At 36.6% G+C, this 57,671-nt stretch carries 49 protein-coding genes, 6 tRNA genes, 4 pseudogenes and 1 riboswitch (1 of these 60 running past the window's edge); of the genes and pseudogenes, 50 read left to right on the top strand and 9 right to left on the bottom strand.

Going from position 1 to position 57,671, the window contains the following annotated elements; all coding sequences use genetic code 11:
• The 4 genes from KQI21_RS16975 to KQI21_RS14190 form a co-directional block, all read left to right on the top strand.
• A protein-coding gene (locus tag KQI21_RS16975) for a group II intron maturase-specific domain-containing protein (protein ID WP_253291518.1) crosses the window boundary here: on the top strand, positions 1-581 show its 3' portion. It extends 85 nt beyond the left edge of the window; 581 of the gene's 666 nt are visible here — the last part of the coding sequence; its start codon lies beyond the left edge, outside the window; its stop codon occupies positions 579-581.
• Between the two features lie 380 nt (positions 582-961).
• On the top strand, positions 962-1,177 hold the full coding sequence (locus tag KQI21_RS14200; RefSeq protein ID WP_216484876.1) for a heavy-metal-associated domain-containing protein: 216 nt from the start codon (positions 962-964) through the stop codon (positions 1,175-1,177).
• 497 nt (positions 1,178-1,674) lie between these two features.
• Positions 1,675-3,582 (top strand): heavy metal translocating P-type ATPase, encoded by a 1,908-nt coding sequence (locus tag KQI21_RS14195; protein ID WP_216484875.1) that lies wholly within the window; start codon positions 1,675-1,677, stop codon positions 3,580-3,582.
• Between the two features lie 288 nt (positions 3,583-3,870).
• Positions 3,871-4,578, top strand: coding sequence for a Crp/Fnr family transcriptional regulator (locus tag KQI21_RS14190; protein ID WP_216484874.1), 708 nt, complete (start codon positions 3,871-3,873; stop codon positions 4,576-4,578).
• Positions 4,579-5,000: 422 nt separating this feature from the next.
• On the opposite strand, the gene KQI21_RS16970 is transcribed toward KQI21_RS14190, so the two are convergent.
• The gene (locus KQI21_RS16970) at positions 5,001-5,198 is read right to left on the bottom strand and encodes an IS3 family transposase (RefSeq protein ID WP_373687683.1); all 198 of its coding nucleotides are present in this window, start codon (positions 5,196-5,198) and stop codon (positions 5,001-5,003) included.
• A 171-nt stretch (positions 5,199-5,369) separates the two neighbouring features.
• On the opposite strand from KQI21_RS16970, the gene KQI21_RS16450 reads away from it, so the two are divergent.
• The 6 genes from KQI21_RS16450 (at position 5,370) to metE (ending at position 13,158) form a co-directional block, all read left to right on the top strand.
• Complete coding sequence (locus KQI21_RS16450; RefSeq protein WP_301281758.1) at positions 5,370-5,504, top strand: hypothetical protein; 135 nt, start codon at positions 5,370-5,372, stop codon at positions 5,502-5,504.
• Positions 5,482-6,570: an erythromycin esterase family protein gene (locus KQI21_RS14180; RefSeq protein WP_216484871.1), complete on the top strand. Its 1,089-nt coding sequence runs from the start codon at positions 5,482-5,484 to the stop codon at positions 6,568-6,570. Before KQI21_RS16450 ends, KQI21_RS14180 begins: the two co-directional genes overlap by 23 nt.
• Before the next feature lie 472 nt (positions 6,571-7,042).
• Positions 7,043-7,147, top strand: a riboswitch (SAM riboswitch).
• Between the two features lie 182 nt (positions 7,148-7,329).
• Positions 7,330-7,503 carry a YezD family protein gene (locus tag KQI21_RS14175; protein WP_216484869.1) on the top strand — a complete coding sequence of 58 codons (174 nt, stop codon included), beginning with the start codon at positions 7,330-7,332 and terminating at the stop codon, positions 7,501-7,503.
• Between the two features lie 225 nt (positions 7,504-7,728).
• Positions 7,729-8,856, top strand: coding sequence for a PLP-dependent transferase (locus KQI21_RS14170; RefSeq protein ID WP_216484868.1), 1,128 nt, complete (start codon positions 7,729-7,731; stop codon positions 8,854-8,856).
• Positions 8,853-10,700 carry a bifunctional homocysteine S-methyltransferase/methylenetetrahydrofolate reductase gene (locus tag KQI21_RS14165; RefSeq protein ID WP_216484867.1) on the top strand — a complete coding sequence of 616 codons (1,848 nt, stop codon included), beginning with the start codon at positions 8,853-8,855 and terminating at the stop codon, positions 10,698-10,700. The genes KQI21_RS14170 and KQI21_RS14165 overlap by 4 nt, the downstream gene beginning before the upstream one ends.
• 169 nt (positions 10,701-10,869) lie before the next feature.
• Positions 10,870-13,158 (top strand): 5-methyltetrahydropteroyltriglutamate--homocysteine S-methyltransferase, encoded by a 2,289-nt coding sequence (metE, locus tag KQI21_RS14160; protein WP_216484866.1) that lies wholly within the window; start codon positions 10,870-10,872, stop codon positions 13,156-13,158.
• Positions 13,159-13,397: 239 nt separating this feature from the next.
• On the opposite strand, the gene KQI21_RS14155 is transcribed toward metE, so the two are convergent.
• Together KQI21_RS14155 and KQI21_RS14150 are read right to left on the bottom strand one after the other, a co-directional pair.
• The gene (locus KQI21_RS14155) at positions 13,398-13,859 is read right to left on the bottom strand and encodes an ImmA/IrrE family metallo-endopeptidase (RefSeq protein WP_216484864.1); all 462 of its coding nucleotides are present in this window, start codon (positions 13,857-13,859) and stop codon (positions 13,398-13,400) included.
• Positions 13,860-14,069: 210 nt separating this feature from the next.
• Positions 14,070-14,417, bottom strand: coding sequence for a helix-turn-helix domain-containing protein (locus KQI21_RS14150; protein ID WP_216484862.1), 348 nt, complete (start codon positions 14,415-14,417; stop codon positions 14,070-14,072).
• Between the two features lie 167 nt (positions 14,418-14,584).
• Between KQI21_RS14150 and KQI21_RS14145 the strand changes: the two genes are divergently transcribed.
• The 14 genes from KQI21_RS14145 to KQI21_RS16445 all read left to right on the top strand — a co-directional run bounded on the left by KQI21_RS14145 (position 14,585) and on the right by KQI21_RS16445 (position 26,758).
• Positions 14,585-14,788 (top strand): hypothetical protein, encoded by a 204-nt coding sequence (locus KQI21_RS14145; protein ID WP_216484861.1) that lies wholly within the window; start codon positions 14,585-14,587, stop codon positions 14,786-14,788.
• Positions 14,736-15,152, top strand: coding sequence for a helix-turn-helix domain-containing protein (locus tag KQI21_RS14140; RefSeq protein WP_216484858.1), 417 nt, complete (start codon positions 14,736-14,738; stop codon positions 15,150-15,152). Before KQI21_RS14145 ends, KQI21_RS14140 begins: the two co-directional genes overlap by 53 nt.
• Before the next feature lie 878 nt (positions 15,153-16,030).
• The gene (locus tag KQI21_RS14135; protein ID WP_216484857.1) at positions 16,031-16,561 is read left to right on the top strand and encodes a phage major tail protein, TP901-1 family; all 531 of its coding nucleotides are present in this window, start codon (positions 16,031-16,033) and stop codon (positions 16,559-16,561) included.
• A 335-nt stretch (positions 16,562-16,896) separates the two neighbouring features.
• A complete protein-coding gene (locus KQI21_RS14130) occupies positions 16,897-17,259 on the top strand; it encodes a tail assembly chaperone (protein WP_216484856.1) in 363 nt (120 codons plus the stop codon).
• Between the two features lie 23 nt (positions 17,260-17,282).
• Complete coding sequence (locus tag KQI21_RS14125) at positions 17,283-17,624, top strand: hypothetical protein (protein ID WP_216484855.1); 342 nt, start codon at positions 17,283-17,285, stop codon at positions 17,622-17,624.
• Positions 17,614-19,203, top strand: a complete 1,590-nt coding sequence (locus KQI21_RS14120) for a phage tail protein (protein WP_216484853.1) — start codon at positions 17,614-17,616, stop codon at positions 19,201-19,203. The genes KQI21_RS14125 and KQI21_RS14120 overlap by 11 nt, the downstream gene beginning before the upstream one ends.
• Before the next feature lie 10 nt (positions 19,204-19,213).
• Complete coding sequence (locus KQI21_RS14115; RefSeq protein WP_216484851.1) at positions 19,214-19,753, top strand: distal tail protein Dit; 540 nt, start codon at positions 19,214-19,216, stop codon at positions 19,751-19,753.
• Positions 19,743-20,063: a hypothetical protein gene (locus KQI21_RS14110; protein WP_216484849.1), complete on the top strand. Its 321-nt coding sequence runs from the start codon at positions 19,743-19,745 to the stop codon at positions 20,061-20,063. The genes KQI21_RS14115 and KQI21_RS14110 overlap by 11 nt, the downstream gene beginning before the upstream one ends.
• Positions 20,063-20,395, top strand: coding sequence for a phage distal tail protein (locus tag KQI21_RS14105; RefSeq protein ID WP_216484848.1), 333 nt, complete (start codon positions 20,063-20,065; stop codon positions 20,393-20,395). The genes KQI21_RS14110 and KQI21_RS14105 overlap by 1 nt, the downstream gene beginning before the upstream one ends.
• A gap of 2 nt (positions 20,396-20,397) precedes the next feature.
• Positions 20,398-24,762: a phage tail spike protein gene (locus tag KQI21_RS14100; protein ID WP_216484847.1), complete on the top strand. Its 4,365-nt coding sequence runs from the start codon at positions 20,398-20,400 to the stop codon at positions 24,760-24,762.
• Complete coding sequence (locus KQI21_RS14095) at positions 24,763-24,918, top strand: hypothetical protein (protein WP_216484846.1); 156 nt, start codon at positions 24,763-24,765, stop codon at positions 24,916-24,918.
• 329 nt (positions 24,919-25,247) lie between these two features.
• Positions 25,248-25,529, top strand: coding sequence for a hypothetical protein (locus tag KQI21_RS14090; protein WP_216484843.1), 282 nt, complete (start codon positions 25,248-25,250; stop codon positions 25,527-25,529).
• 9 nt (positions 25,530-25,538) lie between these two features.
• Positions 25,539-25,772, top strand: a complete 234-nt coding sequence (locus KQI21_RS14085; RefSeq protein WP_309245560.1) for a phage holin — start codon at positions 25,539-25,541, stop codon at positions 25,770-25,772.
• Between the two features lie 62 nt (positions 25,773-25,834).
• The gene (locus KQI21_RS16445) at positions 25,835-26,758 is read left to right on the top strand and encodes an N-acetylmuramoyl-L-alanine amidase (RefSeq protein ID WP_301281756.1); all 924 of its coding nucleotides are present in this window, start codon (positions 25,835-25,837) and stop codon (positions 26,756-26,758) included.
• Positions 26,759-26,974: 216 nt separating this feature from the next.
• On the opposite strand, the gene fabI is transcribed toward KQI21_RS16445, so the two are convergent.
• Positions 26,975-27,751 carry an enoyl-ACP reductase FabI gene (gene fabI / locus KQI21_RS14075; protein ID WP_216484842.1) on the bottom strand — a complete coding sequence of 259 codons (777 nt, stop codon included), beginning with the start codon at positions 27,749-27,751 and terminating at the stop codon, positions 26,975-26,977.
• 498 nt (positions 27,752-28,249) lie between these two features.
• On the opposite strand from fabI, the gene KQI21_RS14070 reads away from it, so the two are divergent.
• The 13 genes from KQI21_RS14070 to rocF all read left to right on the top strand — a co-directional run bounded on the left by KQI21_RS14070 (position 28,250) and on the right by rocF (position 36,232).
• Positions 28,250-28,324, top strand: a tRNA-Glu gene (locus KQI21_RS14070).
• A gap of 3 nt (positions 28,325-28,327) precedes the next feature.
• Positions 28,328-28,400 (top strand) — tRNA-Val (locus tag KQI21_RS14065).
• Between the two features lie 6 nt (positions 28,401-28,406).
• Positions 28,407-28,482: transfer RNA gene (locus tag KQI21_RS14060), tRNA-Thr, on the top strand.
• Between the two features lie 44 nt (positions 28,483-28,526).
• Positions 28,527-28,611 (top strand) — tRNA-Tyr (locus KQI21_RS14055).
• 13 nt (positions 28,612-28,624) lie between these two features.
• Positions 28,625-28,699, top strand: a tRNA-Gln gene (locus tag KQI21_RS14050).
• A 471-nt stretch (positions 28,700-29,170) separates the two neighbouring features.
• Positions 29,171-29,246, top strand: a tRNA-Lys gene (locus tag KQI21_RS14045).
• Positions 29,247-29,879: 633 nt separating this feature from the next.
• Positions 29,880-31,169, top strand: a complete 1,290-nt coding sequence (locus KQI21_RS14040) for a hydroxymethylglutaryl-CoA reductase, degradative (protein WP_216484840.1) — start codon at positions 29,880-29,882, stop codon at positions 31,167-31,169.
• Positions 31,166-32,134, top strand: a complete 969-nt coding sequence (gene mvk / locus KQI21_RS14035) for a mevalonate kinase (RefSeq protein ID WP_216484837.1) — start codon at positions 31,166-31,168, stop codon at positions 32,132-32,134. Before KQI21_RS14040 ends, mvk begins: the two co-directional genes overlap by 4 nt.
• A gap of 31 nt (positions 32,135-32,165) precedes the next feature.
• The gene (mvaD, locus tag KQI21_RS14030; RefSeq protein ID WP_216484836.1) at positions 32,166-33,140 is read left to right on the top strand and encodes a diphosphomevalonate decarboxylase; all 975 of its coding nucleotides are present in this window, start codon (positions 32,166-32,168) and stop codon (positions 33,138-33,140) included.
• Between the two features lie 10 nt (positions 33,141-33,150).
• Positions 33,151-34,254 (top strand): phosphomevalonate kinase, encoded by a 1,104-nt coding sequence (locus tag KQI21_RS14025; protein WP_253291516.1) that lies wholly within the window; start codon positions 33,151-33,153, stop codon positions 34,252-34,254.
• A 334-nt stretch (positions 34,255-34,588) separates the two neighbouring features.
• Positions 34,589-34,726: a hypothetical protein gene (locus KQI21_RS14020; protein ID WP_216484835.1), complete on the top strand. Its 138-nt coding sequence runs from the start codon at positions 34,589-34,591 to the stop codon at positions 34,724-34,726.
• A gap of 257 nt (positions 34,727-34,983) precedes the next feature.
• Complete coding sequence (locus KQI21_RS14015; RefSeq protein ID WP_216484833.1) at positions 34,984-35,187, top strand: hypothetical protein; 204 nt, start codon at positions 34,984-34,986, stop codon at positions 35,185-35,187.
• Positions 35,188-35,329: 142 nt separating this feature from the next.
• Positions 35,330-36,232, top strand: coding sequence for an arginase (gene rocF / locus KQI21_RS14010; protein ID WP_216484831.1), 903 nt, complete (start codon positions 35,330-35,332; stop codon positions 36,230-36,232).
• 153 nt (positions 36,233-36,385) lie between these two features.
• On the opposite strand, the gene KQI21_RS14005 is transcribed toward rocF, so the two are convergent.
• The gene (locus KQI21_RS14005; protein WP_216484829.1) at positions 36,386-36,565 is read right to left on the bottom strand and encodes an aspartyl-phosphate phosphatase Spo0E family protein; all 180 of its coding nucleotides are present in this window, start codon (positions 36,563-36,565) and stop codon (positions 36,386-36,388) included.
• A gap of 150 nt (positions 36,566-36,715) precedes the next feature.
• Between KQI21_RS14005 and sigW the strand changes: the two genes are divergently transcribed.
• The 10 genes and pseudogenes from sigW (at position 36,716) to KQI21_RS13955 (ending at position 50,381) form a co-directional block, all read left to right on the top strand.
• Positions 36,716-37,279, top strand: a complete 564-nt coding sequence (gene sigW / locus KQI21_RS14000; RefSeq protein WP_077319142.1) for an RNA polymerase sigma factor SigW — start codon at positions 36,716-36,718, stop codon at positions 37,277-37,279.
• 15 nt (positions 37,280-37,294) lie between these two features.
• Positions 37,295-37,927 carry an anti-sigma factor family protein gene (locus KQI21_RS13995; protein ID WP_216484827.1) on the top strand — a complete coding sequence of 211 codons (633 nt, stop codon included), beginning with the start codon at positions 37,295-37,297 and terminating at the stop codon, positions 37,925-37,927.
• 1,257 nt (positions 37,928-39,184) lie between these two features.
• Positions 39,185-40,006 (top strand): diadenylate cyclase CdaA, encoded by an 822-nt coding sequence (gene cdaA / locus KQI21_RS13990; RefSeq protein WP_216484826.1) that lies wholly within the window; start codon positions 39,185-39,187, stop codon positions 40,004-40,006.
• Positions 39,999-41,306, top strand: a complete 1,308-nt coding sequence (locus KQI21_RS13985) for a CdaR family protein (protein WP_216484825.1) — start codon at positions 39,999-40,001, stop codon at positions 41,304-41,306. Before cdaA ends, KQI21_RS13985 begins: the two co-directional genes overlap by 8 nt.
• 59 nt (positions 41,307-41,365) lie before the next feature.
• Entirely contained in the window at positions 41,366-42,709 is a 1,344-nt protein-coding gene (gene glmM, locus KQI21_RS13980) for a phosphoglucosamine mutase (protein WP_216484824.1), read from the top strand.
• 957 nt (positions 42,710-43,666) lie between these two features.
• A pseudogene (locus KQI21_RS13975) lies at positions 43,667-43,821 on the top strand (transposase); the annotation flags it as partial.
• Between the two features lie 111 nt (positions 43,822-43,932).
• Positions 43,933-45,402: an aldehyde dehydrogenase family protein gene (locus tag KQI21_RS13970; protein WP_216484823.1), complete on the top strand. Its 1,470-nt coding sequence runs from the start codon at positions 43,933-43,935 to the stop codon at positions 45,400-45,402.
• A gap of 560 nt (positions 45,403-45,962) precedes the next feature.
• On the top strand, positions 45,963-46,508 hold the full coding sequence (locus tag KQI21_RS13965) for a DUF2812 domain-containing protein (RefSeq protein ID WP_216484822.1): 546 nt from the start codon (positions 45,963-45,965) through the stop codon (positions 46,506-46,508).
• A gap of 735 nt (positions 46,509-47,243) precedes the next feature.
• The gene (glmS, locus tag KQI21_RS13960) at positions 47,244-49,046 is read left to right on the top strand and encodes a glutamine--fructose-6-phosphate transaminase (isomerizing) (protein ID WP_216484882.1); all 1,803 of its coding nucleotides are present in this window, start codon (positions 47,244-47,246) and stop codon (positions 49,044-49,046) included.
• A gap of 225 nt (positions 49,047-49,271) precedes the next feature.
• Positions 49,272-50,381 carry a Tn7-like element transposition protein TnsE gene (locus KQI21_RS13955; RefSeq protein WP_253291514.1) on the top strand — a complete coding sequence of 370 codons (1,110 nt, stop codon included), beginning with the start codon at positions 49,272-49,274 and terminating at the stop codon, positions 50,379-50,381.
• Positions 50,382-50,588: 207 nt separating this feature from the next.
• On the opposite strand, the gene KQI21_RS13950 is transcribed toward KQI21_RS13955, so the two are convergent.
• The 3 genes and pseudogenes from KQI21_RS13950 to KQI21_RS13940 all read right to left on the bottom strand — a co-directional run bounded on the left by KQI21_RS13950 (position 50,589) and on the right by KQI21_RS13940 (position 52,834).
• Positions 50,589-51,572, bottom strand: coding sequence for an NAD-dependent epimerase/dehydratase family protein (locus KQI21_RS13950; RefSeq protein ID WP_216484821.1), 984 nt, complete (start codon positions 51,570-51,572; stop codon positions 50,589-50,591).
• A pseudogene (locus KQI21_RS13945) lies at positions 51,572-52,163 on the bottom strand (ATP-dependent Clp protease proteolytic subunit). The gene KQI21_RS13950 and the pseudogene KQI21_RS13945 overlap by 1 nt, the downstream one beginning before the upstream one ends.
• A 59-nt stretch (positions 52,164-52,222) precedes the next feature.
• Complete coding sequence (locus KQI21_RS13940) at positions 52,223-52,834, bottom strand: RNA polymerase sigma factor (protein WP_216484819.1); 612 nt, start codon at positions 52,832-52,834, stop codon at positions 52,223-52,225.
• A gap of 213 nt (positions 52,835-53,047) precedes the next feature.
• On the opposite strand from KQI21_RS13940, the pseudogene KQI21_RS16265 reads away from it, so the two are divergent.
• Positions 53,048-53,340: pseudogene (locus tag KQI21_RS16265) on the top strand (transposase); the annotation flags it as partial.
• A 458-nt stretch (positions 53,341-53,798) separates the two neighbouring features.
• Here the strand turns inward: KQI21_RS16265 and KQI21_RS13930 are convergent.
• On the bottom strand, positions 53,799-54,659 hold the full coding sequence (locus KQI21_RS13930; protein WP_216484818.1) for a LysR family transcriptional regulator: 861 nt from the start codon (positions 54,657-54,659) through the stop codon (positions 53,799-53,801).
• 167 nt (positions 54,660-54,826) lie between these two features.
• Here KQI21_RS13930 and KQI21_RS13925 point away from each other — a divergent pair, with 167 nt between their 5' ends.
• Positions 54,827-55,264 carry a hypothetical protein gene (locus KQI21_RS13925; RefSeq protein ID WP_216484817.1) on the top strand — a complete coding sequence of 146 codons (438 nt, stop codon included), beginning with the start codon at positions 54,827-54,829 and terminating at the stop codon, positions 55,262-55,264.
• Positions 55,265-55,623: 359 nt separating this feature from the next.
• Positions 55,624-56,499 (top strand): annotated as a pseudogene (locus KQI21_RS13920) (aminoglycoside 6-adenylyltransferase).
• Positions 56,500-57,671 lie beyond the last annotated feature (1,172 nt).

Below are 57,671 nucleotides of genomic sequence, written 5' to 3'. Positions count from 1 at the left end.
AGAAGGCGGCAAATAGAGTACTTACTTCCATTACAAAATTTTTTGAGAAGAAATTGGGATTAAAGGTGAATGTGGAAAAGAACAGAATCTCACGTCCTAGTAAAATAAAATTTCTAGGATTCGGTTTCTATTATGATTCTAATAAGAAGAAGTTTCAACTAAGACCGCATAAAAAGTCGATTCAAAAATTCCAAAGGAAACTACGTCAACTAACGAAACGAAATTGGAGCATTTTACTAGATGACAGAATCGTCAAGTTAAAACAGGTCATTTTTGGTTGGGTCAACTACTTCAAGATAGCCAACATAAAGAAAATCCTTGGGACAATAGAAGCAAAACTTCGCTCTGGAATTCGGGTAATTATTTGGAAGCAGTGGAAGAACAATAAAAAGAGAATAAAATCTCTCGCCCAACTTGGCATACCAAAAGAAGAAGCCAAAGGTTTAACTTACTGTAGGAAAGGTTACCGCTTCATTGGATTATCGAAGGTTGTTCAGAGAGCTTTGTCTAATAAACGATTAAGACAAAGGGGTATCCCCTTTGCCTTAGACCACTATCTAAAAGTACAAACTGCAATGTAAATTGAACCGCCGTATACGGAACCGTTTGTACGGTGGTTAGAGGGGAGAAAAGTTCTTAACTTTTCCCTCTACTCAATACAAGGGATAACCATTTCTATGAAAAGGAGTGATCATCATGCAATATTTAAACGTAGAATTAATTGTTCCTTAGAATAAAAAAGCTAAAATATTAATGCTAAATGTACTATTGAGTAGAACAGCTTTTAAACTTATCATAAGTGTATGTTATTAATTTCCTATGCTACAAAGATAATAATGGCGTTGAAGAATTTATATATATTTACTTTACTTAGATAATTTATAAACTTGATATAGGTCAATTCATTTCCTTATTATTTCAAATAAAATGAAGGTACATCATAAATAAGGAGGTTCTAAAGATGACAAGGGTAATTCTACAATTAGAGCCATTGACCTGTCCATCATGTATTAAAAAAATCGAAACAGCACTGGGAAAAGTTACAGGAGTAAAAGCTGCAAAGGTTCTTTTCCATGCAAGCAAGGCAAAAGTGGAGTATGATGATGCAAAAACAAATATAGAACAATTAGAAAAAACGATTACAAAATTAGGGTATTCTGTTTTATCCCGTATGTAAGGTCCAAGGCCCCTACTTCAATAGTTGAGAGCGATACAAAGAAGTCTAAGTAAGAGATAACGATACCTAAATTCCCGATTCGTTCGAGTCAATAGGATGTTGATCGCAAGGACGTTGCAACATGACGTTACGAACTTAGCCTTTGATCTACTATTTCAGTGGGTGATGTAAGAAAACCCTCACTGATTGAAGTTTCACTTTATATAAAAAGGTTTCGTATGGTTAATAACATGAAAGCTTAGAAATCCTTGTAAAAGGAATTCTAAGCTTTTTATACATTAGGAAATTTTAGTGCTGGAGTTATGACGCTGTATGAAATTTTGCTATTCAAGGTATAGTTGTAACGAGGCAGTCTCTTGTGTCCCAACCAGTTTTTAGAGTTAACCACAAAAGCTCTCAGTTGCTAAAAACAATCGCGAACTTAATGGAGCTCAATTACTTAAAAGAAAAAAGCAATTAGGATAAAAGTATAGAGTTACTCATATTTCATAAAGGAGATGAGAAACGTGTTTACTTTTATTCAAAGATATAAAAAGCATCAGACTGCTCTATCTTTTTTATTCATCGTGTTCGGGATACTTTTAGGTATATTGGGTAAGCCGGAGATAAAAAATGGTTTCCTAATCGTTGCCACGGTTATTGCAGGGATACCAATTCTGATAAAAGCCTATCAGGCCTTACGAATGAAGGTATTTAGTATCGAACTATTAGTCATTATTGCTATAGTTGGAGCGTTATTTATTGAAGAATATATTGAATCCTCAGTCGTTGCTTTCTTGTTTTTATTTGGGGATTATTTGGAAGCACGTACACTGGAACGGACAAGAGCATCATTAAAGAAATTAATGGACATGGCACCCCAAGAAGCTAATGTTATTCGTAATGGGACGATACAAAAAATTCCTGCTGAAGAAGTAAAGCTTGGCGAGCGTGTCATCATTCATTCAGGTGGGAAAATTCCAGTGGACGGGAAGATAGTGACAGGACATGCCTCCATTAATGAAGCGGCAGTTACTGGCGAATCTATTCCAGCAGCAAAGCGAGCAAATGATGATGTATTTTCTGGAACGATTGTTGATCAAGGATATATCGAAATTACTGCTAAAAAAGTTGGTGATGATACAACTTTTGCAAAAATTATTGAACTAGTGGAAGAAGCTCAAGAATCCAAATCAAGAACAGAAAAGTTTTTAAATAAATTTTCGCAAATTTATACCCCATCAGTAGTTGTTTTATCGATACTTGTTTACTTTTTGATAAAAGATCTTCATATGGCTATTACGTTTTTAGTCATTGCCTGTCCAGGCGCTCTTGTTATCGGGGCTCCAGTATCAAATGTAACAGGTATTGGAAATGGGGCGAAACAAGGTGTACTTGTTAAAGGCGGCGAAGTAATGGATCGATTTGCAAACGTGGATACGATTGTTTTTGATAAGACTGGAACATTAACAAAAGGGAAACCGGAAGTCACTGCAATTAAATTATGGGATCATGGTTTGCAAGAAAATGAATTTCTTCGCATTATTGCACAAGCAGAAACGGTATCTGAACATCATATTGGACAAACGATTGTCAAAGAAGCAAATGCGCGAAATTTAGAGATACATGAAGGTTCGGCAAATGGAGATATTATAAAAGGAAAGGGGATTCGCGCAAAGCTTGAAGAGATGGAAGTAATTATAGGTAATGAAAGTTTAATGAAACAAGAATTCATTATGTTGGATGAAGAAATGCTTCATTATAAGGAAAAACAAGAGAAAAATGGAAATACCGTTGTTTTTGCTGCGGTAAATGGAACCATCGCTGGCCTTGTGTCCATAGCAGATCAAATTAGAGAGGATGCTTCTTTAGCATTAGCAAAAATGAGAAGTGATGGGATTAAGCAGATAATTATGCTAACTGGAGATAATAAGCATACAGCTGCACTCGTAGCGAGAAAATTAAAGCTAGATAGCTTCCATGCTGAGCTATTACCTGAAGATAAGGTAAACTTTATAAAACAATTAAAGAAAGCCGATCATACTGTTGCGATGGTGGGAGATGGAATTAATGATGCACCCGCAATTGCTATAGCAGACATTGGGATAGCTATGGGAGATGACGGAACGGATATATCTATGGAAACAGCAGATGTTGTACTCATGGCAGATAGACTAACACAGTTATCGCACGCACATGCGTTAGCAAGAGCAACAAATCGTAATGTAAAACAGAATACATGGTTGGCTGTAGGTACCGTTTTCCTATTGCTATTAGGGGTTCTGAATGGTTCTGTTCATCTAGCTTCAGGTATGTTTATTCATCAGGCAAGTGTATTATTAGTTATACTAAATGGAATGCGGCTAATTCGGTTTGAACCTAAAACAGTCAAAGAAAGTATGAACAAAACAACTCAACTACAATAACAATATAAAAACTAAGAGAACTTGGATTACCTAATTGTGTTTCACATGAAATAGCTTTGAATATTAGTGTAGAAGTTTGTTGTAAAAGAAACTTAAAATTTTATATAAAAAAACATAAATTCATCGCATGTTATAATGGATAAAACTTTAGCGCTAAAGTTTAGATGATGAAGTGGAGATTTAATGGTAATTAACTAGGAAGACTACTACGCTAAAGGTTTTGGAATCAGCCAATTTTCTGTAAAGCATCTAATCACTAATTGGATATTGATTGGAAGGAGGGATGTCATGGCGTCAAATAACCAGGAAAATCTTTTTCAAAACACTTGTGAAAATGGATCGGAACATCATTGTGTATCGATCGTACCTATTTTTAATCATTTAGAGAAATCACAGATGGATGAAATTATGAAAGCTGTTCATTCACTTACTTATAAACGAGGAGAAATTATTTATCATGCGGGAGACAAGGCAGAATGGCTGTATATTGTCAATACAGGAAAAATAAGGATTTATCGTCTTTCAGAGAGTGGTAAGGAGCAGCTTGTTCGTATTTTACAACCTGGTGATTTTACAGGAGAATTAGCTATTTTTAAAGATACGGTGCATGAAGCATATGCTGAAGCAATGTCACCAGCAAAAGTTTGCATGATTAGTCGTACTGCTATGCAAAATTTATTATTAAAATATCCCTCCATCTCTTTGAAAATACTAGAGGAATTTGCTAACAGGTTGGAACAATCGGAAACACAGACCACTCGTTTTGCCACAGAGCCAGTCGATACGAGGTTGATTCTGTTTCTTGTTGAAAATATGGATGTTCATAATCAACGAGTAGAGTTACCAATGAGCTATAAAGATTTGGCTTCTTATCTGGGAACCACGCCGGAAACGGTTAGCAGAGTATTAAAGGAATTAGAAATGAAAGGTTATATCAGGAAAAAAAATCATAAGCGAATTGATATATTAAATGTAGATGCTCTATTACTTCTTTAAAACCCATTCAGAATAAGTCCTTTCAGAGTGATGGTATCAACAATTAGCGACAAAGAAATTTAAACGATAAGAGATAGAAAGCAAAACATTAAAATGTTAAACTAATTAGAACCAAGCTATACATCTTTCTCTTTATAAAATGTTGACTATCTTGTACCATCTTGATCATAAAATGTGATCCTTACCTGATTTCCATAAATCTAAAAAGGGGAATAAAAGAAGGAGTTTAAAAAAGTTAAATATATTTTTCTGGTTTTGTATTTAATTCTACTTGTTTTGAATATTAAAATCGGTCTGAAACATACTTTTTTGATACTAATGGGATTAGTTATCATTCAAACTATGGCATATACTATTGCTGAAAAAGCAGATAAATGTATAGAAGCGGACTTACAAAAAGAATAAACAATATAAGTGTATTTTTAAAAGGGAGTATGTCGATACTTTTTAGATAGTTTTTTGAGGTGTTGTAATTTAAATTGGATAGGGCTGAAATAATCGAAATGTTCATGTACACGGTGATGATTAAACCAATGTATATCATTTGCTAACTCTATTTGTAATTGTCTTGGGCCATCAAATTCTCTTTTACCCACAAATTCAGTTTTAAACGCTTTAATGTAGCATCTGCTACCGTATTAAGACAGCCTTTTGTACTGAGGGAATGTTCCATACCAAATATTTTCCCACGATCCGTGTTTATAAAAAGTGGGTTAATTAAAATTTAATCCCGTATGTAACCGCCAGTAAGACTTGCCCTTCCATGCACGAGGTAAAACCTAGGAGGATAAATGGAGGAACCAACTGCAAGTCAAATGCCCGATTCTGTTCATTCTAACAATCAGTGGGGGATAAAAGGAGACCCCTCGCTGATTGAAGATTCGTTTATTAAGGAGTTAGTTTATGGATCTAGAACAGTTAAATGAGGAACTAAATAATTGTAAGGATGTTTTTGAAAAAAAGAAAGTCATTTTTCTTGGTGAAAATGGACATGGTGTTTCTGAAATACAAAAACTAAAAATAAAAATGATTGAATACCTTCATGAACATTTTGGTTTTAATAAGATTGTCTTTGAGAGCGGTATTGGAGAAATTGCAATAGCAAATCATTATAAATATCATTTGTCTACCAAAGAGTTTTTAATGAATTCATTGTACGATGTGTGGCATACAAAGGAGTTATTCGAGTTATTTAAAATCATACAAAATAGGGAGTTAACAATTTTCGGTATGGATATTCAATACCAAAATCATTATTTTCATGATAGCATCTTTTCAATTATAGAGAATTATGATCATGGTTTAGCAAATGATTTTTCCTATGCTGAGAAAACGTTGGATACAATAAGCGCAAGAATCTTTATGAGAAAGAAAATGCTATTACAGAAGAACAGATTGGATTTAATCTATTGCCGTGTATATATCTTGTTAAAAGATATGAAAAAAGAAATTATGCTAAGTCAAGATATTTGTGAGACTACCTACACTTTAATTCTAAAAGCCATAGAGAATAGAATGAAAATCTTGGAACTATGTTTAATGAATTTTAAAATGTATTCTTACTATCGTGATAAGTATATGTTTGAGCATCTTTCTTTTTTAGTAAATAAATGGCCTGAAGATAAATTTATAGTTTGGGCACATAAGGGTTGGTTGAATGAAAAATCATTAGGTGAATTCTATTCAGAAAAGCACAAGGATAGTTATCATTTAGGAATTTACATGAAAGAGGGAATAATTGCAAATAATATAGGTACACCCTATAAAATAAAAAGGCATAAAAAAAACAGCCTTGAAAACAATCTTTTTTCTAAAAACAACAATGATATTATATTAGAATCTTTTGAAAGCATGGATCATCAAAAGTGGTATAATAATGAGCTGATTGAACACGAATCGGGTGAAGATAAACGCAAACTTATTGTATCTGAACAATATGATGGAATAATTGGTATTAGACACGTAACACCAGCAAAGTATATTAATACTTAATCATAAAAGTCAATATGGCTAAAAGAGAAGATGGTTTCCAGGTTGCTATGATATTACTTTACTTTTGTATATATGGTAGCCACCAATTTAACGATTTTGGACAACCATTCATCATCATAAGCATTATGCCAATTACGATTGTTTGAGTTATTCTTGGATAATTTTACGCAAAACGAATTAAACAATATGTGGCATGGACCTGCTTAATTTGACTGGGATTGAATGCAATTTTAATTATTGGTAATATAAAAATGGTTAAGGTTAGTATAATGACCGCACTAATTGTTAAATCATATTAAACTATCAAAATAACCCCCTTTCTAATTATAACTTTTATGGTGACCGGTAAAACTACTACTACCTTGTAAAATATCCTCTCAGTTTTTTAACCTATTTTCGCAAATTTTAAATAAAATATTGACAACGATATATTTTCCGTGTAGAGTAATAAACAAATTTAATATACATGTATTTCTTATCCAGAGAGGTGGAGGGACTGGCCCAGTGAAGCCTCGGCAACAGACTTTGTTAAAGTACTGTGCCAATTCCAGCAAGCACAATGCCTGAAAGATAAGAAGAGTGATAAAAACTTAAACAATTAACCTCTTCTTATTTCTATTAGGAAGAGGTTTTTATATTGTTATTGGATCATTCAATAATAGGTAACCCTTCCTAAATAAAATGGGCAATTGCTTTACAAGTTCCAAATCATTTTTGGTGCTTGTACTTTGTACAATGAAAAGAAGGGAAGATGAGAAAATGAGTAAATTAGATGAAGTACAATGGCAATATTTAAGGAAAAGCTTAGACGAAATGGAATACGGATCTGTCATCATTACCGTCCATGATGGAAGGGTTACGCAAATGGACATAACGGAGAAAAAGCGGTTTACCAATACAAGTAAAAATCATTCATTGCAAAAATGTAAATAATTTCATGCCGATTAGACAACTAAAGGCATCTTTCACCTATCAAATTATTAGAAAAGGTGTAGGATGCCTTTTTCTATGTTAGGAAAAGTATTTTTATCGTTACACGTAAGAGAGTATAAATTTTTATTCAAAAACGGATTTGACAGCGAAAATTTTACGCGTGTGGACGAGGCACGTTAGCCCTGTTCAAATTTTTGTTATTTCATAGAAAGGAGAGCTTATATAATGAAAGAACGATGTAGGCGAGAAACGTTTTTCACGCAAATTGGAAATCGTAAAGATGAGCTATTTCATGCGGTAAGTACGCCGGTCTATTTCTCTACTGCTTTTCGCCATACGGAAATTAGCTCGAATGAGGGCTATGATTATTCCCGCTGTGGAAGTCCTACTCGTGATGTACTTGAAGAAGCAGTAGCCCAGCTGGAATACGGAGACAAAGCCTTTGCTACAGCTTCTGGGATGGCAGCAGTACAATTAGTTTTTTCCCTGTTTCATAAAAATACGCATTTTATTTCGTCACGAGACATTTATGGGGGGAATTATCGACTATTTGCAATGCTTCAAGATAAATACGGGTTTGAATTTACCTACTGGGAAGGCGATTGTTACGATACATTAGCTTCAAACATCAAAGAAAATACACAGGCAATTTTTATTGAATCACCCACGAATCCGTTAATGCGAACGGTAGATTTAGCAAAAGTTTCGAACATCGCTAAACAGTATGATTTGCTTTTAATTGTAGATAACACGCTGTATACTCCGTTAATTCAACAGCCGATTAGAGAAGGAGCGGATATCGTCATCCATAGTGCAACGAAATACTTAGCTGGGCACAATGATGTGTTAGCGGGATTGGTAATTGCCAAAGGAGAAAAACTTAGTAAACAACTTACTTTTCTTCATCAGTCAATAGGAGCTATCTTATCACCATATGATTGCTTTAGTCTGATCCGAGGGATAAAAACGTTAGCGTTGAGAATGGAGAAGCAAGAAGCCAATGCAAAGCAAATCGTTCCGTATTTGCAACAGCACCCGCTTGTTACGGATGTTTACTATCCCGGTCGGGGCGGCATGGTCAGTTTTGAAATTCTCGATGAAGTTTACGCACCACTGTTTTTAAAGGCTGTACAATTATTTACCTTTGCAGAGAGTCTAGGAGGAGTAGAGAGCTTTATTACGTATCCTGTTACCCAAACACATATGGATATTCCGGAAGAAATTCGCAATGCATATGGTTTGTCTAATCGTTTACTGCGTATTTCAGTGGGTATCGAACACGCAAATGATCTAATTGCAGATTTAAATCAAGCGTTTGATTTAATCGTAAAGGAGGAGGTGAAGCCAACATGAGCTTATTACAACAGTTACAAGAAAATATTTTAATTGCCGATGGTGCAATGGGAACGATGCTATATTCGTATGGCATCGATCAAAGTTTTGAACAATTAAACATAACCCATCCAGATCAAGTTCAACAGGTGCATGAAGCGTATATTCATGCTGGAGCAACAGTCATTCAAACAAACACATATGGTGCAAATTATATTAAATTGGCACGATACGGCTTAGAAGAGCAAGTTAAAAAGATGAACCAAAAAGCAGTACAAATTGCAAAGCAAGCTCGTCAAAAAGGAGTATATATTTTAGGGGGGATTGGCGGTATTCACGGTGTTCAAGCATTAAATGAAACGAAAGAAGAAATTAAACGAAGCTTTCGAGAACAATTATATTGTTTACTTTTAGAAGGAATAGATGGGCTTATTTTAGAAACCTATTATAATCTTGATGAGTTAACAATGGTATTAGAAATTGCTAGAGAGGAAACGGAAATCCCTATTATTGCAAATGTGTCGATGCATGTTCCGGGAGTTTTGGAAAATGGTACACCTTTGGCTAAAGCGTTCCAGCAACTGGAATCCTTGGGTACCGATCTTGTTGGTGTTAACTGTCGTTTTGGCCCATCCCAAATGATTACATCCTTACAATCGGTTCCTTTACCAAAAAAGGCTTTTTTAGCTGCATATCCAAACGCAAGCTTGCCTGCATATCGGGATGGTGTACTTTATTACGAGAATGAACCGGCTTATTTTAAACAGTGTGCCGGACAATTGCGAGAGCAGGGGGTACGTTTAGTAGGTGGTTGTTGTGGAACAACTCCTGATCATATTAAAGCATTAGCTGAAGGATTAAAAGATACGGGCCCGATTACAGAAAAAGTGGTAGAAATTCCGAAGCGAGAGAGAGTAATTTTAAAAAGGAAACGAAAAGAAAAATCGCTGGCAGAATTAGCAAAAGAACGACATACCATTATCGTTGAATTAGATGCTCCGAAACATTTAGATATGACAGAATATCACCAGGGAATACAAGCATTAAAAGAAGCTGGAATCGACGCAGTGACACTTGCTGATAATTCGCTTGCAACACCGCGAATATGTAATACAGCTATTGCTACAATTATTAAAGAGCACGGAATTAAACCGTTAGTCCATATAGCTTGCCGAGATCGTAATTTAATTGGTTTACAGTCACATTTGATGGGATTAAACATTTTAGGAATTCATGAAATTTTAGTTATAACAGGGGATCCAACTAAAATTGGCAGTTTCCCAGGAGCAACTTCTGTTTTTGATGTTAATTCGTTTAAGTTAATTGAATTAATTAAAAAAGGAAATAAAGGCATGTCATTTTCCGGGCATTCTCTAAGAGAACATACCTCATTTACAGTGGGGGCAGCTTTTAATCCAAATGTGAATAATGTAGAAAAAGCGGTTGCTCGATTGGAGAGAAAAATAGCAAGCGGTGCTGATTATATCATGACACAGCCCGTTTATAGCAAAGAGAAAATAATTGCTTTGAAACAAGCGACCTCACATATAGAGACACCGATTTTTATTGGAATTATGCCATTAACGTCTACAAAAAATGCTGAATTTTTACATCATGAAGTTCCGGGGATAAAGCTTACGGATGAAGTTCGATCCCGTATGAAAGCAGCAGAAGGAAATCGACAACAATCAACAAAAGAAAGTATTGCTATTTCGAAAGAGCTACTTGATACAGCTTTTGAACATTTTCACGGGATATATCTTATCACTCCGTTTATGCGCTATGATATGATCGTCGAATTAGTTAACTATATTCATCAAAAAAAAAATGCCATGCGAGTGCAAGCAAGCTTATCCTTACATTAATTTAGGGTGTAGGGCTTGAGGATAAGTATACATCAAAATCTAAACGATAGTCGTTTAGAACATAATTAATTAACCTATCCTGGAAGCTGGGAACCCGAGGGAAAATGTCAATAATCAATAGTATTTATCTCATAATTTTTTATCAAATATAAAAAATGGAGGAGTCTATATGTCAAAAATAAAGAGTTCGAATATTGGTTATCCAAGAATTGGAGAAAATTGCGAGTGGAAAAGAGCATTAGAAAATTTTTGGAGCGGAGTTATTTCTGAGACGGAATTAATTGATAAAACAACAGAAATCCGGTTACGCAATTTGAAAAAACAACAGGAAAAAGGAATTGATTTAATTCCGGTAAATGATTTTTCCTTATATGATCATGTTTTAGATACGGCCATTACTTTTGGAATCGTACCGAAACGTTTTAACTATACTGGTGGAAAAGTAGATGTGTACACATACTTCGCTATTGCACGGGGAACAGATGAGGCAGTCGCTTCAGAAATGACGAAATGGTTTAACACAAACTATCATTATATCGTTCCCGAATTAAATGGCGTTAAGCCTTCACTAGTAGAAAACCGTGCTTTAACCTTTTATCAAGAAGCTAAAGAAAAACTAGGTATTGATGGAAAGCCTGTCCTTTTAGGCCCAGTTACATTTGTAAAACTGGCAAAGGGTTATGACCAGCAGGAGTTTTCAACAATTGTGGAGAAATTTATACCACAATATGTACAGATCTTACAGGAACTTGTCGAAGCGGGGGCATCTTGGATTCAGATAGATGAGCCAATCTTAGTAACGCAATTATCGAAAGAAGAAATTGCAGTAGTTGAAAAAGTGTATGAAGCTTTTGCTGAACACGTACCTCATGCGCAGATTATTTTACAAACGTATTTTGAAAAAATAACCGCTTATGAAAATATAGTGAATCTTCCAGTAAAAGCGATTGGCATGGATTTTGTTCACGGAGATTCTTTAGAACTATTAAAAACGTATGGATTTCCCAAGGATAAGGTGTTAGCAGCCGGGATTATTGATGGACGTAATGTTTGGCGAGCTAATTTACCAGAAAAGCATACGATTTTGGAAGTGATTAGACAGCTAGTTCATCATGACCAGCTTATTATTCAACCATCTTGTTCGCTCTTGCATGTTCCGGTAACAAAAACATTAGAACAAAAGCTGGATCAGGTCATTTTAGAAGGACTTTCGTTTGCTGAGGAGAAGTTGGACGAAGCAGTTACATTAACGAAAGGATTGAATGATGGTATAGTCTCCATTCAACCAGAATTAGATCAAGCGAATGAAGCAATTAAACAATTAATAGAGACGTATCAATCCAATAATGAAGTAAGAAAAAAAGTAGCCAATTTAACGAGTGATGATGCACAACGAACCATACCATTTGCAGAACGGATAGAAAAGCAACAGCAATGTTTGCAATTACCGTTACTGCCGACAACGACAATTGGCAGTTTACCGCAAACACCTGAAGTAAGAAGAACACGTACCAAATGGAAGAAAGGTGAGATTACGGATCAAGCGTATGAACAGTTTATGGAGGAGCAAATTAAACGCTGGATCAAAATTCAGGAAGAACTCGATATCGACGTTCTCGTTCATGGTGAGTTTGAACGAAATGACATGGTAGAATACTTTGGTGAAAAACTGACAGGTTTTACTGTGACAGAGTTTGGCTGGGTGCAGTCATATGGCTCACGTTGTGTCAAACCACCATTGATTTTTGGAGATGTGTCTTGGGATGAACCGATAACGGTGAAGGAGAGCGTTTATACACAATCGTTAACAAAACGTCCGGTGAAAGGGATGTTAACAGGACCGGTTACGATTTTAAATTGGTCTTTTGTTCATGATTCAACACCACGCTATGAAATTATGAAACAAATTGCTTTAGCTTTACAAAAGGAAATAGAATCCTTAGAAGAAAATGGCATAACCATTATTCAAGTAGATGAACCAGCTTTACGTGAAGGGTTGCCACTTGATCGGAAAAAGTGGAACGAATATTTAACAGAATCGTCATATGTTTTTCGTCTTGCAACGGCAACGGCTAGTCCCGAAATACAAATTCATACACATATGTGCTATTCCAATTTTGAAGATATTTTTGATTGTATCGATGACCTTGATGCAGACGTAATCTCAATTGAAACGTCACGGAGTCATGGTGAGATCGTCTCTATTTTTGAAGAAAATACGTACCAAAAAGAAATTGGTTTAGGTGTTTATGATATCCATAGTCCACGTATTCCATCAGTTGAGGAAATCAAGCAAAATATTCATCGTGCATTACAAACGATTGCACCCAACCAATTTTGGATTAACCCGGACTGTGGTTTAAAAACACGAAAAGAAGATGAAACCATTGCCGCCTTAAAAGTTATGGTGCAAGCTGCAAAAGAAGTGAGAAATAAGCAGTTGGCCTCTCAAAAATAATCTTGTTGGTAGAATAAAATTCGGTTGACTCGATGTCGGAAATTTTTCTGTGCAGTATAAGTACAACTGGTCAATTACCTGCACTAGCCATGTTTTTTCTTCATTAACGCATTGGTTATTTACACGACAGTAAGCCCCTCCGCCCTAAGACGAACTCTGAAGTAGGGCGGGAGGTAAACTGCCAAGGTAATAATTAACAAACTGCAAATGAAATGTAAGTCTATTATGTAAGGCTTGTTTTAGATAGAAGCGAGCCATTTATTTCGATACATTTCTAAACGTTTACAGGCAAACTCGTATTCAACATTAAATAAATTCATCACATGCTTTGGTGTTATTTTCGTTTTTACGCGTTCTAACATAAAAGTAGGTACACATAGGTGGTAGCTGAAATAATTAGCTTGCCATTCTTGTAATTCAATAAACGTGGGCGGTAAGAACTCTTGCCTTCCAGTATGCCACAGGAAATGAGCAATTTCATGACTGAATTCTTGCCATTGTACTTGCTCCCTGTTTGTCGCCTGTAAGAAAATAAGGCATTTCCCGTTTCGATAAACCGTTTCACTGCTAAATTCCCAATAATAAACAGGAACCCGTAGTGCATTGGAGATTTTATCAATAGTTAAATCAGAAGGCTGATTTATATTTAATTTTAATAGTAATTGTTTAACATAGTCCTCTGTACGTGTGTAATAAAACATTAGATCCTCCCAAATAGAATATATGTTCGATTACGTATGAAAAATAAATAGTGTACATTAAATACACTATAAGTGCGTGTTCAAAGATAAATAGATCCAATGTCCTTAAAAAATTGCGGTGTGTCGCTGTTGAAGCTATTTTCTTTCCCTTGAAAAAGAAAAGCTTATAAATTCGCCGTATCATTCTTACCAGACTTTTTGAACATCCTCTTATTTCTCTTCTTCTTTAAAAGCTTCCCATATTCTTTTTAATCTTCGGAGATCTTCTTCTTTACTCTTTGGTAATTCTTTATACCATCTTTCTAGTGAAGGATCATTACGAAATGCTGTAAATGCTTCTTCTTCCGTGAGCTTAGGTTTATCGGATCTGCCTAGTAAATAGTCAGTGGTAACATTTAGTACTGTTGCTAGTCTGTCTAATTCATGATCTTTCATAGGTCTATCTCCGGATTCAATTCGATTCATCACACTGACATTTATGTTCATGCGTTTAGCGAGCTCACGTTGTGTCCAGTTTCTAGCTTCTCTTAATGTAACAATTCGTTTTCCAATTTTCAATGTAGACACCACTTTCTATACTAGCAAATAAATCATAACATGGTTGCTATAAAAGAAACAACTATTTCTATATTAGCAAGAACACAATTTGACATTTCTGTTTTAGCAATGTAATATAGGAACAGATGTTCTATAGTTAAAATATGGAATGATTGGAGGAGATGATGATGGCTTACAAACAAGATGTAAATAGGGGAAGTAATAATGACATACATTGGGTTGTTAGTGACTATAGAAAGGATAAGCGAACAGGAGCATTATCTCCAGTTGTTCGTAGCGATTATGCAGAGCAATTGTTTAAGAAAGGGGCAGGGTTTTGTGAACAAACAACAAATAGAACGGGCGTTAAAAGATTATCATTGGATGATTAGAGAAATAAAAAGACAGCAGGATATGCTAAATGAAGACATCGGCACAAGAGTTGTTGCTGTTTCTGGGCTTGAGTCCACACTGCCTAAAGCAAAAGGGATAGTTGGAGATCCAATTGTAAAGGAAGTCATTAGACGAGAGCAGAAAAGTTCGTGGTTAATGAAGCTGGAAAAAAAAGTATTATTTATTCAAGAGCGTTTGCCAGCTGTTGATGAGCCAAGGGAAAAAGCGGTGTTAGAATGTATGTTAGATGGAATGGCGATAAGCGCTATCAGTAAACATATAGGGGTATCAAGAAAGCATATTTATTCTATTAGAGATTCTATCATAGACAAAATGTTACAGTTTACACAGTCTTCACAGTAGATGACAAGTAAATCAATCCAATTGTACAATAGAACCGAGCAAGATTTGTTAATTGGTTAAGCAACGATTACTAGTTTAAGAAAATAATAATGAAGTAATATCAATTTAAACAAGGTCTTGTTCGAGAGTGACGTTAAACTAATTATTGAAAAACAGCATAATAGTCAAGGAGCAAAGTCTTAAATTCACCGGAATAGGTATTTGAGGCTTTTTTATTATGTAGGGAAACAATATTCGTTTTGTACAAGATGGATGTTCTTTTTGTAATATAGGAATGTATAAAATTTTATGGTTTATCCCGCATGTAAGGTGCCGTAAGATTCCCACTTCAAGACCTGAATTGATACAAAGGGTCAAAGTGGGAGAAAACGGCACCTAAATGCCCGATTGGTTCAACTAACATTCAGTAGGAGAGGGAAGAAAACTCCTACTGAATGAAGTTTCACTTTATAGTATAAGAAAAACTACAACTTTCGCTAAAGACTTGGCGATAAGCTAAGTTTTTCTAATAATGTGGTTTCGTCTAGCTTAAGCGCTTGGGCTATTAGCAAACTACAATCTTATTCTTATTACAAGTAAAAACTATCGGCTCGAACCTAAAGGAAGGCCGACTAAAAGCGGGCTTGTCGCTCAGGCGTCGGCATACCCCTGTTTTAGAGGTATGTTTTCTTTATCTCGTTAGAAGTGTGTAATTTATAGACTTAGTACTTTTATGCTTTAGCATAAGCGCAACTGGTGATTACCCGAAGACCGGGCACTAGCCAAAGTTTTCTTTAATCAATTAAGGAGGTGATGAAAATGGTGTAATGCATGATTGATGGTAGTAAAAGATGTGTAGTTGTTTTTATTTATTAAAAATACTAGGGAGGATATGAAAAATGACAGATACACAAATTAAAATGCAAAAAGGAAAAAATAAAATCTTATTATTCCGCTTATTGGAAAAACAAGATGAGGAAGCTGCAAAGCTAGTATTTCAAACAGAACATACATTTAGCTATTCTCGTGAATTGGAAAGGATTGTTACAAAGGATGGATCATTAATTCATGTTGGCGGGTTAGAATCAGAGGTTGCTATTGAAGCGATCCAAGCAATGGATGATCCAGTTGCCAATATGCTTCGTCAATCGGTGATTAATGGGCAAAAATTAGAAATTTGGGAAGTTGCTGTCGATGACGAATTGAAATCACCAGATAATAAGTACCCCGCGATTTATGCACAAGGCTATTTAGACTCATGGGAGGATCCGGCAAATGCCGAGGAAAATGCAGCAATTTCTGCTAACTTTACGGTAGAATTAGAGCCGCAATTTGGTGAAGCAACGCTTACAGATGCGCAGCAAGCAGCCGTGCAATATGCTTTCCAGGATACACAAGCAGAATCCGCCGGGGGCGAGGAAAATCAATAAGTACTTTTAGTTCACTACTCGTGATGATATGGACAATTATTGTAATGGTTTGATCGTAACAAAAAAGCAGGATCTATTTGAAATCAATGGTTTTAGTTTCTTATTAGTTCGTGGGTAAAGAGAATATACCGACGATTTTTTATTAACATATGAATTCGTCTGTAACTAGATGAATTCATATGTTATTGTTGTACTCTTTCAAACCGAGAATCAAAGAAGCTACCATTGTGAGGAGCGCTAGAGTTAAAGTTAAAAAACGACCGAAAATAGAGGCAATGAAAGCAGATTTGTAGTTGTCCTCTTTCAACATTTCTTACAAAGAAAGGTGATACAGAATGGAATTTATGATAAACGAAAAAGCATATGCATTAAAATTTGGGATTAAATTTATTCGTGAACTGGATAAAGTATACGAGATTGATTATCAGGGAATGAAATTTGGCATGGGTGTGAATATGGCTTTTATGAATCTTCAGCAATTAAATCCAGCAGTTCTTCAAGACATCATGAAAGCTGCTGTTTCACATTTAGATACGCCACCAAGCAATAAACAAATTGAAAAAGCAATTGAGCAGTATGCAATAGAGAATGATGGACTTGGGGATCTATTTGCGGAGTTAAAGAATGAATTGGGAAAGTCACCAATTATGAAGGACACCATCAAACAGCTTCAGGCAGCCAGCGTGAAAGAAGTTTGACTTCAGAGGAAACCTATCATGAAATGATCATTAACTGCTTTCGTTATTTAAATTTTACAAGTCTTTATCAAATTGAAATATTAACATTAAGAGAATACGCATTAAGAGTGCGTGCATTCCAATTACAGCAAATTGATAAAGAATACAGGATGTATAAACAGGCTTGGCTTAATCATCAGGTGACGCTTACAAAGGAACAGGGGAAAAAGCAAGTGCCTATTTATAGACGGTTTAAAGATTTCTTTGATTATGAGAAGCATTTAAAAGAAGTAAGTAAACCAAAGATTTTAAATGATAAAATGAAGCGTTTAGCGGATCTTGCTAAACAGGTTAATTCTAAAAAGGAGGTGCCTTATGGGGGATAAATCAAATACAGCAGGTGGGTTTATAGAAGCCTTTGTCTCGCAAGCAGACGGTTTAAAAACTGCGGGGGACTCATTTGCTATTTTGCAACAGCAAATAGATCCTGTTGTTAATAAACTGGCTGAAATGGAGCAATCATTAGGCTTTATCCCAGGAATATCAGAAGGAATTGCTCAAGTGCAGGCCGTACTTGAGCCGTTCCTCGGAATGATTAGTGGGATGTCCACACTGCTACTTACGATTTCTTCAGTTATGACTAACTTTTTACCAAAGATGATGCTATTAAAGGAGGCGGTGATGGGGTTATTTGCTATATTAGCTGCTAATCCACTAGCTTTAATTATTACACTAGTTACCTTATTAGCGACAGCATTTGTTTATCTATGGACAAATAGTCAAACCTTCCGGGATATCGTGATAAGCGTTTGGGAATCGATACTAGCATTTATCATGCCGATTATTCAAGTAATAGTTGATTTTGTCATGAGTGTTTGGGGTGCACTAACGACGTGGTGGACTCAGAATCAAGCGTTAATTTTACAAACTTTTCAGACCGTATGGGGAGCAATTCTAGCTGTTATTACGATGGTAATGAACTTCTTAATGCCTTTTTTAACAGCAGCTTGGCAAGCTATTTCAACCGTAATTACAACGGTTTGGAATATAATCAAGACAGTCATTCAAATCGCTATGACCGTTGTTATGGGAATTATTAGAACGGTGATGCAGTTAATTACCGGTAATTGGTCTGGGGCATGGGAAACGATTAAGTCTACCTTTCAAAATGTGTGGAGCATCATGAAAGAGTTCGTTACTACGATGGCAACTAGGATATGGGAAACGATTCAGACTAAATTTACTCAAGTCAAAGAAACGATTTCAACCTTAATTGGTAATGCAAAAGATGCAGTAGTCCAAGGGTTTTTAACGATGGTGTCAAATGCTGTAGAAAAAGCTCAGTCCATTGTTTCTACTGTACGCCAAAAGTTTCAGGAAGTGTTTAATGCAATAAGAACTAAACTTACCGAGGCTGTTACCGAAGTTGGAACACAAATAGCTAAAATGCCTGGGAAGGTAATTGAGTTTGCTGGGAGAATGATTTCAGCCGGAAAGGATTTAATCATGGGCCTTATAACTGGAATCAAGGAAAATGCAGCAAAAGTGGGAGATGCTATCTTAAAAGCTGCTAAAGATGCTGTAAATGGTGTTTTGAGCTTTTTGGGGATTAAATCTCCTTCGCGCCTGTTTAGAGATATTGGAGATGACACAATGGCAGGCTTTGCCTTAGGAATTAATCAAATGGCTAAAAGCGTAATTGCAGCAGCGAGTACGGTTTCAGATAAAGTACAGGATTCTTTTGATCCTCAATTCGCTTTACCTGCTATTTCTGGACAGGTTCATCAATTAAATCAAGCAGCAAATCATAAACTGTCGAATCAGGTTTTAAATGAATGGCATGTACAAAAGCAGCCTGCAATGGTAAACGTATCTATTGGTAAGCAGCAATTTAGTGCGTTTGTAGAAGACATTACGAATGCCCAATCAAGAAAAACGAATCTAACAAGACAACAAGGCTGGTAGGGGGTGCATGATGTATACTTTTGTAGATACGGTGGCAGGTAGTAATAGTAAAGGAGAAAGCTTGCTTTTACAGACATTGTTTAACGGGATTAATCTAGATGAACGATTAACCGATAAAACAGGGAGCTTTGTAACATTAACGATTTCCGGAAGAGGAAATATGGCACAACGGATCACTACAATTGAAGTGCCTGGAATTCATGGAACGTTGGAGGCAAATGATCCAACGTGGAGTGCTAGAGAAATTACAGTGAAATATCAATTATCCGATCAAACAAAAAAAGGGTTTAGAGAGCGATATAATCAATTGAATTATTTATTACAAGGTTCAAAAAGAAAATTAGCCTTTACAGATGAAGAGGCTTTTTTTTATGCGACATTATCAGCAAATGATGTACCTGAGGAAACTACAAACAGTTTGGTGGGCGAGCTAGTTTTTTTATGCTCTGATCCATTTAAATATGGGAAAACACACCAAACGATTTCTTTAAAAAAGTTTACTTGGGAAGAATACAAAGACCAAAAGTGGGGTGATTTAATTGGCAATTAATACACCAATTTTAAAGTTGGTAAAGCCGGAAATAACAGACAAAATCGATGTCTCCATTGCTAACTTTGCACAAAATGCAGATAAAATCGATAAAGAGGCAAAGCGGCTTCGGGATAGTATTCAAGCGTTGCAATCAAGTTTAGATGATATGAAGGAAAATATGACGGGAGTACAAAACGATTTAGCAGCGGTCAATCAACAAGTAAATACGAACATTGCTTCCATCCAAAGCGAAATAGAAGTGATTAAAGAGCGATTAACAGCTTTAGAAGGTCAACAAGAAATGCCTTCATCAGAGGGTGGAGAATAATGCGCTGGATAGAGATAGCTCAAAGGAATGAAGTAAATGTTGAAGGAACAGTCAGTACAGCTCCTATCATTACTTCGGTGATAAAAGAAGAGATACCTTACGTGGAATACAGTCTAGATAATCAAAAGCTAAGACTGCATTACTCATTTAAGGTTAATGATGTTGTTAGAGTAGACTTTTCTAAACAAAAAGTATTTATTAATGAACAATTGCAAATGGAAACCATTGACCTCGTTTATGCTGATTTTTTCAAATTAAAACCTGGATTAAATGAAATAAGCACAATTCCAGCAATGCAATTGGAGGTTAAGTATACAGAGAGGTGGTTGTAGAAATGAAAGAAAGAATTTTCATTTTTGATAAATATGATAAGCTATTAGCAATCACTAACAATTATGTTGAAGCAGTCTTTGAAGAGACGGTTGAAAAACCCGTCTCTTTTACGATTACTTTTCCGATGTCTGATGATGATGCATCTTATTTAATTGGCGGTAACCAAGTTGCATTTAAAGATTTAACAGGGAAATTCCGGTTGTTTACCATCCGTGAAGTCGATGATGTAGATGGAGATTCCCCGGAAAAGATTGTCCAATGTATGCCTGCTATGCAAGAATTAGCTGATGTGATGGTTGAAAACAATGTACTTGAAAGTGAATCAGCTCACGTTGTGTTAGGTGCTATTTTAAAAAGATCACGCTGGCTAGTCGGTAATGTAGCGGATTTAGGATTAAACGCAATAAGCTTTTCGTATCAAAATGCTTATATGTGTTTAGGAAAATTAACCGAGCTTTGGGGCGGTGAAATCGTTGATCGTGTAGAAATAGCAGGGAATAAAATTGCCGGCCGTTATTTGGACATTGTACAACGAAAGGGCGCTGATACAGGGAAGCGCTTTGAAATGGATAAAGATATAAAAAATATTACAAGAACCGTGCTCTACTATCCAAAGACAGCTTTATATGGACATGGTAAATCCATACAATCAGAAAAAGAGGGCACCGGGAAGATTACGTTTCGTAATGTAGAGTGGATAAAGGAAAATGGCGATCCAACTAATAAACCCAAGGGCCAAGAATGGGTTGGTGATCCTGAGGCACTTGAGAAACACGGTGTTCCCAATCACGAAACAGGGAAGTTAATGCACCGTTTTGGCTTATTTGAGGATAATGAAGAAGAAGATCCGGAAAGGTTACTAGCCAAAACATGGCAGGCTGTCCAACATGAAAAAGACCCAAAGGTTCAATATGAAATGGACATCATTACATTTTATGGTATAACAGATTATGAGCATGAACAGGTGTTTCTTGGTGACACAGGAATTGCTAGAGATAAAGATATGAAGCCAATGATTCTTATTGAAGCGCGAATTATGTCATGGGAATATGATATTGGTAATCCGAGAGATGGAAGCCTGGTTTTAGGAAATATTTTGGACTTGGATCCAGATGATAGTGAAATCGAATGGGTAATTGGCAAGGTGAAAGAAGGTAGCGGAAATTGGGATGCTGGTGGTGGTCCCATTACGGATGAGAGATTTCCAGATATTGTTCCAGATGCTCCGCAGAATGTTTCAGCGATTGGCTTATTCAAAAAGATTATGCTGTCGTGGACATTTGAATCTACCTATATGATAGCAGCCTACGAGGTTTATGCTAGCCAAATGAATGGATTTGTTCCAGACCCTACGAATTTAGTCTTTCGTGGGAAGATAGGGGCTTACAATTTTGATGCCAATACAGATGAAAAGTGGTACTTCCGAGTGAGAGCCGTTAACACGCATGGTACAGCAAGCGAGTACTCCGAACAGGTTAGCGCTTCAACTGTGCAATTGGATTTGCCAGATATAGAGAATATTGTTCCGGATTTTATTGAATATGGAATCTATAAAGGCGAAGAAGCTCCTAGTTCAAAAGATTATAAATATTGGCTGGATACCAGTAAAGAACCAAATATACTACGTCATTGGGATGAAGAAAGCGAAACATGGAAGCCGCTTGCTCCAGAATACGCAGGCGATATTGGCGCTGTTTCTTTAGCCGACTATCATGAACAGGTTAATGAAATTATTGCAAATATAGCTGATAAAGCGGATCTTGAGTGGGTAAATGGACAACTGGTATCTAAAGCGAATAAAGATGATATTTATACGATTGAGCAACTTGATTACAAGTTTGATAATATTGTGTCCAAAACTACCTATGAATCCGATAAACAGGGTGTTATTGCTGATCTAAGGGATCAAGAATCACGAATTGGTCAAACTGAAAAAGACATTAAAACAAAAGTTTCTAGTACGCAGTATCAACAAGATAAAAAAAGCTTGGAGACGTCCATTAATGAAAATAAGTCGTTAATCGAACAAAACGCTGAAATGATTGCTTCTAAGGTATCCAATAAACAATACCAAACAGACAAACAAGGTATTATCAATGACATCAAGGAAAACCAATCCAAAATTGAACAGAACGCTAACAGTATTAAAAGTAAAGTGGATGCTACGTATGTTCAAGGTGAGATCGGAAAGATTGAGGTCGGAATTAAAAACATATTGCCAGAATCAAACCCAGACGTAACCTCAACTAAAAATCAGTATGGTTTTTGGAGTAAAGGAATTCTCTTAGATCCAAACACCACTTATACTTTAACGGTTAATGGGTACACTGAGTTTAATGGCAATGATAAAAACAATGTATTTCGTTTTTATATTCAACATCCACCTGCATATGATTATTCACGATATATCGAAATAAGAGAAAACAATCCTACAACTAAGCACATTGTATTTACTACACCTAAAAGTAATGACATTGATTTTAGCAAACCCTTTACTTTTGGATCTTACAATTATCCATCTAAAGTAAAAGATAACACTTCAACTTTAGTATGGGCTGTTTTGACAAAAGGTAATATACCAGCTACATCTCATGTTGCAGCACCTGAAGACTTGAAGATTGGCAGCAGGAATTTAGCTAGTTTAGACAGTTTCTATCAATCAGGAAGTGGTTATACAAGAAATGGTTACTCATTCAGGCTTGAAACAGATAATTCAGCGGGTATTGGGATACGAAATAAAATATTTGAGGAAGGAAAAGAGTACGTTCTGTCATTCAAAATAAAGAAAATAAGCGGAAATATTGAGAGAATAGCTGGGCACGCTTTTGCATTTACAACCACAAAAGGAGTATTTATTGATGGAGAAAAAGTTGGTTATGAATGGGGTAACGCTGTAAATAAATATCCTAATGATACTAAACAGCATGAAGTTGTAGTTTACTTAAAATACACAGACCCGACAAATTCAGACCCCAATCTTTATATTCAACCAAATAGACCCGCATACGGACTGACATACGCTGCTGAAATATGGGATATACAAGTTGAGCAGGGAAATCAAAAAAGTGGTTGGCAACCAGCACCTGAAGACACCCAAGCGGAAATAGAAGCCGTTGAAAAATACGCTTCCGAAATTGAACAAACAGCCAAGGGAATAAAGCAAGAGGTAACAGCTCTTGAAACGGACTATTCCAAGTTTAAAAATCAAACGAATTCTACGATTAAACAGCAGGCTGATCAAATAGATTCAAAGGTAACCAAAACAGAATATAACGTGGATATAGATGGATTGAGGGCGAAAGTAAGTAAAGCTGAATCTAGTATTAAGCAAAATGCCGATAATATCTTATCTAAGGTAAGTAAGAACGGTGTCGTATCAAGTATTAACCAGTCTCCGGAACAAATTAAAATAAGCGCTGAACGTGTTTCTATTGATGGGGACTTAGTAGTCAGAAGTGGAAAAGTCTATATTAAAGATGGTGTAATTACCGACAAGCTTATTGCAGGGAATGCAAAGATAGATGGAGCTAAAATTGCTGATGCAACGATTACAAGTGCAAAGATTTCTAACATTAGCGCTGATAAAATAAGGACTGGTATTTTAGATGCGTCTAAGGTATCTATTAGAGTTAAAAATGGTATACAGGCTATACAAATTGATGATAAAGGCCTTGAATCAATAGATAGTAAAGGAAATGTACGTATTCATATTGGCATACGTGATATTGCTGGCAAAGGACAGTCAGATCCTAGTACAATAAGGTTTTTTAGTGGTACCGGTAATGTATCAGCTGGAGTAGGAATGAATGTTAATGATACGTTTATTATAGGTAGTAGCTCTAGTAATGTTGCAATGGAATTACGAAGTGTAAGGAATACTCTCTATTATGCAAGAGAGCATAGATTTGTAGCTGATAATAATAATAGATATCTAAAATTTATAAGTATGACTAATTCAGATGGACATAGAAACCCAGCAATAATTCCAGACACCGGTGACTGGGGCTATATCGGTACTCCTGGCAGAAGAATGTGGAGTATAAACACTAACTGGCTTAGATTTACACATGGTGGGCCCGATTCTTCTAAAAGTAGAAAAACTAATATAAGAGAAGCTTCTATTGATTATCTACACCATATTTTTGAGTTAATGGAACTTAAAAGCTTTAATTATAAAAAGGAAGACGGAAAACCGGAGAATTACCTGAGTTTTGGAATAATCGCGGAAGAAGCTCCAATTGAATTGGTTAGTCCTGATAGGACAACGTTGAATGTTTCTAATTTTATGTCAGTAATAGTCGGTGCATTAAAATATCAGCAAAAGCGAATTGATGAATTAGAAAAAACAGTTAAAGGAGAGTTTTAAATGGAACAGGAAGTTAATTTGCAGTATGTCGTTAATTCATTATCTAATCAAGTATCTCAACTTTCAAGAGAAAAAGCTTATCATGAGGCAATTATTGCAGTACAGCAGGAAGAAATTTTAGAGTTAAAAGGAGAGAAGGAAGAAGCCTCTGAGTAGACGTTATTATTTTCCGGCATCTAAAGTCCCAAAGGCTCCCACTAGAGAATACGAAGAAGTCTAAGCGGGAGATACGACACCTAAATGCCTAATTTATTTAACTAATTTACTTAGGGATTAAAGAAAAATCACTACTGAATGAAGTTTTACTTTATACAATAAAGTACAAATACTTTCGTAAACATCAATAAGGTAGTAAAGAAAACAGGGGAATTCAATAGTATAAAAATTAAAGCAAAATGATGATTTGGATTGAAAAAATTAGGGGTTAAGTATAAGCGACTAGACAAACGTCTAATTTTCTTTATGTCAAAACCAAGGAGGTAAGTATGATTGAGCGAGAACAATGGTATACAAATAAAGAATTATGGGAGCAATTAAACTCCTTGCGTGCTGACTTTAAGGACTTGCGTCATGAAATGCAAGAAACGAGAAATGTTATTAGAAAGTACAATGGATTGCGTGAGGAATTAGGGATAGTGAAGGAAAAGGTTGAGCGTATAGAGGCGAAAACGGAAGGTAAAAAAACAGTATTAGAAGCTGTCCGCCTATGGGGAGGATGGCTTTTTGCCTTTCTTACACTAATAATTTTAATGATTCAACACTTTTAATGAAAGGAGGTGCGGAGAATAGATAAAGGAACGATAGTAAGAACAATTCTTTTAGGAGTAACTTGGCTGAATATTTTACTGATCAATTATAATTTGCAGCCTGTTCCCGTGTTAGATGAGGAGTCCATTGCATATGGACTAACTTTTCTGGCATCGGTATGGGCTTGGTTTAAAAATAACTATATTACCTTAAGAGGAAGGAAGCAAAAAGAAGTGCTGGAAAAATCAAATCTAATGAAGTAAAAAAACGGCTAGTCCATACGGGCAAGCTTTTTTTATATAAAAATCAAAAGGAGGGATTTACAATGGCGAAAATAGCTATTGGGGCTGGACATGGAATAAATACACCGGGTAAAAGGAGTCCGGAAGGAGAAAGGGAGTGGTCATTCAATAATAAAGTAGTTTCTGCAGCAATAAAGTATTTAAATGGGTATGTAAATGTATCTGTTATTCGTTTAGATGATCCAACCGGAGCAACTGATGTTCCCTTAAAAACTAGGACAAATAATGCAAATAATGCAAATGCTGATATTTTAATATCCTATCATCATAATGCGAATACAGGAAAATGGGGTTCTTGGACGGGAACAGAGACCTATTATTATCCGGGTTCATCTACTGGATTAGCTTTGGCAAGAGCTATTCATCCTAGCATTGTTGGAGCAATGGGCTTACGCGATCGTGGAATTAAATCAGCTAATCTTCATATGGTACGAGAGTCTAGAATGCCAGCAATTCTAATTGAAGGGGGCTTTATGGATTCTACGATTGATATTGTAAAAATGCGTAATAATTCAGTAATGGATAAGACTGGAAAAGCATTAGCAGATGCTATAGCTTCCTATTTAGGATTGCAAGAAGGAGGAAGCGGTGGAAACACTTATACAGTCAAACCTGGAGACACATTATGGGGAATTGCTCAAGCTCATAACATGTCGGTTAATGAATTAAAGAGATTGAATAATCTCTCTGATGACACTATTTATCCTGGTCAGGTGCTGATCGTCAACGGTTCTGCTTCTAGTAATACAGGGTATGTGGAAGTTATAACTTCAAGTCTTTGGGTATATGATGCACCTGATTGGGATGCGAAACATTCCATTGTAAAACAAGGAGAAATATTTACAGTAGTGGACGATTTACAAGTAGATGGATCTAAAATGTATAAATTAAAATCAGGCTTATATATTACTGGAAATCCCCAATATGTAAGGCATTCTTCTAGGTAATATAATTTAATTACACAAACTCGGAATAAGGAGTTTAGATGAACTAAAATGAAACAGCGACATTGTTGGTATACGTAAGAGCCAACTTGTCGCTGTCTATTTTTTGTTATATATTGTGATATTTAGTGTTAGAGATTTTCAAGTAAAATCTCAAATTGTTATTTTTTAAAACACCAACCGTAATTTTCATTTCTAAAACTAAAATCATAAAAATGTTTACCCGCCAATAATATGATATCCAGCGTCGACATGAAGTACTTCCCCTGTGATTCCCCGTGATAGCTCACTCATAAAGAACATAGTTGCATCGCCAACTTGGTCTTGGTCGACATTTTTTCGCAGTGGTGCTTTTTCCTCAATAAGATTTAATGTTTTATTGAATCCAGAAACTCCCTTTGCAGATAGTGTCCGAATAGGGCCGGCAGAAATAGCGTTAACACGAATTCCGTATTTACCCATATCCTCAGCAAGATAACGAACGCTTGCTTCGAGTGAAGCTTTAGCAACACCCATAATATTATAATTCGGAATAACTCGCTCTGCTCCAAGGTATGTTTGTGTTACTATGCTTCCGCCTTCGGTCATCAGAACTTTTGCTGCTTTTGTTACAGCGACTAATGAAAATGCACTAATTTCATGAGCCAATAAGAATCCTTCTCTAGATGTATCGGCGTATTCCCCCTTAAGCTCCTCCCGATTCGCAAAGGCAATCGAATGCACAACACCATGAATGATCCCTATTTTTTCTTTAATTGCAGAAAAAGCTTCGGTAATGCTTTCGTCACTCGCTACATCGCAGGGGACGATTAACTGTGCATCTATTTCATTTTGTTCTAATAGCTTTGTTAGCTTTTTGTAAGAACGCTCTTGTCTATATGTGAAAATTAAGTTTGCCCCGGCTCTATGTAATGAAGAAGTTATTCCCCAAGCGATACTTCGTTCACTTGCAACACCCATAACTACAATATTTTTTCCTTCTAATAAGTTACTCATTAACGTACCTCCATATATTGCTTCTTTTGTACATTATAACCTAACCTGCATTTTGAAAGAAAGCAATAATCGTTTTATCCCGCACCTAAGGCATCGTAAGATTACCGATCATTACTAGATATCTTGGTTGTTCTCTATCCGTATTCTACAATTGCAACAGCAATTTTTTCCTTTGAGATGTCTAAACCCACATATTTTGTGGTACCATTCATATTAACGGCTCTCTTCGTAATGTAGCTCTGATTTAGTTTCTTTGGAAATAGTATCGCCAAGTTAACCTGCAAAATTACAATTAAGGGTCATTTTTGTTCATGATAACTTATTAAATTCCTATTAAAAAGAATGGGAAAAGCTTGTTCTAACAGGGTTTTTCTAAGAAATTTTTAAAAAATATAATTTACCCTTTACAAACGTTGCAGAACTAGGTATAATGAAATTCGTCGGTTTCGACAAAGGTTACATAGAATGCTTGAGATCGACAAATGATAATTGATGCATGGCCCGTTGGTCAAGCGGTTAAGACACCGCCCTTTCACGGCGGTAACACGGGTTCGAATCCCGTACGGGTCACCATTAGGAGGATTAGCTCAGCCGGGAGAGCACTTGCCTTACAAGCAAGGGGTCACAGGTTCGATCCCTGTATCCTCCATCATTTGCCGGCCTAGCTCAATTGGTAGAGCAACTGACTTGTAATCAGTAGGTTGGGGGTTCAAGTCCTCTGGCCGGCACCATTTTAAAAATCAATGAATAAACAATTAATTATTGTTAATAATATGGAGGGGTAGCGAAGTGGCTAAACGCGGCGGACTGTAAATCCGCTCCCTCAGGGTTCGGGAGTTCGAATCTCTCCCCCTCCACCATTTTTTAAATTGTTGGGCCATAGCCAAGCGGTAAGGCATCGGGTTTTGATCCCGTGTATCCTAGGTTCGAATCCTAGTGGCCCAGCCATTTTTTTGTTATTTTAGACAAGCTTTTACATATATTTCGTGATCAACGAGCAGTGCATCTGCCGAATAACCTACGAGTAACCCCGATGCACGAAGCATCTATGAAAAGTCGAAAAGAAGCAGGGGTCAGCTAACAGATACGAAACCTTTAATTCAATCGTTAAAATATTTGAGCCATTAGCTCAGTCGATAGAGCAACGAGCCAAACATCTGCTGAAAGAGCTACGAGTAACCCCGATGCACGAAGCATCTATGAAAAGTCAAGAAGAAGCAGGGGTCAGCTAACAGATACGAAACCTTTAATTCAATCGTTAAATATTTGAGCCATTAGCTCAGTCGGTAGAGCAACGAGCCAAACATCTGCCGAAAGAGCTACGAGTAACCCCGATGCACGAAGCGTCTATGAAAAGTCGAGAAGAAGCAGGGGTCAGCAAACAGATACGAAACCTTTAATTCAATCGTTAAAATATTTGAGCCATTAGCTCAGTCGGTAGAGCATCTGACTTTTAATCAGAGGGTCGGAGGTTCGAATCCTCCATGGCTCACCACTTTAATATTATGCTATAATAAATAATGCAAATACATGATAAACAAGGTCGTATGAACAGTAGTAGCCTTGTTTATTTTTCATTTCGTAGTGATTTAAGAAAGTATCATTCAGTAAGAGGTTTGAGTCGTGGAAAAAATTAGAAGTATCCAAGTAAAAAACTATAACTAGCTACAATCGTATGACATAAGTTTGGTGCTAGCCAGTTTTTCAAACGGTAAAACATAAATTTAGGAGTTAATTCGGTGTTGTAAAATTGTAATCTTTCGAGTATAAGCGTAAATTGGTTATTGTTTTACGCCAAACGCTTGGTACTATAAACGTTTTTTAAAAGCTTTTCAATAAAAAACTAAATATAAACTTTATTTCCTCTAAGAACCATTTCCTCAAAACATAATACGCACAAGTTCAATAAAACAATTAAATAAGAATCAAATATACGTGAATAGAGATTATAATGAATATCCAGTTAGTTTTACTTTATATTACTTAGGATACTATGGTATTATGTGTTTGTTTAAACTATATTCTTCATGTTTTTAATAAATAGCATGTAATCATGATATAATTTTTCTATAGGAATATTTGCAATAAAAATAGAAAAACTATTTCTTATTATAAAGGATGAGCGGCAATGAAGACCTCCAGAATTCCTGGGTTTTATAAGCAAACGATAACCGAACGCAGAGAATTACTAAAAAACATGGATGCGTTTTCCGAAGAAACCTTAAAAGATCTTGTTGCTAAAGAACCCTTACCACTTGAAACAGCAGATAAAATGATTGAAAATGTTGTTGGAACGTTTCCTCTTCCTTTAGGTTTAGGATTAAATTTCTTAATAAACGGGAAAGAATATTTAGTACCAATGGCTATTGAAGAACCTTCAGTTGTAGCTTCTGCTAGTCATATCGGTAAAATAGTAAGGGAAGCTGGAGGGTTTACAACGGAAGCTACTGAGAGGATTATGATAGGACAGATCCAAGTAGTAGGCTGTCCAGATTACCAAGTAGCAAGAGCAGCTTTACTTAATGAACAAGCTACATTATTGGAACAAGCAAATGCTTCCTATCCAAGTATTGTAAAACGTGGCGGTGGAGCGAAGGATTTAGAAGTTCGTCTTTTAAATGAACAAGCTGGCTCAACCTATCAGCAAATGCTTGTACTTCATATATATATTAATACATGTGATGCAATGGGAGCGAATATTATTAATACGATGGTCGAATCCCTTGCTCCTACTGTTGAAAAAATAACAAAGGGAAAAGTGTATTTACGTATATTATCTAACTTAGCTGATCGTTGTCTTGCTCGTGCAAAATGTGTTATCCCACCATATTTATTGAAGACGGGGGCTTTCTCTGGTGAAGAAGTTAGAGATGGGGTTATTCATGCATATGAATTTGCTGCTGCTGATCCTTACCGGGCAGTTACCCATAACAAAGGGATTATGAACGGTATTGATCCAATTGTTATAGCAACCGGAAATGACTGGCGTGCAGTAGAAGCAGGTGCGCATGCATACGCAGCACGTCACGGACAATACACCTCTATGACAACTTGGTCAGTTGATAATGAAGGGAATCTTGTTGGAGAGCTGGAATTGCCAATGTCTGTTGGAACCGTTGGAGGTTCAATCAATGTACATCCACTTGCAAAAGCAGCACTTCAGATGTTAGACGTAGAATCTGCTCAAGAGCTTGCTCAAGTTATTGTGGCTGTTGGATTAGCTCAAAATCTTGGTGCATTAAAAGCGTTAGCTACAGACGGTATACAGAAAGGCCATATGGCTTTGCATTCTCGTTCTGTTGCTATAGCAGCAGGAGCTACTGGGGAGTTGATTGATATCGTATCACAAAAATTAATAGAACTAAACGAAATCCGTGTTGGAAAAGCTAAAGAATTGGTGGAAGAGTATATAAAATGAGTGCAGAAAAGGTAACAACAACAGAAAAAACAGCTATTGGAGTAGCTTATAGTAAATTAATCTTAATAGGAGAGCATGCGGTTGTACACGGACAGCCGGCTATTGCTATACCCTTTCCATTAGTAGGCGTTGAGACAATTGTGGAACATGTACCGGGATCGGTAATAATTGATACCGAGTTTTACTACGGACCTATAGAAGACGCTCCTCAGTCATTAGAAGGAATTGTTAGATGTATTGAGGAAACAGTGAATCATCTAGGTTTTCCATGCCAGGACATGTTAATTCGAATTAAATCATCGATTCCAACCGGTAAAGGATTGGGCTCAAGTGCTTCTGTAGCTATTTCTGTAGTTCGATCATTATTTGCTTATTATGATGAAATTTACACAGATGAAGAGCTATTAGAACTAGCTAATATTGCTGAGACTTATGCGCATGGAGCTCCTTCAGGAATTGATACATTGACGATTACAACACAATCACCAGTATGGTATGAAAAGGAGCATCCTATAAATTTTATTAAGCTAAGTGACGATTTTCATTTTGTTGTAGCAGATTCTGGACGAGTAGGCGATACCCGTTTAGCTGTAGAATCTGTTGCAAGGTTATTGAAATCTGCTCCAAAGAAGATACAGCGAAAGTTAGAACGAATTGGCAAATTAACTCACTATGCAAAACAAGCATTAGAGAAAAAAGGCAAGCATATTTTAGGACATATGTTAAATGAAGCCCAAAAGGAGTTAGAAGCTTTAGGAGTTAGTGATACAGGACTGAATCGATTAATTGATTTTGCCAGAAAAGAAGGGGCACTGGGCGCTAAATTAACTGGCGGCGGTAATGGCGGTTGCATTATTGCGCTCGCCCAAAATGAAGTACACTCCAGACAATTGGCAGATAAGCTAAGGAAGTTTGGAGCTCAAGCGGTATGGCCATTTGTTCTAAAAGGAAAGAAAGATCAATAAGCTTGAAAGCTCAAGTAGAAGGGGAATAACAATGAAAGCAACTGCTAAAGCACATACAAACATTGCCCTTATTAAATATTGGGGAAAGCGGAATGAGTCGATTATTTTACCAACTAATAATAGCCTTTCCCTTACATTAGACGGTTATTTTACAACGACAACTGTTGAGTATAATAATTCCTTATCTAAAGATGAATTTACGTTGGACGGGCTAGCCGTTTCAGGAGAATCGTACAAACGCGTTTCCGCTTTTCTTGATCTGATTCGGAATATGGCTGGAAAGCAAGTATATGCACGTGTTGAATCCGTGAATGATGTGCCGACTGCAGCTGGTTTTGCTTCGTCGGCTTCAGGTTTTGCTGCATTGGCTGCTGCTGGTACAAAGGCTATCGGACTTAAATTAAATGATCAAGAACTCTCCCGACTAACACGTCAAGGTTCGGGTTCTGCTTGTCGTTCCATTTACGGCGGTTTTGCTGAATGGGAGATGGGAATGCGTGAGGATGGTTCTGATTCTTATGCAGTACCAATTGCTCCAGCTGATTATTGGGATATCCGTGTTGCTGCGGTTGTATTATCTTCAGCACAAAAGAGTGTTTCAAGTCGTGTGGGGATGCGTCGAACTGTGGAGACATCGCCATTTTTCCAAGGATGGTTAGATAGTATCAGCAAAGATTTATTAGAAATTAAACAAGGGATTCAAACTCAAGATTTTGAAAAAGTTGGCGAAATTGCTGAAGCGAATTGCTTGAAAATGCATGCTACTACACTGGGAGCTTCTCCTCCATTTACATATTGGCATGATACAACATTAGTGGTCATGCAAAAGATCTGGGAAATGCGCTTACAAGGTACACCGGTATATTTCACGATTGATGCTGGTCCAAATGTAAAAGTTCTCTATTTACCTGAGTACGAGGAACAGGTGAAGCAAACATTGGGCAGTTTACCAGGTGTAAGCGATATTCGCTTAAGTAGACCCGGCCAAGGAATAACATATTTATAGGGGCTGAAACATGTTGTCACAATCATCTATGAAAGTAGAAGTACCAGGGAAGTTAATGGTCGCTGGAGAGTTTGCAGTATTGCAGCCTAATCAGCATCTAATCGTAATGGCGGTTGATCGGTACGTTTATGCAACTATTGATCATAGCAAAAAAAATTATCTTCATCTTCTAGATTTTCAATTAGAAACAACTTGGGAATATAAAGACAATAGAATAGTTGTTGCTTCAGATGATTCCAGAACTAAATTTGTTGAAGAAGCAATGACCGTTGCTGTTAATTATTTGAGGGAAAGAGGATATGAGGTTCCCCCTTTTCAATTATCGATTAAAAGTGAGTTAGACGATGAATCTGGAGTGAAGTATGGATTAGGATCAAGTGCAGCAGTAGTTACATCTGTGATTACTGCGATTTTAAACAGGTTTCTTCCCTCTACTCCTTCACCCAAGCTTATTTATCAATTAGCATCTATTTCGCATGTGTTGACGCAAGGTAATGGTTCAGGCGCTGATGTTGCCGCCTCATCTTATGGGGGCTTCTTAAATTATTCTTCCTTTCAAGCAGATTGGTTACAAGCAGCTTATCAAGAATCCCGCTCGTTAACCGAATTGTTGGAACGTGATTGGACTTATGCGTCACTAGAGCCAGTTACGCTGCCTAATTCCATTTATCTTTGTATTGGCTGGACTGGAAAACCAGCATCCACAAAGAAACTAGTCGATGAGCTTATGCAATTAAAAACGAAGAATCCGGATAAGTTTTCAACTTTTCTATCACAAAGTGAACAGGCTGTTAACAAGGTATTGCAAGGTATGAAGGAAAATAAGACAGAAATTCTGCTCGAGGGAATTAAAGAAAATCGCCAAGCATTAGCTAGTGTTGGACGACATGCTAATGTAGATATTGAAACTTCTTTATTAACTAAACTATGTGATTTAGCAGAGGCATATGGTGGTGCAGGAAAGCCTTCAGGCGCTGGTGGAGGCGATTGCGGTATTGCCCTTATGCCATCTAAAGAAGCGGCTGATAAATTAATTACAGCCTGGAAAGACGTCGGGATTAAACCCCTTTCTTTAAAACCGTATCCATATGGGGCAAAAGCTATCAAAGCGTGAATACAATTAAAATAGCAATATATTTAAACTACGCATGGACCCGGGTTTTGTTCAGGCGTTTTTTGATTGTTTAGGAAACGTTATCCTTTTGAACATTGTGGATAACTCTTTTGAAAGTATTTTCGTCTACCTTAAGCGCTCGTAATTCTATTAAACTTCGCTCTTCCCCTACGATAAGTAATATCTACTCGAATCTAAAGGAAGGACGACTAAAAACGGACTTGCCGCTCAGGCGTCGGCATACCCCTGTTTTAGAGGCATGTTTTCTTTTTCTCGCATGGAACTGGCAGTAAGACCTCAATTCCATGTACGAGGTGTGCAACTAGGAGGATAAGTGGAGGATCCAACTGCAAGTCAAATGCCTGAATCTGTTTATTTTAACAATCAGTGGCGGATAGAAGCACCCCCACTGATTGAAGATTCGCTTTATCTCATATATAAGACCGTAAGACTCCTGCTTCAAGCATTATAGAAGATACGAAGAAGTCTAGGTGTAGTGATAGTGGTACTTAAATGCTCAATTTGTTCGAGCCGATAGGACAGGGAAGCTACGACAGCGACACATCGCACGCAGAAAAAGCGGTTGTCTTTTTCAAGGACTAGAGATGCTGCTTGAATAGGCATCGCACGCAGAAAAGTGTTTTTCTTTTCAAGGACAAGGGAAGCTACGACAGCGACACATCGCACGCAGAAAAAGCGGTTGTCTTTTTCAAGGACTAGAGATGCTGCTTGAATAGGCATCGAACGCAGAAAAGTGTTTTTCTTTTCAAGGACAAGGGAAGCTACGATAGCGATACATCGCACGCAGAAAAAGCGGTTGTCTTTTTCAAGGACAAGGGAAGCTACGACAGCACATCGCGGTTTTTCAAGGACTTACGAGATTATAGCCTTTATTCTACTTCTATCAGTAGGTGGAAGGAAAAGCCCTATTGAATGAAACTTCACTATATTTCGAGAGGACAATAAAGCAAATAAAAAAATACAGTAGAATATTTTGCATATATATACATCTTTATGTTAAGTTGAGTCACTTCACTTTTTTTGTCTACAATAAGGAGTGAAGGGAGGCGTTTTCATGAAAAAATCCATATCGATTATTGGGGTTCCAATGGACTTAGGTCAAAGCAGGAGGGGCGTTGACATGGGGCCAAGTGCAATGCGGTATGCCGGAGCTATAGAGAGGTTGGAATGGTTGGGCTATCGCATACAAGATCTGGGGGATATTCCTATTATTAAACCTGATAGGGAATCGTCGGATCAAATAAGTAACTTAAAAAATTTACAGCAAGTAGTTGAAGCAAATCAGAAACTTGCCGATATGGTAGATAGGCAAATAAGCAAAGGGTATTTTCCACTAATTTTTGGTGGGGATCATAGTATTGCGATTGGTAGCTTAGCAGGTATTTCTAAGCATTACGAGAGGCTGGGCGTGATTTGGTACGATGCACATGGAGACTTAAATACAGCAGAAACGTCGCCATCTGGTAATATCCATGGCATGCCACTTGCTGCTAGCTTAGGACTAGGAAATGAAGAGCTAACAAAGATTGGCGGATATGCACCTAAAATAGAATCAGAAAATATTGTTATTATTGGCGCACGATCTCTTGACCCAGGAGAGCGTGAACTAATTGAGAATAAAGGAATCAAAGTCTTTACCATGCATGAAATTGATCGAATTGGTATGCCAAAAGTAATGGAAGAAGCGATTTCTTATTTACAAGACCGTACGGATGGTGTACATCTGAGTTTAGATGTTGACGGGCTTGATCCTTCAGAGGCGCCAGGAGTAGGCACACCGGTTATTGGCGGTATGACCTATCGAGAGAGCCATTTAGCAATGGAGATGTTAGCGGAAGCAGAAATAATTACTTCAGCAGAATTTGTAGAGGTAAATCCAATTTTAGATGAAAAAAATAAAACTGCTATTCTGGCAGTTGGGCTTATGGGATCATTGTTTGGTGAGAAATTGAAGTAATAGGGGAAGCTAATTTTAGCTGACACTTCATCTTTTTAAAAAACGTTAAAAGACATTAAATTTCAAACTGGAAATTTGATGTCTTTTTTAACCCTATTAAATGTTCTCTATTTTGTTAGAATTTACGTGTAGTGATTTTTTACATGCGTATATTTACTCACAAATCTCTTTTTTAGCTTCATTACGTTGGCTGTTTAAATACTCTAAAATTAATTGATCTAATTTCATACTTGAGGAGATGACTGGCTCAGAAGTCAATGCATTCGAGTTACTAAGTGAAATCATTTCTTTACGACATTGTTCAATTTTTTCCAATAACCTAGAATTACTCACAAAACTATCCTCCTATCTAGTATAATTATAGTAGGATAGTAACCAATATTTTGCAATCATAAACATTTACATTTTTTTAAATGTTTATTGAAACCTTTATGCGAACCGATTCGTAATATAATTTACCGCATAGTTGGCGGAGGTACCAATATGGATGAAATGATAAGAGACAGAATCAAACAAGTGAAAAGAGGGGATCAGTCAGCTTTTGAGGATGTGGTCTCATTCTTTCAAAATAAGATTTACCAACATTGTTTTCGTATGCTTGGTAATGCGCACGAGGCGGAAGATATAGCGCAAGAAGCTTTTATTCGTGCATATGTAAATATCCATTCGTTTGATGACCGGAGAAAGTTTTCAACATGGCTATACCGAATAGCGACCAATTTAACAATTGATCGACTTCGAAAGCGAAAACCGGATCATTATCTTGATGCCGAGGTAAAGGGAACAGAAGGATTAGATATGTACTCGCAGTTAGCTGATCAAGGTCGTCTTCCTGAGGAAGAAGTAGAGGGGTTGGAACTGCAACGCTATATTCAATACGAAATATCAAAGCTTCCTCCGAAGTACCGTAGTATCATTATGCTACGATACATTGAAGAGTTTTCCTTACAGGAGATTAGTGAGATCCTGGATATCCCACTTGGAACAGTAAAAACCCGTATCCATCGTGGAAGGGAAGCTTTACGGAAAAAGCTTCGTCACGTGTAAAGGAGTGTGGCTCACTTGAATTGTAATAAAGAAGCTGTAGAATTAATGCATTATTATTTAGATGGGGAAATTACCAAAGAGCAAGAAAAGGCTCTTAGTCACCATTTAGAGAATTGCGAAGTATGCCAAAAGCATTTTCACGAATTAAAGCGGACGATCACACTGATCCAAAGTACAGAACAAATAAAAGCACCTGCAAATTTTACAGCGAGTGTAATGGAAAAACTCCCCGCTGAACGGAAGCGTGTTAAATATAGAAGATGGTTTAAAGCCCATCCTGTTTTAACGGCTGCTGCCATATTTTTCATATTTATGTTAAGCGGTTTATTTTCGTTATGGAATCAGGACAGTCAGTTGATCGTTTCTAAACAGGAAAATCTCGTCATTAAAGGAGATACAGTTATTGTACCGGCAAATGAAACTGTAAAAGGTGATCTGCTCGTTAAAAATGGCGATTTAATTATAAATGGAACCGTAGACGGTAATGTAACGTTAATCAACGGCAAACTGATTAAAGAACCGATTGATGAAGACGGACTGAGGGCATCAGTTGGTGAGATAAATGGAGAGCTGGAGCAAGTTGATCAAATGTTTGAATGGGTATGGTACAGTATAAAGGAATTTTTCCAACGTATTTTTTCACTTTAGCTGAAGCGAACCTGAAGGACGAAGATATATTCCCGTACTTCAGGTTTTTGTTTTTGTTTAGGGAATTTATATCCGTTTCTACATGGTATATATCTTTTTTGAAAATTATCTTCGTCTAGCTTAAGCGCTCAAGCGCCTAGCAAACTCGGGTCTTCTTCCTACGATAAGTCAACATCGTCTCGAATCTAAAGGAAGGCTGATTAAAAGCGGGCTTGTCGCTCAGGCGTCAGTATCCCCCTGTTTTAGAGACATGTTTTCTTTATCCCACGTGTAAGGTGCTGTAAGACTCCCACTTCAAGAGTTATAGAGAATACAAAGGAGCATAAGAAACACGCACCTAAATGCCGAATCGTTCAGTAGGGGATGAAGGAATGAAGTTTCGCTATATGTAAACGAGAAATCTGTCAGGTCAACCACTTTAATGGTTAGGCGTTAACTATGTTTTCCTCATGGAGGACTCCTCTTTTTAGAAAGCAACCTTTCCTAATGTGAATTTTTGTAGTTCTTTAAAATGGATGATACATGAAAAATTTGCTATCTAACTGGATAATAAATCGTACATCTCATTGGTAATTTTATGTTACAATAAGAATGTTATTAATTGTTGATAAGGCAAGTTTTATCCCGCATGTAAGGTGCCGTAAGACTCCCACTTCAAGACCTGAGTGATACAAAAGGTCTAAGTGGGAGAAAACGGCACCTAAATGCCCGATTCGTTAACTAACATTCAGTAGGAGATGGAAGAAAACTCCTACTGAATGAAGTTTCCCTTTATTGCATTTCATAGAACCTATATTATTATGAATATCACCATTACTTTATTTTATATTAACAAATAGTTAAGTAAATGGTTGGGCATGGACGATTACTTACTCAAGTAAGGAGCTTTAGCTTAGCATAGTAATATTAGATCTTTAATTAAATTTACCCAAAAATAGGTTTGTTATTTCGAATTATTTATATATCGTTATGATTTGAGTCTTTTTAGCAAAATAAATAGGCAATTTAGGAAGTGATTTAGTACGAAAGCTTGATACAACACTATATATGTTTAAGCTTAAAGCGTACTTTAAGCTAGAGTATAGTCAATATGGATGACTTACGTTAGCTTTTACCTTTTCTCTGCTTGCTTGCCATAACGAATTATACTTCTCGCATAGTTTTTGCGAATAACGTAAGCAGTTTAAAAGCAAACTACGAAGAACCTGACTTTTTAAGTGATTTTTCATAGAATTTTATATAGAAGGATGTGTAATCATGCTTGATGGGGGATTTGATTTAATACAGCTCCTTAGGATAGGCGTGGATATAGCTCTCGTCTGGTATGTTTTATATAAATTAATCATGCTGATAAGAGGTACAAAGGCTATCCAGTTACTAAAAGGGATAGCAGTTGTACTAGCTGTATGGCTGTTAAGTATCGTATTAGATTTACAAACTGTACAATGGATTACTAGTCAAGCAATTGACTGGGGACTTATTGTTATTATTATATTATTCCAACCAGAGCTACGGAGAGCTTTAGAACAATTAGGTCGAGGAAATATTTTTGGTCGCAGCTCGCGTTCTGAAGAAGAAATAATTGAAGAAAATATTGATGCCATTATCAAGTCCTGCAATTATATGGCTAAACGACGAATTGGTGCTCTTATTTCCATTGAAAGAGAAACAGGAATTGGTGACTATGCAGAGACGGGTATCCCAATTAACGGTAAACTCACACATCAGCTTCTAACGAATATATTTACCCCGAATACCCCGTTACATGATGGTGCAGTTATTTTAAAAGGGGATACAATCATAGCTGCCGCATGCTATCTCCCATTATCTGAGAGCCCGTTTATTTCAAAAGAATTAGGTACGAGACATCGTGCCGCAATGGGCATAAGTGAAGTAACGGATGCATTAACCATTGTTGTATCTGAAGAAACCGGTGGTATATCCTGTACGAAAAACGGCGAGCTACATAGAGATCTTAGTCAGGAAAGTCTGCGAAGTTTATTAAGGACTAACTTACTAATAAATATAAAGACCCCTGATAAAAAGTCAAAAAAATGGAGGGGAAACAAAAATGGATAATTGGTTTAGAAGTAAATGGTTTGTCCGTGTCGTTTCCTTAGCTTTTGCCGTTTTCTTTTATGTTTTCGTAACTGTAGATCAAGCAGATAAATTACCGGATAACAATGATGCAACATTTTCTTCTGAAGATGAAACGCAAAATTTGGAAACATTGGATGACGTTCCAGTAAATATTAAAATTGATGATGAGAAATATGTAGTTAGCGGTGTACCTGAATACGTATCTGTCTCGTTGGAAGGCTCTGCATCTATATTAAAACCAACTATTCGTAATCGGAATTTTGAAGTGTTTGTTGATTTAAGAGACTTAGGTGCTGGAGAACATACCGTAGAACTGCAGCACAATCTATCGAATAAGTTAGATGCTTATATTGAACCGAAGCGGATTGATGTGGTGATTGAAGAAAAAGCTACAAAAGAATTTAATGTTACAGTTGACTTTTTAAATGAAGATCAAATGGTTAAGGGCTTTGAACTGGGAGATTATGAAGTCCATCCAAAAACTGTGACGATTACAAGTGCTAAGAGTGTGATTGATAAAATAGGAATTGTAAAGGCTTATGTTGATGTTAGTGGACTGGATGCACCAATTGATAATCGGGAAGTTCCTGTTAATGTATATGATAGTCAAGGAAACGAATTAAGAGTCAATGTAAAGCCTGAAAATGTGGTCATATCAGCAGATGTCAGTAACTTTAGTAAAAAGGTTCCAGTAAGTGTAGAAACAAGTGGAAACCTTCCTGATGGGTTTGAATTGAACTCAATTTCTGCTAATGTAGAAGAAGTGGAAGTGTTTGGAAGTAAAAGTGCTTTGCAAAATTTAAAAGAAATTAGAACAGAAGCGATCGATTTATCCAAAATAACCAATTCAGGTACCATTGAAACAAATCTTGCCATACCAGAAGGTGTAAGTGTCGCTGGAGGAAAAAAAGTTGAAGTTACAGTTGAACTGGCACAACCTAGACAAACAAGCCAAGAAACGAATCAAGAGCCAAGTCAAGAAACAAGCCAAGAAACAACGCAAACAAGGACAATAGCTAATATCCCAATCGAGATAGAAGGCATAGGTGATGGTTTAGAAGCTTTTTTTAAGGAGCCAGCTAATGGGGGGATGAATATTACTGTTTCGGAAAACAGGTCAGTTGTCGCAGGGTTAAAAAAAGATGATTTCAAAGCATCTATCAATGTGACAGGACTCAAAGCAGGCACACATGACGTGCCGATCTCTGTGGACGCGCCTGATGGAGTAACTGTAAAACCAGAATTTAAACAAGCTACGATTGAAATTAATGAATCTTAATATATTGGTTACGTTTGTTTGAGAAACGGTGGAAATGGATAAAAAGGAGAGAATTTTACATGGGAAAATATTTTGGAACAGATGGTGTACGAGGAGTCGCAAATAAGGACCTTACACCAGAGTTGGCATTTAAGCTAGGAAGGGCTGGCGGCTACGTGTTAACGAAAGAAACAGGACGTCCGAAAATCATTATTGGTCGTGACACACGCGTATCTGGTTATATGTTGGAAGGGGCATTAATTGCCGGCCTGCTGTCAATTGGTGCTGAGGTAATGCGTTTGGGAGTCATCTCTACACCTGGTGTTGCCTATTTAACAAAAGCAACTAGTTCGCAGGCTGGTGTAATGATCTCCGCTTCGCATAATCCAGTAGAGGATAATGGTATTAAGTTCTTTGGACCTGATGGTTTTAAGCTGACGGATGATCAAGAAGAGGAAATTGAAGCTCTTATGGATGGTAAAGATAACTTACCTAGACCAATTGGTGGAGACATTGGGATTGTAAATGATTACTTTGAGGGAGGGCAAAAATACTTATCTTTCCTTAAAGATACAGTTGATAATGAATTTGTTGGTTTAAAGATTGCCTTTGATTGTGCACACGGTGCTACCTCAAGTTTGGCTACTCATTTATTCGCTGATTTAGAGGCGGATATTTACTCTATTGGTTCTTCACCAAATGGGTTAAACATTAATGACGGTGTAGGATCAACTCATCCAGAAAAGTTGCAGGAGTTTGTCAAAGAAAAAGAAGCCGATGTAGGTTTAGCTTTTGATGGTGACGGAGATCGCTTAATAGCTGTTGATGAAAAAGGGAAAATTGTTGACGGTGACCAGATCATGTTCATCTGTGCTAAGTATATGAATGAAAAAGGGCTTCTGCGTCACAATACAGTTGTATCTACGGTAATGAGTAACATAGGTTTTTATAAAGCATTAGAAGCAAATGGAATGCGTAGCGATAAAACAGCGGTAGGAGACCGCTATGTTATGGAAGAAATGCGAAAGGGCGGCTACAATTTAGGTGGAGAGCAATCCGGCCATATTATATTTTTAGATTACAATACAACTGGTGACGGGATGCTATCAGCATTACAGTTAGTCAATGTTATGAAGGAAACGGGTAAGCCTCTATCCGAATTAGCCAGTGAAATGAAAGTTTATCCCCAAGTACTTAAGAACGTAAAAGTAACGGATAAAGAGGAAGTATTACACCACCCTGAGATTAAACAGGAAATCGAAGCAGTAGAACAAGAATTAGGCACACAAGGTCGTGTATTAGTTCGCCCTTCTGGTACGGAACCGTTAATTCGTGTGATGGTTGAATCACCAACAAAAGAAGAGTGCAATAAATATGTAAATCAAATTGTAGAGCGGATAGAAAAATTAATTGGAGCGGAATAAAAATTTTATATTAACTGAGCATCCTTCTATTAATTAGGAGGATGCTTTTTTGTCTAGAAAACGATATCCGTTTCTACATGTTGGCTATCCTTTTTGAAAGTAGCCTCGTCTAGAGTTTATATGCTATAGCTGTAGCAAACTTCGCTCTTCTTTCTGCGATAAGTCAACATCAGCTCGAATAAAAGGAAGGCCGACTAAAAGCGGGCTTGCCATCCAACGTCGGCATACCCCTGTTTTAGAGGCATGTTTGCTTGATCAAAGATGTAAGGATCCGTAATTCTATCGATTTAAACATCTTTTATTTTTGACAAAAGAAACTGCTCCAAATGCCCGAATAGTTCGGGGCGACAGGGCAGAAAAAGCTTCTTGAATAAACATGCGCGCAGCAAAAGTGTACTTCTTTTCCAAGGGCAAGAAAAACTTCGACAGCGGCACATCACACGCAGTAAAAGGTTTTCCCCCGAGATTTTAGCCTTTGATCTACTTCTGTCATTCGAAGATAAATGAAGGAAAGCCGCTACCGGATGAAATTTCACTTTATGTAAGAAGGTTTATTAGTTTTGTTGTTATCCATAAAATTTAGCTTAATTATAAGCTGTTCAAACAAAAATGAATAAGGTATAATTAGGTGTAGCAATATTGCGATAATTCTTTATGTTTGGTCGTGTTAAAACTTTAGGAAAAACAGCAGCCTGAAATGCTTTGTTTTAGTATACTTCACGGGGATAACTACCGCTAAAAAAAGGGATAACGCAAACCTGCTTAATCCTTTTGCTCTTTTTGATATGACGATTAGGAGGGAATCTATGGTTATATTTGCAAGGCCAACTGTAGAATAATTTTTTCACACATCTGTTATTACGAATTTTACAGTAAATAAAGATAAAACAAGATTGCTTTTTAGCACCAATCTCAGCCGGAAAAATGAATATTTGTTGGTCCATCTAATTTATTTACATACTACGAACGTTATGTAAATTATAAAGGCAGTAGAGATCAGCGAGGGGCATCTTATGCCTGATCATGTGCACAGTTAGTAAGTATTCCACCCAACATAACTGTTTCAAGTTTTATGGGATATTTAAGGTAAAAGCGCACTTATGATATATGATTAGCATGCAAACCTAAAATATAAGTTTGGCAATAGACATTTTTGGGGCGGAAGGATATGCTTTATTACTAAATATTTATATGTCTGTAAAAATATAAGGGGGGAGAGCATTATGCGTTCCTATCAAATGTTTATTAATGGTCAATGGGTTGATGCTGTTTCGGGGAAGACATTTGAGGCATTCAATCCTGCAACAGGGGAAGTCAATGCTACAATTCCAGAAGGTGGAGTAGAAGATATAGATCGAGCAGTTGAAGCGGCGAGAAAAGCTTTTGAATCTGGGCCTTGGGCAGATATGTCTCCAAGTGATAGGGGAAGATTATTATTTGAAGTGGCACAAGAGTTGAGGAATAAATCGGAATTTTTCGCCGAAGTAGAATCCAGAGGAAACGGTCTTCCTATTAATGAAACAATGCATATTGCAATTCCGTCCATGATTGATGTATTAGAATTTTATGCTGGGTTAGCGACTAAGATTCAAGGGGAAACGCTAGCTTCTCCAAATAATCGGTTTAATTTCACGTTAAAAGAACCGCTTGGGGTGATTGGCGCTATTGTTCCATGGAACTTTCCTCTTATGTTAACGATGTGGAAGCTGGCTCCAGCTTTAGCAGCAGGGAATACAATTGTGATTAAACCCGCTGAGCAAACTCCGATAAGTACACTAGAATTAGTAAAAGTTTTTCAGGAGGCTGGAATACCGGATGGAGTAATTAATGTTGTTCCAGGATATGGACAAGGGGCGGGGAGGGCACTTTCTTCACAATCCGATGTTGATAAAATAGCTTTTACAGGTTCGACACATACGGGAAAATTAATTATGCAGGCGGCAAGTAAGAATTTGAAACCAGTTAGTCTAGAATTGGGAGGAAAATCTCCTAATATTATTTTTGAGGATGCTAATATAGAAAATGCTGTTAAAGGATCTATGTTCGGGATTTATTTTGGTCAAGGGCAAGTTTGTGCTTCAGGATCAAGAATGTTCGTGCAAGAAAGTATATATGATACGTTTATGGATGCATTCACTCGCAAGGTGAAAACAATTAAAGTGGGAGATCCACTAGATCCAAGCACACAGATGGGACCGCAAATATCTTTGCAACAATTAGAACGTATTGAAAAATATGTTGCATCTGGTATAGAAGAGGGAGCAACATTGTCACTTGGGGGAAAGAGAAGTGCTCCTGTCAATAATGGATACTTTTTTACACCGACTATTTTTGAAGATGTTACAACAGATATGACAATTGCAAAAGAAGAGATTTTTGGTCCAGTCTTATCAGTTATCCGTTTTAAAGATGAGCAAGATGTTTTAGAAAAGGCCAATGACACAATTTATGGATTAGCTGCTGGAGTTTGGACGGAAAATGTAAAGAGAGCACATCGGATGATAAAGGGGCTTAAAGCAGGAACTGTATATGTAAACACATTTAGTATGCTTGATAGTGTATCTCCATTTGGTGGAACAAAACAAAGTGGGTTTGGAAGAGAGCTAGGCATTCAAGCTATGGATATGTATACAGAGACAAAAAGTGTATGGATGGATTTAAGTGATGATCATTTGAATTGGTATGGAATATAAGGATATAGATAAATTGATTTGTGAAGCATGAAGATGCTAATAATGAAGATGATTCTTATTGTTTTGGTTCTAGGCATATATACGTTCTGCAGGGTTCAAGTCCCGAATTACGAAAACAATAGTAGCTAGTTTAAGACACGGGTGCCTAGGCTGACTCGGAATCTGAAGGTTGACAGTGGCAAATCTCCGGGAGAAAGTGGTAAATCTCAGTTGGGGGACATTAGAAGGATGAAAAAAATTGCTACACAAACGAAGAACGGAAAATTCACGCAGGAGTTAGATATAGGTTGGAGAGAAATCTATCAAAGGAAAATTAATATGTAAATTAAAATGTGTAAAACGTAATAAAGGGAGTAGCATGATAGATGATATAGCTGTACAAAACCTACGAATCTAAAGATAGAACTTCTTAAGTTTAACACTGTATATAAGAAAAGGCTCTGACATATCAATCATCCATGATTTTTATTAAACGTCATAATTTATAAATAAGGGCATATGTTTAATTAAAGGGGGAAAAAATAACTTCATAAATATTGGCGGGGAAGGAGGCCATAAGAATGAAAAAATATTATAAGCCGTTTTGGAGTTATGATGCAAAGAAAACAGAAAACTGGTTACAAACGATGGCATTGCAAGGCTATTTTTTGAAAGATATAAGACCATTTAAGCGACTATTTATCTTTCAAGAAGGGAACGGTTCTCAGGTAATTCACTATCATATCGCTTATGATAAAACCAAGAAGCATCTGTTTTCTAATACCTTGCAACATAATGGATGGAGGGCAGTTTGCCGTAACGGTAGCTGGTGTGTTTTTTATAATAAAAGACACGCGGAAGATTTAAAAGCATTCCCAATTCGAGATGGAATAATTAAACGAAATCGTAAGCTACTGTACTATTATATAGGCTTGCTCATCTATCTATTTCTTACTGCGATCCTATTTTTTACTCTGATCAGTATTACGGTGTTTTTTTATGGTGATACACTCACTTTTTCTCCAATGTCATTTTGGTTTGCTGTCTCCGTTACTGGTGTTATTTTATGGTTACTCACTATATATTCAGTTGTGCGATTATATCAAACAAATAAGAAATTTTTGTGAAAAAGTATCGATTTACAGGTGCTTTTTTTCTTTTACTTTGTATCTAAGGTACTCTGTCAAGAGCGAAAGAGAATACGGAGAGTCAAAGTGGGGGATGGATCTAATCCCTAATTTGTTAAACATTTGTAGCGGTTGAGGAAAAACATTGCTGAAATGAAGTTTTACTTTATCCCATATGTAACTGGCAGTAAGACCTGCCCTTCTATGCTACGGGACGAAACTTAGGGGATAAGAGGATCCAACTGCAAGTTTTAAATGCCCAATTCTGTACATTTTAACAATCAGTGGGAGATAAAAGAAAATCCTCACTGATTGAAGATTTTCTTTATATTTCTCGAAGGAACGCAAATAAATTTCAATCATAAAATATAAATAATCACTACAAAAATGATTGACGTAATAACTAAATCAAGGTTAAAATGTGAAGGTAGAATGATTCAAAAATAGAAAGGAGCCTGAAGAAGAGATTTTTAGTCTAAAGCGCCAGGACTATGCATAGTCGCTAACAAGCATAGTTGACGAGGTTGGAGGTTATCGAGTTTTTCGGCGGGTGCCTCCCGATTGTTCATCTCAATCGTTAAGCTTTTTCTTAAAACAATGAGGCAACTTGTTGGACAAAGGAAAAAAAGCAAGATGATAAACAATCACGAGAAAGGGGCAGAACAACGCCCCACTATTCAGTATGATGAAAGAGAAGGTTCGTTTGTCCTGTCCCTTTTTGAAGGAGGACACAATATGTGTGGAATTGTAGGATATATTGGACTGGATGACACGAAAGAAATTTTATTAAACGGACTCGAGAAACTGGAATATCGAGGATATGATTCGGCGGGAATTGCAACCTTAAATGATCAAGGAGTTCATCTGTTTAAAGTAAAGGGTCGGATTGCAGCGCTAAGAGAAAGCGTAGATAACTCTATACATGTAACAATGGGGATCGGTCATACCCGCTGGGCGACACACGGTGTGCCAAGTGAAGAAAACGCACATCCGCATCAAAGCGCGTCTGGCAGATTTACACTTGTTCATAATGGAGTAATTGAAAATTATCAAGACTTAAAAGCAGAGTATTTAAGAGATACTCATTTTGTAAGTGATACAGATACAGAAGTTATTGTTCAGTTAATTGAAAAGCTGTTTTTAATAACAAATGATACAGCGGAAGCATTTCGAAAAGCAATGAAGTTATTAAAAGGTTCTTATGCCATTGCGATGATTGATCATGAGGATCAGGAGACCCTTTATGTTGCTAAAAATAAAAGCCCATTATTAGTTGGGTTAGGAGAAGGATTTAATGTTGTAGCTAGTGATGCCATGTCAACATTGAAATTAACGAATCAGTATTTAGAAATCCATGATCAGGAAATAGTACTTGTCCATCGTAATTATGTTGAAGTACAGGATTTAAATGGACAAATTATTAATCGTGAAGCATTTATTGCACAAATTGATGCTAGCGATATTGAAAAAGGAACCTATCCTCATTTCATGTTAAAAGAGATCGATGAACAACCATTTGTTATACGTAAAATTATTAATGAATATCAAACCGAAGACAATCAACTAAAGTTGGATAAAAATGTACGAGAAGCGATGAATGCTTGTGACCGTATTTATATTATTGCAGCCGGTACCAGTTATCATGCTGGCTTGGTTGGAAAACAATTTATTGAAAAGCTGGCTAAAATTCCAGTAGAAGTTCATATCGCCAGTGAATTTTCGTATAATATGCCATTGTTATCAGATAAACCGCTATTTATTTTCATCTCACAAAGTGGCGAGACAGCAGATAGTCGAGCCGTTCTAGTGAAGATTAAAGAAATGGGATATCCGGCATTAACGATTACGAATGTACCAGGATCAACCCTTTCTCGTGAAGCGGATTATACGCTAAATTTATATGCAGGCCCGGAAATTGCAGTTGCTTCTACGAAAGCATATACAGCACAAATCGCTGTCTTAGCTATTTTGGCCGTAGACACAGCAAAAACAAAGGGACTTCCAATAGATTTTGATCCCATGCAAGAACTTGCGATTGTTGCTAATGCGATGGAAATTCTGACTGCTCAAAAAGATACAATTGAAGAATTAACACGTAAATATTTAGATACTACTCGTAATGCTTTCTTTATCGGGCGCAGTACAGATTATCATGTATGTATGGAAGGAGCACTAAAATTAAAAGAGATCTCCTACATCCAGGCAGAAGGCTTTGCAGGTGGTGAGTTAAAGCATGGAACCATCGCTTTAATTGAAGAAGGAACACCAGTTATTGCACTAGTAACTCAAGAAAATGTAACTTACGCGATTCGCGGTAATGTACAGGAAGTAGTTGCACGTGGAGCAAGTGATATGGTGATCAGTATGAAAGGTTTAGAGCAAGATACCGATGCATTTGTAATTCCGCGTGTCCATGAACTATTAACTCCGCTTGTTAGCGTACTACCACTACAATTGTTAGCATATTACGCTGCATTACATCGCGGGTGTGATGTGGATAAACCACGTAACTTGGCGAAGAGTGTGACAGTGGAGTAGATTATGTTTTATTGAGTAAATAATTTGTAGCTTTGAAATAAAGTTTGATAAAAACAATCCTTTGCGATGGTATGTTCGTACAGGGTTGTTTTTTATTCTGATAAATTAATATGTATTTTAAGCAAAGCTGGATGGAACCTTGTCATTATTTGAAACTTTGAATTAGAATACTCACTTCTATCAAATTGTAGTCCAAAATATTTCAAAAGGGAAGGTTACCAATCATTGAAGTATTACGCAGTATTAGCGCCAAATGGTTTTCTTTTGTATCGCTTGTTTGAATCAAATTCATTTCCCCAATACTTCACGGAAACATACGAGTTAAATAAAATTTATCTTAGCTTTTCTTCACTGTATGAGTTGAAATATACTAAAACAGCTTTTATTTATCAATTAGTTTGGTTATTAACGAATTGTGATTTGCGACAGGTTTATGAAAGCCTAGCATTTACATGGTTGCAAGAACAAACATTGAAGTTTGAATGGAACTTTACTCAGCCAATTACTGTAAATGCCCGTGTGAAGGAGAATAATAATACATGGACAGTATTACAAATAGTGAATGTAAAAAACAAGCATATCCCATATGAAAATATCTCGATTTTGCATCCGGAAATACAAAATACAGAGAAGTCAAAAGAAGCGAAAAAATATACATATCATTCTTTAAATAAAAATGGTGACGGTGAACAAGGCTTTACATTAGATGAACAAGTAGATGGATCCACGGAGGATTTCGATTTTGTTCAGATGAATCAATTGAGCCATGAATATACCTCAGTTCCTAGGGGTAAACGGATTAAACGTGGGTCAGCCAAGCAACGGTTGGAAGAAGATGAAAATACAAAGAGATACAATGGTGACGATAACTTCATTCATTCTACAGCAGATAGTGGCGGGCAGCAGCTGGTAATGGATTTGGAACATCAAATGTTACATGAAATTAAAGCTCAAGGGGAACTACAGGACTTTATTAATGTCTTGAAGGTGTTGGAGCAATATCCTGAGCTGAAAGCAATTCGGGCATTTACTGATGTGTTGCCAGAAGGGCTGGGAGAACGAAAATTTACAAAGCTTAGCGATGGTGTTACAAAGAGGCGATATGTGGTTGCTGAAGTATATATGATGAATAGGAGCCTCTTCAATATTATTAAAGTAGAACGTGAAGGTTGTTCCTTATCAACACTTATTTTGTCATCGCCTTCGCAACAAGATTGGCTTACGATCTATAGTCAGGTACTGTTGAACCTTGTCAATGCAAGTGGATCATGGACAACTAACTTATTAGAGTCTATTAAAACTAAAGGAATTAGTATTGTTAAAATCAAGACATAGTAGTAAAGGAATTGGGCATAGAGCCGAGTTATTAAGAAGAAAATGTACGTGAATGACAATAGATACAATTGTCTGTGCAAAGTAGGGGTTTTCTATTAGATTTATAGACACTTACAAAAGGAGATGATACCCACGATACAAGGGATCATCTCCTTAATATAGTATAGCTTTATTTCCAAAGGCGTTTGATAAATGTCTCAAAGAGCGCTATTTCCCATTTCCTACTAATTCCAGCACACGAAACTCCTTCTCTCTTCCCAGCCCCGCTTCCCATTTTCCATTCCGTTCATGTAAGCTCCATTCAAGTGTATCCATTATAGTTTCCTTCATTGAACGAAAACTTAATCCTGCTTTTATGGCTTTATCGTTGTTCGTACACATTAGCCCATTCATATTTAAGGAATCAGGGAGCCAAAATGGCAGTTCTACCCAGGGTTGAACCTGATTTTCCTCTAAAACGGATTCCTCTACCCAGTAAAGCTCTGTATTTTCTGGTGAAACTAGTTTTTTGCAAGATAAAATAAAGTCTCTGAATCCCAGAGTCTCTTTTGGACCAACTGCATTAAATGTTCCTTTCAATCCTTGCCCAATTGCCTCAATAATCCATGATGCTAAATCACGCACATCAATAAACTGAACTTTTTTACTGTAACTTACATTTGGAACGAGAATTCTTCCGCCCTGATTCATTCTCCATGGCCAATAGGTAAAGCGATCTGTTGGGTCATCTGGTCCAACAATAAGACCTGGTCGGATAATGAGTGAGTTATCATAAAAATCATTGTTAACTATGACCTCACAAGTAGCTTTATTGCTTCCATAGTCACCTTTATATAGTTCGTGGAGTGCATTTGTTTCGAGCACAGGTCCTTTATCTAGATTCTTATATGCACTGATACTTGAGATGAAAACATAGCTATTACAACGATTTTTTAATTGATTTACAGAACGTTGTACATCATTTGGATCTGTACCTGACAGATCAATCACCACATCCCAGTTATCCGTAAGCTTTTCGATGTCATTTGTACTACGATTACCAACAATATGTGTGACACCTTTTACCTCTTTTAGAAATTCTGGATTTGTTTTTCCGCGATTGAATAATGTAATATCCATTCCTTTTTTCAAAGCCTGTTCTGCGATATGTTTTCCTAAAAATAATGTCCCACCTAGCAATAGTACTTTCATTAGTCTGATTCCTCCCCTAAGATAGAGTCAATAATCCCGTAATCCTTCGCTTCCCTTGCCGACATAAAGAAATCACGTTCAGTATCAGATGCCACCTTTTCATACGATTGCTCACAACGATTCGCTATTAATTGATTTAATTCCTGTCGTTGCTTGAGAATTCTTTTAGCGTAAATGTCCATATCTGTTGCTTGCCCTTTCATGCCGCCTAACGGTTGATGGAGCATAATTTCAGCATGAGGAAGAGCTGCACGTTTTCCTTTTGTTCCAGCTAGTAGCAGTACAGCACCAAATGAAGCTGCTAAACCAGTACAGATTGTTTGTACATCTGGCTGAATATGATTCATTGTGGGCCATAATCGCAAATCCAGCTGAAATAGAACCTCCAGGGCTGTTAATATACATGGAAATTTCCTTTTTGGAATCCTGTGATGCCAAGAATAAAAGTTGTGCTGTCACACTATTTGCCAGTGTGTCATTTATTTCAGAACCAATAAACACAATACGGTCTTTCAATAGTCTTGAATAAATATCATAGCTTCTTTCGCCGTGATTGGTTTGTTCCATAACATAAGGGATAGGAACACTCATCTAATAAACCTCCCTTAAAATTTGAATTTAAATAATTGCTTTAGATTTAAAAAAAGAAATTATGCCACCATTTTGCAATCTAACGTAGAATAGATTTGCTGTTGTTGAACGTATAAAGTAGGAATATACGCATTGTCGGTTAGGAGGCTAGCAAGAAGCTGTATGTCTCCATTTTGCAAAGCATGGCTATAGAGTTGTACACGAAGCGCTTCTTCCTTATCCACAGAGTAAACTCCTTCTATATTTTCTCGAACCTCATTTATTATCTTTTGCCTTGCTCGAAAAAGGGTCGCCTTCACAGCGCCTACACTCATATTTGTCAAAAATGCTATTTCCTTCAAGCTACATCTACATACATCTGATAAGAGAAATAGTATTTGTTGGTTTATGGTTAGTCTGATGACAAGCATATTTAACACATGTGTGAAGTTTAAAGAAGTCATTATTTCAGTAGAATCCCCGAATTGCTGACAGTTGTCTTCGTACGGAACGGTTGACAGCTTCCTTTTACGGCTCTCATCAATCCATGTATTTTTTGCAATAGTAGTAAAGTATGTCTTTGTCAGCGATTTAGGCTTCTTTCTCCAACTCATATAGGCTTTTAACCAGGTTGTTTGCATAAGATCCTCTGCATCATGATGATTATTGTTGGTAAAACGCAAACAAGCCAAGAAGCAAAGCTCTCCCACACCTTATTAAACTTTTGATTCATGACTTACACTCCTTTTTAATCGCTCCTTTCACTTCTTATAACGGAAAATAGGAAGAAAAGGATACGATTTTGGGATAAAAAATTTTAATATGAAAAAGTCCTGTTTATAATCCTAGAGTCAAAGTATAGCTAAAATTCTGATTTTATTATTGAAATATAAGCTCTAAAACCCGAGGTTGAAAGCTCAGGTATCCATGAATTCCAAAGGCGATAGCAACCTTTCATAACTGGCAAAAAGAAATCATGAATAGTTTTGCATTTGAACTGAACAACGACTATGTGGAAGGTATTAACAATCAAACCGAAGTTATTAAACGCAATGCATTTGGATTTCGACGCTTTGATCGCTTTCGAATGAAAGTATTGTTACAACATCCATACAAATATATTAATATGCGAATCTCTCCTCCCTTTTCTGCAATTTCAAATAAGCCATTTTGTGCGGAACACTTGAACCCGGAATGATAATAGTTTTTAGGACATTGAGAGGGCTATCAAATACATTTTAAACTTCCGAAAGTTTACAAATTCGTATCTTGAAGTATTTGCTTCTAGTACATCTACATTATTAATTTTGAGAACCCCTTTTGCTGAATTACAGGAAAGAATCGTATCAAGAGTGCATACGAAAAATGAATTTCTTTTGGGACAGGCATTGCCTCATATTCTTTAGTAATTTCATGGCCTTTATGACTATAAAACGCAACAACTCTATCCCCGACATTAGAGTTTTAACTTCACCTGCAATAATCTTCACGCATACGATAAGCTTTAGCTGTATACGATTCACTGTCTTTGAAATTTATCAAGTATAGCCTTCTGTTTGTGGAAAAAAGCCTTAATAAGGGACTGTACCTGCAATAAAAGCTCCATCGATATTACGTTCTAATGAAAAGTGAATTAGTTTATCTGTGCTACGGTTATTATTTCGACTTCAGGATACCTATAAATTTACTGTAGGCACTATTTATATAGATATCCTTTCTTCGTATAAACACTGTTTTTACGATTGAATATTTCTCTGGTATCTTATGAATAATTAGATTGCCATCCGTTTCGTGATGACTGACAAGTGATTTTGTTATTATAGAAACTCCTAAACCGGCTTTTACACATCCGATAATCGCCTCTAATGTCCCAAACTCCATAATTTTCATGGGAACAATACCCTCATCGTGAATCCATTGTTCCAGCCGTTTTCTGTGAATACAATTGGGGCGTGTTAGTAGTGTCCACTTCTTTAAATTCGTTAAAGAAGTTAATGGATCTTGCCGATTGTCTGTTATAACAACGATTTCCTCCTCCATTATCGGTATCTGAATAAGGTGAGGATGGTTAACAGGTCCCACTACAAACGCACCATCTAGTTTATAATCAAGAACCTCATTAATGAGATCCTTTGTTTCACCAATATTTAAGGATAATTCTACCTCAGGGTATTGTTCACTGTAAGAAGCGAAAACAGATGGTAATCTAACGGATGCTGTTGTCTCATTTGCGCCTATAGAAATTGGACCACGAGGTGTTTCGGAATCTTGAATCGCCTTTTTTGTCTCTTCCATCAAATTCAAAATTTTGTCTGTATAAGATAAGAGTAGTTTACCCTTCGAGGTTAACGAGACCCCGCGTGGATGTCTGTAAAAAAGGTCCGTTTTCAGTTCTGCTTCTAATTTTTTAACTATCCTTGTAATGTTAGACTGAGCATAATGTAATTGTTCAGCTACCTTTGTAATATTTCCTTCATGGGCTAAAGTTTTGAAAATCAATAATTCCTTTACATCCACTAAACATGCTCCTTTTTAACATCATTTAAAATGATTAATTTCATCTTATTCAATCATTTATATTACAAGTCTAAAGGTGTTATAATAAATAGTAAAGTAAAGAAAATTCTTTCTTTTAAAATATTTTTTCGTGAAATGTCTATATCAAAGGAAAGGAGTAAATCTATTTGATAGGTGTTCATCGATTAAGGGCGACAATGTCAGAAGAGGAACAAATGTTATTTACCGACGACCAATATTTTTTGTGGGAAATGGCCATAGAAAACTTAGAGATGCAGTTAAACGGTATAACAATGGAAGCCGACTCAATAAGAACCAACGAATTATTAAAATCGTCAATCCTTAATGAGTGGAAAAAAATGAAAGGTAAGTTAACCGAGATCGAAGATATATATGAGAAGTTCAGTGAAGTAATAGACATCTGGATTCATATAAAAAAGCAAATAGATCAAATGAATATAGATAATCAACAAAAGGTTTCTTGGATTATTAAGGAAAAGAGGAAAGATGAATTATTTGGTCGTACCAAGCAAGCATTGTTGTGGCAGGAAATAGAAGATTTTATAAAAAGTATGGAAAATCTTCACATACTAATAAGATTCTAACCCGAGACACCAAGATAGAAAATAACAATTTATCCCGCATGTAAGGTGCCGTAAGACTCCCACTTTAAGAGCTTGAGTTGGTACAAAAGGGACTAAGTGGGCACCTAAATGCCCGATTTGTTCAAGGGTTTTTAGGTCATACCCTTGTGGTACTAATATTCAGTAGGAGATGGAAGAAAACTCCTCCTGAATGAAGTTTCACTTTATTAAATTAATACGCTAGAGGAGGGTCGGAATGAAAAAAATACTAAATAAATTATAAACTCGACACAATAGATTAAGCTTACATTATCAGCGAGCCCCTCCAATGTGGAATCAACTCTTGTTTTAATTAATTATGACATATGGAGGGATATTTAATGAGAGGTCAACAAGAAATGATGGGTCTGATATTAAACATTGCCAAGAAAGATGAGCGAATTCGAGCCGTTACATGAATGGCTCCAGAACGAATACAAATGCGCCGAAAGACATTTTTCAAGATTTCGATATAGTTTATGTAGTAACGGAAACCGCCTCTTTTTTAAAAAATAAAATGTGGATTAATCAGTTTGGTGACTTGTTAATGATGCAAGAGCCCGATAAAAATAATCAATCTATGGGTAAGAAAATGAATTTCGACAGGTCTTACGGCTATTTAATGCTGTTTACCGATGGAAATCGGATTGATCTTCACATTAAATCTAAAGAATCCATGATCGAAGAGTATGAGAATGACAAGTTGACTGTTCCATTGTTAGATAAGGATAATTGTCTGCCTTCCGTTCCCCCTCCCACCGATTATCCGTGTGCAAAAACCAACTGAACCTATGTTCACAAGTTGCTGCAATAACTTTTGGTGGTGCCTTCAAAACGTTGCAAAAGGAATTTGGATGGATGAATTGCCTTATGCAATGCAAATGTTTGAATATGTGATCAGAGACGAACTCAATGAAATAGTGTCATGGTGGATTGGAATAAAAAATAATTTTCAAGTGTCAACGGGGAAAATGGGTAAGTACTTCAAAAACTATCTTCCCGGGCATTACTGGGAGATGTACAAAGAGACTTACTCTGACGGGAACTATGAAAATATGTGGAATTCGATTTTTGTTGCCTGTAATTTGTTTCGAGCATTAGCAAAAGATGTGGCACAATCTCTTTCGTACACTTATCCAGCTGATGACGATAAGAATATGACGAAATATCTGGAACATGTAAGAAGATTACCTGCAGATGCAAAGGAAATCTATTAGTACATGGAGCAACCTACAAAAACTTTTAGTAGGGGTGCTTAATTCAACAATTAGAAGCAATTGAGGAAGATCACAGCTATATAATGATCAAACTTTTTTATAAAAAAGTTTACTAATTCACAAGAGAAGAATAAAATTTGAACAATCTTTTTTCAAAAAGGATTCTTTTTATTTGTCCTAAAATGAGGTTCAGCAGGATACTTTTAGTCATAACTTTATTTTAAAGCTACAATAATGTGAGTTTGAAATAAAGATTGATAATTTATATATTAAAGTTTGATAAAAATAATCCTTTAGGATAATATGCTCCTAAAGGATTGTTTTTTAATTCTGAAAATAAAGCAAACTAAAAGCAAGCCCAATAGTAAAAATATATAACAATATAGCTAAATTATACCACATTGGGAGACTAAAATGGCTAACTGTAAGCGTTTGTTGATAAGAACAAAAAAGAGGGGTGCTATTTACATCATCAAGAGTATAAAAAAATTCCAGAATATTTTAGAAAGTTAGCCAAGTGCTTACGGAGGGTGGGAAGTTCTTTCTGATTGTATTTACCTTTAAGGGAAATGAGTCGAATCAGAGGGTTCATCAGGCCAAAAAGCTACCAAGAGGTAAAATTAGAAACAGGTTTAATACCTGTGAGATTGGAGTATTTATTAAGCGAAGTATTTGATATAGAAGGTATGCAAAGAATTCATAACACGAAGCGGAACCGGTACTTACCAGAAATCATTGCAAAAAAGAGGTGGTTGGATTGAAGATATGATCATGAACGGTAGCCCCAGGGATCACTCTAGAACTGAGATTATATGTCAGACAGTCAAGAAACTTGTGCAAAGATGAATGAAAGAGTAGAAATAGATGATATTGCTTTAAATCAGTATATTCTTCTTATGTGATGGTCATTAAAATGGATTTTTTGAATTAATCGCCAAATGTACTTTATGGGAACTTTATTTCAAAGCTACAATAAAGCCAGCAATCTTCAATGGATAGGCATATTAGTTTTAGTGAGTAAATGAAGATTGTAAAAATATTTTGATGAATAATTTCACTAGCGTTGCATTTATTAAAACAAAATATTAAAAATACGCGAAATCTTCGCTAATTTTCTATGTTGCAAAGAAAAAGTCCTTTATAATGGATATAGTCAGGTGGTAACCCGTCCA

Origin of the sequence: Virgibacillus proomii (genome assembly GCF_018916875.1) — a bacterium.
GTDB classification, from domain to species: domain Bacteria; phylum Bacillota; class Bacilli; order Bacillales; family Amphibacillaceae; genus Virgibacillus; species Virgibacillus proomii_B.
Note: the sequence above shows the minus strand (reverse complement) of the source record. Positions and strands in the feature narration are given on the sequence as shown.

Bases quoted from the DNA above. Each gene is read 5' to 3' on its own strand.
- sigW (WP_077319142.1), top strand. From the start codon at position 36,716: ATGGATGAAATGATAAGAGACAGAATCAAACAAGTGAAAAGAGGGGAT.
- KQI21_RS14125 (WP_216484855.1), top strand. From the start codon at position 17,283: ATGATCATTAACTGCTTTCGTTATTTAAATTTTACAAGTCTTTATCAA.
- metE (WP_216484866.1), top strand. From the start codon at position 10,870: ATGTCAAAAATAAAGAGTTCGAATATTGGTTATCCAAGAATTGGAGAA.
- KQI21_RS13950 (WP_216484821.1), bottom strand. From the start codon at position 51,572: ATGAAAGTACTATTGCTAGGTGGGACATTATTTTTAGGAAAACATATC.
- KQI21_RS14040 (WP_216484840.1), top strand. From the start codon at position 29,880: ATGAAGACCTCCAGAATTCCTGGGTTTTATAAGCAAACGATAACCGAA.
- KQI21_RS14165 (WP_216484867.1), top strand. From the start codon at position 8,853: ATGAGCTTATTACAACAGTTACAAGAAAATATTTTAATTGCCGATGGT.
- KQI21_RS14170 (WP_216484868.1), top strand. From the start codon at position 7,729: ATGAAAGAACGATGTAGGCGAGAAACGTTTTTCACGCAAATTGGAAAT.
- glmS (WP_216484882.1), top strand. From the start codon at position 47,244: ATGTGTGGAATTGTAGGATATATTGGACTGGATGACACGAAAGAAATT.
- KQI21_RS13965 (WP_216484822.1), top strand. From the start codon at position 45,963: ATGAAAAAATATTATAAGCCGTTTTGGAGTTATGATGCAAAGAAAACA.
- cdaA (WP_216484826.1), top strand. From the start codon at position 39,185: ATGCTTGATGGGGGATTTGATTTAATACAGCTCCTTAGGATAGGCGTG.
- KQI21_RS16450 (WP_301281758.1), top strand. From the start codon at position 5,370: ATGGAGGAACCAACTGCAAGTCAAATGCCCGATTCTGTTCATTCTAAC.
- KQI21_RS14200 (WP_216484876.1), top strand. From the start codon at position 962: ATGACAAGGGTAATTCTACAATTAGAGCCATTGACCTGTCCATCATGT.
- KQI21_RS14120 (WP_216484853.1), top strand. From the start codon at position 17,614: ATGGGGGATAAATCAAATACAGCAGGTGGGTTTATAGAAGCCTTTGTC.
- KQI21_RS14115 (WP_216484851.1), top strand. From the start codon at position 19,214: ATGTATACTTTTGTAGATACGGTGGCAGGTAGTAATAGTAAAGGAGAA.
- KQI21_RS14145 (WP_216484861.1), top strand. From the start codon at position 14,585: ATGGCTTACAAACAAGATGTAAATAGGGGAAGTAATAATGACATACAT.
- mvaD (WP_216484836.1), top strand. From the start codon at position 32,166: ATGAAAGCAACTGCTAAAGCACATACAAACATTGCCCTTATTAAATAT.
- KQI21_RS14175 (WP_216484869.1), top strand. From the start codon at position 7,330: ATGAGTAAATTAGATGAAGTACAATGGCAATATTTAAGGAAAAGCTTA.
- fabI (WP_216484842.1), bottom strand. From the start codon at position 27,751: ATGAGTAACTTATTAGAAGGAAAAAATATTGTAGTTATGGGTGTTGCA.
- KQI21_RS14130 (WP_216484856.1), top strand. From the start codon at position 16,897: ATGGAATTTATGATAAACGAAAAAGCATATGCATTAAAATTTGGGATT.
- KQI21_RS13985 (WP_216484825.1), top strand. From the start codon at position 39,999: ATGGATAATTGGTTTAGAAGTAAATGGTTTGTCCGTGTCGTTTCCTTA.
- KQI21_RS14100 (WP_216484847.1), top strand. From the start codon at position 20,398: ATGAAAGAAAGAATTTTCATTTTTGATAAATATGATAAGCTATTAGCA.
- rocF (WP_216484831.1), top strand. From the start codon at position 35,330: ATGAAAAAATCCATATCGATTATTGGGGTTCCAATGGACTTAGGTCAA.
- glmM (WP_216484824.1), top strand. From the start codon at position 41,366: ATGGGAAAATATTTTGGAACAGATGGTGTACGAGGAGTCGCAAATAAG.
- KQI21_RS14090 (WP_216484843.1), top strand. From the start codon at position 25,248: ATGATTGAGCGAGAACAATGGTATACAAATAAAGAATTATGGGAGCAA.
- KQI21_RS14180 (WP_216484871.1), top strand. From the start codon at position 5,482: ATGGATCTAGAACAGTTAAATGAGGAACTAAATAATTGTAAGGATGTT.
- KQI21_RS13970 (WP_216484823.1), top strand. From the start codon at position 43,933: ATGCGTTCCTATCAAATGTTTATTAATGGTCAATGGGTTGATGCTGTT.
- KQI21_RS14095 (WP_216484846.1), top strand. From the start codon at position 24,763: ATGGAACAGGAAGTTAATTTGCAGTATGTCGTTAATTCATTATCTAAT.
- KQI21_RS16445 (WP_301281756.1), top strand. From the start codon at position 25,835: ATGGCGAAAATAGCTATTGGGGCTGGACATGGAATAAATACACCGGGT.
- KQI21_RS14105 (WP_216484848.1), top strand. From the start codon at position 20,063: ATGCGCTGGATAGAGATAGCTCAAAGGAATGAAGTAAATGTTGAAGGA.
- mvk (WP_216484837.1), top strand. From the start codon at position 31,166: ATGAGTGCAGAAAAGGTAACAACAACAGAAAAAACAGCTATTGGAGTA.
- KQI21_RS14155 (WP_216484864.1), bottom strand. From the start codon at position 13,859: ATGTTTTATTACACACGTACAGAGGACTATGTTAAACAATTACTATTA.
- KQI21_RS14190 (WP_216484874.1), top strand. From the start codon at position 3,871: ATGGCGTCAAATAACCAGGAAAATCTTTTTCAAAACACTTGTGAAAAT.
- KQI21_RS14025 (WP_253291516.1), top strand. From the start codon at position 33,151: ATGTTGTCACAATCATCTATGAAAGTAGAAGTACCAGGGAAGTTAATG.
- KQI21_RS14135 (WP_216484857.1), top strand. From the start codon at position 16,031: ATGACAGATACACAAATTAAAATGCAAAAAGGAAAAAATAAAATCTTA.
- KQI21_RS14195 (WP_216484875.1), top strand. From the start codon at position 1,675: ATGAGAAACGTGTTTACTTTTATTCAAAGATATAAAAAGCATCAGACT.